This is a genomic window from Providencia sp. PROV141 (assembly GCF_028481645.1).
Taxonomy (GTDB): Bacteria; Pseudomonadota; Gammaproteobacteria; order Enterobacterales; family Enterobacteriaceae; genus Providencia; species Providencia rettgeri.
This window is the reverse complement of the sequence record NZ_JAMPPR010000005.1, coordinates 57,672-105,017: the sequence shown is the minus strand read 5'-3', so window position 1 is coordinate 105,017 and position 47,346 is coordinate 57,672. Positions and strand designations below refer to the sequence as shown.

General features: G+C 41.0%; 45 protein-coding genes and 1 tRNA gene (1 of these 46 cut by a window edge). 10 read left to right on the top strand and 36 right to left on the bottom strand.

The genetic code is table 11. The features are described from left to right. The first annotated feature begins 30 nt into the window (after positions 1-30). Positions 31-107: transfer RNA gene (locus PSF09_RS04140), tRNA-Asp, on the top strand. An 84-nt stretch (positions 108-191) separates the two neighbouring features. Here the strand turns inward: PSF09_RS04140 and PSF09_RS04135 are convergent. The 7 genes from PSF09_RS04135 to PSF09_RS04105 all read right to left on the bottom strand — a co-directional run bounded on the left by PSF09_RS04135 (position 192) and on the right by PSF09_RS04105 (position 7,216). Continuing rightward, positions 192-902 (bottom strand): ArsR/SmtB family transcription factor, encoded by a 711-nt coding sequence (locus tag PSF09_RS04135; RefSeq protein WP_210839857.1) that lies wholly within the window; start codon positions 900-902, stop codon positions 192-194. Beyond that, the gene (locus PSF09_RS04130) at positions 883-1,290 is read right to left on the bottom strand and encodes an amino acid-binding protein (protein ID WP_272666417.1); all 408 of its coding nucleotides are present in this window, start codon (positions 1,288-1,290) and stop codon (positions 883-885) included. Before PSF09_RS04130 ends, PSF09_RS04135 begins: the two co-directional genes overlap by 20 nt. Next, a complete protein-coding gene (locus tag PSF09_RS04125) occupies positions 1,283-1,606 on the bottom strand; it encodes an antibiotic biosynthesis monooxygenase family protein (protein WP_272666418.1) in 324 nt (107 codons plus the stop codon). Before PSF09_RS04125 ends, PSF09_RS04130 begins: the two co-directional genes overlap by 8 nt. A gap of 119 nt (positions 1,607-1,725) precedes the next feature. Further along, complete coding sequence (locus PSF09_RS04120; RefSeq protein WP_210839864.1) at positions 1,726-2,058, bottom strand: YfiM family lipoprotein; 333 nt, start codon at positions 2,056-2,058, stop codon at positions 1,726-1,728. 67 nt (positions 2,059-2,125) lie between these two features. Further along, a complete protein-coding gene (pssA, locus tag PSF09_RS04115) occupies positions 2,126-3,481 on the bottom strand; it encodes a CDP-diacylglycerol--serine O-phosphatidyltransferase (RefSeq protein ID WP_272683523.1) in 1,356 nt (451 codons plus the stop codon). 159 nt (positions 3,482-3,640) lie between these two features. After that, positions 3,641-6,286 (bottom strand): bifunctional acetate--CoA ligase family protein/GNAT family N-acetyltransferase, encoded by a 2,646-nt coding sequence (locus tag PSF09_RS04110; RefSeq protein WP_272683521.1) that lies wholly within the window; start codon positions 6,284-6,286, stop codon positions 3,641-3,643. A gap of 228 nt (positions 6,287-6,514) precedes the next feature. Continuing rightward, positions 6,515-7,216: a tRNA-uridine aminocarboxypropyltransferase gene (locus PSF09_RS04105; RefSeq protein WP_272683520.1), complete on the bottom strand. Its 702-nt coding sequence runs from the start codon at positions 7,214-7,216 to the stop codon at positions 6,515-6,517. Between the two features lie 169 nt (positions 7,217-7,385). Here PSF09_RS04105 and PSF09_RS04100 point away from each other — a divergent pair, with 169 nt between their 5' ends. Then, positions 7,386-8,462, top strand: a complete 1,077-nt coding sequence (locus PSF09_RS04100) for a tRNA/rRNA methyltransferase (RefSeq protein WP_272666422.1) — start codon at positions 7,386-7,388, stop codon at positions 8,460-8,462. Between the two features lie 159 nt (positions 8,463-8,621). Here the strand turns inward: PSF09_RS04100 and emrB are convergent, their stop codons facing one another. From emrB to nrdH, 11 genes are all read right to left on the bottom strand, one after another. Beyond that, a complete protein-coding gene (gene emrB / locus PSF09_RS04095) occupies positions 8,622-10,160 on the bottom strand; it encodes a multidrug efflux MFS transporter permease subunit EmrB (RefSeq protein WP_036957964.1) in 1,539 nt (512 codons plus the stop codon). Positions 10,161-10,174: 14 nt separating this feature from the next. Then, positions 10,175-11,356 (bottom strand): multidrug efflux MFS transporter periplasmic adaptor subunit EmrA, encoded by a 1,182-nt coding sequence (gene emrA / locus PSF09_RS04090; protein ID WP_210839885.1) that lies wholly within the window; start codon positions 11,354-11,356, stop codon positions 10,175-10,177. Positions 11,357-11,575: 219 nt separating this feature from the next. Then, complete coding sequence (gene mprA, locus PSF09_RS04085) at positions 11,576-12,091, bottom strand: transcriptional repressor MprA (protein WP_210839886.1); 516 nt, start codon at positions 12,089-12,091, stop codon at positions 11,576-11,578. A 664-nt stretch (positions 12,092-12,755) separates the two neighbouring features. Next, a complete protein-coding gene (locus PSF09_RS04080; RefSeq protein ID WP_272666423.1) occupies positions 12,756-13,955 on the bottom strand; it encodes an MFS transporter in 1,200 nt (399 codons plus the stop codon). Between the two features lie 130 nt (positions 13,956-14,085). Continuing rightward, complete coding sequence (gene proX / locus PSF09_RS04075; RefSeq protein ID WP_210840350.1) at positions 14,086-15,081, bottom strand: glycine betaine/L-proline ABC transporter substrate-binding protein ProX; 996 nt, start codon at positions 15,079-15,081, stop codon at positions 14,086-14,088. A gap of 102 nt (positions 15,082-15,183) precedes the next feature. After that, positions 15,184-16,359 (bottom strand): glycine betaine/L-proline ABC transporter permease ProW, encoded by a 1,176-nt coding sequence (gene proW / locus PSF09_RS04070; RefSeq protein ID WP_272666424.1) that lies wholly within the window; start codon positions 16,357-16,359, stop codon positions 15,184-15,186. Continuing rightward, on the bottom strand, positions 16,352-17,551 hold the full coding sequence (proV, locus tag PSF09_RS04065; protein WP_272666425.1) for a glycine betaine/L-proline ABC transporter ATP-binding protein ProV: 1,200 nt from the start codon (positions 17,549-17,551) through the stop codon (positions 16,352-16,354). Before proV ends, proW begins: the two co-directional genes overlap by 8 nt. Positions 17,552-18,278: 727 nt before the next feature. Continuing rightward, on the bottom strand, positions 18,279-19,250 hold the full coding sequence (nrdF, locus tag PSF09_RS04060; protein WP_210840375.1) for a class 1b ribonucleoside-diphosphate reductase subunit beta: 972 nt from the start codon (positions 19,248-19,250) through the stop codon (positions 18,279-18,281). A gap of 12 nt (positions 19,251-19,262) precedes the next feature. Next, positions 19,263-21,395 carry a class 1b ribonucleoside-diphosphate reductase subunit alpha gene (nrdE, locus tag PSF09_RS04055; RefSeq protein ID WP_272666426.1) on the bottom strand — a complete coding sequence of 711 codons (2,133 nt, stop codon included), beginning with the start codon at positions 21,393-21,395 and terminating at the stop codon, positions 19,263-19,265. 11 nt (positions 21,396-21,406) lie between these two features. Then, positions 21,407-21,820, bottom strand: coding sequence for a class Ib ribonucleoside-diphosphate reductase assembly flavoprotein NrdI (nrdI, locus tag PSF09_RS04050; RefSeq protein WP_210840373.1), 414 nt, complete (start codon positions 21,818-21,820; stop codon positions 21,407-21,409). Positions 21,821-21,828: 8 nt separating this feature from the next. After that, positions 21,829-22,056 (bottom strand): glutaredoxin-like protein NrdH, encoded by a 228-nt coding sequence (gene nrdH, locus PSF09_RS04045; RefSeq protein WP_210840372.1) that lies wholly within the window; start codon positions 22,054-22,056, stop codon positions 21,829-21,831. 288 nt (positions 22,057-22,344) lie between these two features. Here nrdH and PSF09_RS04040 point away from each other — a divergent pair, with 288 nt between their 5' ends. Both PSF09_RS04040 and cspE read left to right on the top strand, forming a co-directional pair. After that, positions 22,345-22,803: a methylated-DNA--[protein]-cysteine S-methyltransferase gene (locus PSF09_RS04040; protein WP_210840371.1), complete on the top strand. Its 459-nt coding sequence runs from the start codon at positions 22,345-22,347 to the stop codon at positions 22,801-22,803. A 216-nt stretch (positions 22,804-23,019) separates the two neighbouring features. Continuing rightward, on the top strand, positions 23,020-23,229 hold the full coding sequence (gene cspE, locus PSF09_RS04035; protein WP_004257099.1) for a transcription antiterminator/RNA stability regulator CspE: 210 nt from the start codon (positions 23,020-23,022) through the stop codon (positions 23,227-23,229). Between the two features lie 134 nt (positions 23,230-23,363). On the opposite strand, the gene lipA is transcribed toward cspE, so the two are convergent. The 9 genes from lipA to rsfS form a co-directional block, all read right to left on the bottom strand. Next, positions 23,364-24,329 carry a lipoyl synthase gene (gene lipA, locus PSF09_RS04030; RefSeq protein ID WP_210837093.1) on the bottom strand — a complete coding sequence of 322 codons (966 nt, stop codon included), beginning with the start codon at positions 24,327-24,329 and terminating at the stop codon, positions 23,364-23,366. A 123-nt stretch (positions 24,330-24,452) separates the two neighbouring features. Continuing rightward, a complete protein-coding gene (gene lipB / locus PSF09_RS04025) occupies positions 24,453-25,097 on the bottom strand; it encodes a lipoyl(octanoyl) transferase LipB (RefSeq protein WP_272666458.1) in 645 nt (214 codons plus the stop codon). Between the two features lie 311 nt (positions 25,098-25,408). Continuing rightward, the gene (gene ybeD, locus PSF09_RS04020; protein WP_272666428.1) at positions 25,409-25,672 is read right to left on the bottom strand and encodes a DUF493 family protein YbeD; all 264 of its coding nucleotides are present in this window, start codon (positions 25,670-25,672) and stop codon (positions 25,409-25,411) included. A 151-nt stretch (positions 25,673-25,823) separates the two neighbouring features. After that, positions 25,824-27,035: a D-alanyl-D-alanine carboxypeptidase DacA gene (dacA, locus tag PSF09_RS04015; protein WP_272666429.1), complete on the bottom strand. Its 1,212-nt coding sequence runs from the start codon at positions 27,033-27,035 to the stop codon at positions 25,824-25,826. Between the two features lie 172 nt (positions 27,036-27,207). Further along, complete coding sequence (gene rlpA / locus PSF09_RS04010) at positions 27,208-28,179, bottom strand: endolytic peptidoglycan transglycosylase RlpA (RefSeq protein ID WP_272683519.1); 972 nt, start codon at positions 28,177-28,179, stop codon at positions 27,208-27,210. 13 nt (positions 28,180-28,192) lie between these two features. Beyond that, positions 28,193-29,305 carry a peptidoglycan glycosyltransferase MrdB gene (gene mrdB, locus PSF09_RS04005; RefSeq protein ID WP_210837089.1) on the bottom strand — a complete coding sequence of 371 codons (1,113 nt, stop codon included), beginning with the start codon at positions 29,303-29,305 and terminating at the stop codon, positions 28,193-28,195. A 37-nt stretch (positions 29,306-29,342) separates the two neighbouring features. Continuing rightward, complete coding sequence (gene mrdA / locus PSF09_RS04000) at positions 29,343-31,232, bottom strand: peptidoglycan DD-transpeptidase MrdA (protein ID WP_272666431.1); 1,890 nt, start codon at positions 31,230-31,232, stop codon at positions 29,343-29,345. 32 nt (positions 31,233-31,264) lie between these two features. Next, positions 31,265-31,735: a 23S rRNA (pseudouridine(1915)-N(3))-methyltransferase RlmH gene (gene rlmH / locus PSF09_RS03995; RefSeq protein ID WP_004908925.1), complete on the bottom strand. Its 471-nt coding sequence runs from the start codon at positions 31,733-31,735 to the stop codon at positions 31,265-31,267. A gap of 2 nt (positions 31,736-31,737) precedes the next feature. Then, entirely contained in the window at positions 31,738-32,064 is a 327-nt protein-coding gene (gene rsfS / locus PSF09_RS03990) for a ribosome silencing factor (protein WP_080641496.1), read from the bottom strand. A gap of 344 nt (positions 32,065-32,408) precedes the next feature. Between rsfS and PSF09_RS03985 the strand changes: the two genes are divergently transcribed. Then, positions 32,409-33,053: a DUF1722 domain-containing protein gene (locus tag PSF09_RS03985; RefSeq protein ID WP_272683518.1), complete on the top strand. Its 645-nt coding sequence runs from the start codon at positions 32,409-32,411 to the stop codon at positions 33,051-33,053. On the opposite strand, the gene nadD is transcribed toward PSF09_RS03985, so the two are convergent. The 8 genes from nadD to PSF09_RS03945 all read right to left on the bottom strand — a co-directional run bounded on the left by nadD (position 33,041) and on the right by PSF09_RS03945 (position 41,386). Then, positions 33,041-33,706, bottom strand: coding sequence for a nicotinate-nucleotide adenylyltransferase (nadD, locus tag PSF09_RS03980; RefSeq protein ID WP_272666433.1), 666 nt, complete (start codon positions 33,704-33,706; stop codon positions 33,041-33,043). The two genes, PSF09_RS03985 and nadD, sit on opposite strands and share 13 nt — an antisense overlap. Beyond that, on the bottom strand, positions 33,699-34,730 hold the full coding sequence (gene holA / locus PSF09_RS03975; RefSeq protein ID WP_272683517.1) for a DNA polymerase III subunit delta: 1,032 nt from the start codon (positions 34,728-34,730) through the stop codon (positions 33,699-33,701). Before holA ends, nadD begins: the two co-directional genes overlap by 8 nt. Beyond that, complete coding sequence (gene lptE, locus PSF09_RS03970; protein WP_210837081.1) at positions 34,730-35,269, bottom strand: LPS assembly lipoprotein LptE; 540 nt, start codon at positions 35,267-35,269, stop codon at positions 34,730-34,732. Before lptE ends, holA begins: the two co-directional genes overlap by 1 nt. Positions 35,270-35,299: 30 nt before the next feature. Then, positions 35,300-37,882, bottom strand: a complete 2,583-nt coding sequence (leuS, locus tag PSF09_RS03965) for a leucine--tRNA ligase (protein ID WP_272683516.1) — start codon at positions 37,880-37,882, stop codon at positions 35,300-35,302. 350 nt (positions 37,883-38,232) lie between these two features. Then, entirely contained in the window at positions 38,233-38,958 is a 726-nt protein-coding gene (locus PSF09_RS03960) for an amino acid ABC transporter ATP-binding protein (RefSeq protein ID WP_004257041.1), read from the bottom strand. Beyond that, positions 38,955-39,632 (bottom strand): glutamate/aspartate ABC transporter permease GltK, encoded by a 678-nt coding sequence (gene gltK, locus PSF09_RS03955; protein WP_036958176.1) that lies wholly within the window; start codon positions 39,630-39,632, stop codon positions 38,955-38,957. Before gltK ends, PSF09_RS03960 begins: the two co-directional genes overlap by 4 nt. 4 nt (positions 39,633-39,636) lie before the next feature. After that, the gene (locus PSF09_RS03950; protein ID WP_109913204.1) at positions 39,637-40,377 is read right to left on the bottom strand and encodes an amino acid ABC transporter permease; all 741 of its coding nucleotides are present in this window, start codon (positions 40,375-40,377) and stop codon (positions 39,637-39,639) included. A gap of 115 nt (positions 40,378-40,492) precedes the next feature. Then, positions 40,493-41,386: an amino acid ABC transporter substrate-binding protein gene (locus tag PSF09_RS03945; RefSeq protein ID WP_004908948.1), complete on the bottom strand. Its 894-nt coding sequence runs from the start codon at positions 41,384-41,386 to the stop codon at positions 40,493-40,495. 581 nt (positions 41,387-41,967) lie between these two features. Here PSF09_RS03945 and PSF09_RS03940 point away from each other — a divergent pair. From PSF09_RS03940 to PSF09_RS03920, 5 genes are all read left to right on the top strand, one after another. Then, a complete protein-coding gene (locus tag PSF09_RS03940; RefSeq protein ID WP_272683522.1) occupies positions 41,968-42,378 on the top strand; it encodes a metal resistance protein in 411 nt (136 codons plus the stop codon). Between the two features lie 48 nt (positions 42,379-42,426). After that, a complete protein-coding gene (locus tag PSF09_RS03935; protein ID WP_272683515.1) occupies positions 42,427-44,499 on the top strand; it encodes a protein-disulfide reductase DsbD family protein in 2,073 nt (690 codons plus the stop codon). After that, on the top strand, positions 44,496-45,227 hold the full coding sequence (locus PSF09_RS03930) for a DsbA family protein (protein ID WP_004908958.1): 732 nt from the start codon (positions 44,496-44,498) through the stop codon (positions 45,225-45,227). Before PSF09_RS03935 ends, PSF09_RS03930 begins: the two co-directional genes overlap by 4 nt. A 341-nt stretch (positions 45,228-45,568) precedes the next feature. Continuing rightward, the gene (locus tag PSF09_RS03925; RefSeq protein ID WP_272666437.1) at positions 45,569-46,069 is read left to right on the top strand and encodes a protein disulfide oxidoreductase; all 501 of its coding nucleotides are present in this window, start codon (positions 45,569-45,571) and stop codon (positions 46,067-46,069) included. Positions 46,070-46,179: 110 nt separating this feature from the next. Further along, a complete protein-coding gene (locus PSF09_RS03920) occupies positions 46,180-46,707 on the top strand; it encodes a protein K (protein ID WP_272666438.1) in 528 nt (175 codons plus the stop codon). A 48-nt stretch (positions 46,708-46,755) separates the two neighbouring features. Here PSF09_RS03920 and PSF09_RS03915 read toward each other — a convergent pair whose 3' ends face one another. Beyond that, positions 46,756-47,346 carry the 3' portion of an NUDIX hydrolase gene (locus PSF09_RS03915; protein WP_272666439.1) on the bottom strand. 123 nt of this gene lie beyond the right edge of the window, so the window shows 591 of its 714 coding nt (coding positions 124-714); the start codon falls outside the window, past its right edge; the stop codon is at positions 46,756-46,758.

Genomic DNA, 47,346 nt, shown 5'->3' with positions numbered 1-47,346 from the left:
GGTAAGCAGCCGAAAGGCAAAAGAATAAGTGGAGCGGTAGTTCAGTTGGTTAGAATACCTGCCTGTCACGCAGGGGGTCGCGGGTTCGAGTCCCGTCCGTTCCGCCACTTATCGAAGCCTCGTGATGAAAATCACGAGGCTTTTTTGTGTTTCTAACATACTGAATTTTATCGATAATAGCCTATTGTAGGTTAAACAATATTAATATCAAAAATACGCTTTAAAGCTTTTTTACCGTTGGAAGTAAAAGTAATTTCTCTATAGCCTTTTGCTTTATCTATCCATCTATTTTCCTCAAAGAATTGTAGTAGCAAGGCTCCTGCAAGTCCTCCTAGGTGCATGCGCCTTTCACTCCAATCCAAGCAAGCGCATGCTATTTTTCGTTTTGTATGAGGAATAATATCTATCCCAAATTTTTTAAATTGCGCCATACCAATATCTGATAACTTGTTTTCTTTAGCGGTAAACCAACCATTTTTATCCATAAATTCGTAGATCTGAACAGCAACTTCCCCTGCTAAGTGATCATAGCAAGTACGTGCTTTTCGCAGATGAATAGGTGTTGCTATTGGTGGGGTATACTCTAATTTCATGGATACCCCCATTAATGTTTCTAATAATTCGGCAATATCTGAGCCTGCAAGTCGATAATAACGATGCCTTCCTTGAGATAGACAGCTAATTAAGTGGCTATTTAATAGCTTAGTGAGGTGTGCACTTGTTGTTGATGGTGCTATATCTGCAACTGCACTTAATTCTGTTGCTGTCCATGCTCTACCATCCATTAATGCACACAAAATGCTGACCCTTGAAGGGTCAGCAATCGCAAATGCAACTTTTGCGATAGATTTCTCTAATGGCTCTTTCTCTTCAATGAGAATACTATTTTTGCTTGGTATCATATGGTAGGCTTTCCCACTTCTTTGTGACTTCAGCAGTTAATATATTATTGTCTGTTATTAATATTAGCCTGTTATTATGGTCGCTATATTGGACTAAGATATTAATTTGGTGGAGTGCAAGCTGAGAAACAATTTCTCCAAGTTCGCCTGGGCGTTCTTGTTTTAATTTGCGGATCACAGGTTTTGAAATACTTTCAACCTTCAGCCCTACGGTAGCCAGAGCATTGCTTGCTTTTTCTGGCTGGGTGACGAGAAAGTGAGCATGGCTTTTTCCTTCGATAGAAAAAACACCACCACCTTCAAGGCCAATACCATGTTTCCCTAATGTTGTTGCCAGTAGTGCTAAAGCTCCCACTTGGTTTTCAAGAATCACATGAATATCATACATCAAAATTATCCTCTTTATTGAATGAGTAATCCTTTAGGGTATGGGCAATTCGAATTCGATAATGAGAAAAAATGGTTTGTTGTCCTTCAACTTGCGCTTCAATATGCATGAAATGTTTTTTCCAATTTTTTACGGCTTCTTCTGTTTCCCACCACGAAAGAGAGAGAATTTTTCCTTCAGTGGTTATACTTTGAAAACGTTCAACCGAAATAAATCCCTCTATGCGCATAAGTTCAGATTTTAGTTGACCGGCTAGTTCAAAATAACGATTTTTTTGTTCTGGTACTGGGATGGCTTCGAAAATCACTGCGATCATAAGTCTCTCCTTAATATTGAGAGCTCAACTATAGAGTATTAATTAAGAGATACTTCGATAGTGAACGAAATATTGAAAATAACAGGGGGGATTTAAATGAATGGGAAGTAAGGAGAGGGTTACTTTAAGGACTGATATAAACTATAACCCGCGATAGAACCCGCAATATCATAAGCAAAATCATGCCAGCTCCAACCGGTGCCTTCAGGCCGGCTATCATATAATTCTTTTGCGGCACCTAATGAAACTGAAAACAAGACCCCGAACTGCGCCGCTTCTCTGTGCCCCATATTTTGTCTATCTGCATAAGCGTTACCCGCTGCAGCCATAGCGGCTGAGAATGCAAAATGTTGTGCTTTATCTTTACCTTTCCAATTGTCATTGGACCAATGAAAACCACTGCATCCTGAGATGGAAAATATAAGTAAGCTAAAAATTAATGGCTTAAACATATTAGGTATCATTATCCAGATGATGAATGTAAAAAGCGCCACTTAAGTGACGCTAAATTGAGATGTATTATAAAATCCGACTAATTAACCGATCCACTCGTATTCGACGTAGCCTACGAATAAGTTTTTTCACTTTCACTGGATAAGTTTGGATGCTATCTAGTTCACGAAAATGGCTAACAACCTTAGTATGAGTTCGAATACACTCTAGTTCGTGATTTCGTTGCTCTTGCAATTGCTGTTTCGGGTCGTGAATTAGTACTGCGTTTTCAAGATCTAGCCCCCAAGCGCGTGGGTTTAAGTTGTTGCCTGTGATCAATTGCCAGTGATTATCAACCCACATCCCCTTTAGATGATAGGTATTGTCTGCGTCTTTCCAGAGCCTAACTGTTAACTGCTGGCTATCAATAAAGCGTTGCAAGCGACTAACAAAACGGCGGAGGTTGATTTCATAAAGGTATGGTAATGCACCAATTATTTTAAAGGGTTCTTCTGGTGGAATGTAGAAGTCATTGGCAGTTTTGTCACCAATGATAATTTCTACTTGTTTGCCATCACGGAGTAACCGGCTAATAACCCTGACTAATACCGCAGGTAAATTAAAATAAGGCGTGCAGATTGTTAGCTTATTATTTGTTGAACCCATTAAATGAGTGATAACACGGTTTAAATCGTTTTTCTTGCCGAGGCCAACAAAGGGAGTAACAGACAGTTCATCATTTGATGCATTCCCTGAAAACTGATAGGACGTACCTCGTAAGCTCAGACGGAATTGTTTAATTAGGTGCTTAAATTCAGCTGTTTTTGGCCGAGTCGGTGTATTTAATAGATGAATGGCGTCAGACTGTAACAATGCGTCATCAATAAATTTTTTCATTGATGCGGTAAGTTGGCTGTTTTTGATAAGGTGATAACGGTCATAACGGTATTTATTATGACGCTGTAAATAGACGTCATTAATACTTGCACCGCTATAGAGCAGAGTATCATCAAATAAAAAGCCTTTTAGGTGCAGAACACCCAGTGCTTCCCGTGTATTTACAGGAATACCGTAGATAGGGATTTCAATTTCAGGGTAATGTTTTGCAACATCATAATACCAATCGGCATTTGTGGCATTTGCAGCAGCCCCTATCCGGCCTCGTTGAGCACGGTGCCAGTCTACGAGAATTTTGATATCCAATGATGTATTAGCTTGTTTTGCAGAATATAGAGCATGAAGTATGTCTTTACCTGCATCGTCTTTCTCTAAATACAAAGCCGTTATGTAGATAGTATTTTGAGCTTGAGAGATTTGTTTAAGCAGTTCATCACGAAAATCTTCTGTCTTATATAGCGTTTTTACATCAGCAATTTCTTGAGAGAGTTTTGGCAAACTGACCAAATATTGTTGATGTTTTGCTTGTTTTAATTTTGACAACATCACAGTGTGAATTTTCTCTTATTAGTCTAATAGCAACTCGCTTTGCGCACATTTTTAAGCGAATGATCTATGGATGATAGCATATTTAGCCAAACCATTTAGTATAAATTGACGACTTGTTTAATTACTATACAAGTTGAGTCGTGTTCTTGGATATTTCTATAAGTGCAGTGTCAGGTTAACTACTCCATCTTCAAACTGAACGTCAATTTCAAAGCCGAGTTTTTTCGCTAGGCTAATCATATTACGGTTTTCAGGCATAGTTATTGCCGTCAGTTTTTTAATGCCGTGGCTCCGAGTATAGTTAAGTAACTTTTGCATCAGTTGATAACCGAGCGTTTGCCCTTTCATGTCGGAACGAACCAGTACTGCAAATTCAGCCTCTTGGTTATCAGGATCAGCCATCGCCCGTGTGACACCAATAATTTCAGGAGCTGTATTAGAATTTTTTACCGCAACAAAAGCCATTTCCCGGTCATAATCAATCTGAGTCATATTGGCGAGGTCATCATGGGTAAACTCACTAATTTCGCTAAAGTAGCGATAATAAAGATCTTCCTTAGTGACTTGTTCTATAAAGGATTTTAGCAAAGGCTCATCTTCAGGGAGGATCGGACGTAGTAAGCAAGTAAGGTCTTCTTTTAAATGAATCGTTTCTTCAAGTTCACTAGGGTAAGGGCGAATTGCCAACCTTGATGTTGTTGCATCATCTGTTGGGCTTAGAGTCATGGAGACATCAAGTAACGTAAATTCATCCCCTGAGGCAAGCAATGGGTGAATGTCTAACCTTGTAATATTCGGGCAATCAATAATTAAATTTGAAACACGTACTAATAGAGCTGACAACTCTATGATATTTAATGGTTCTAAAGCACTTCGGGATTTTATTTTATAACCTTTAATAGCATTAATAACTAGGTAGCGAGCTAAAGCCATATTTAGCGGAGGAAGAGCTACAGCAGCTTGGCTCTCTTGTTGCCACTCAATACCACCTTCTCCTAACATGATAAGAGGGCCAAAGACAGGATCTAGTTCAACAGCGATCCTGAGCTCTTGAGCACCTGCTCGATTAGCCATACTTTGTACTAGTAGCCCTTCAATTCGTGCATTAGGGAAATTTGTTGAAACACGCTCCATAATCGCTTTAGCTGCATCTTCTACCTCTTTAGCATTGCGTAAATAGAGCATGACCCCTTGTACTTCTGACTTGTGTACAATATCGGGAGAACGTAGTTTTAAAGCAACGGGGTAACCAATTTTCTCTGCGATTTCAATGGCTTCATTGCTCGAATGTGCAATCCAGGTGGGTAAGCTATTTAACCCGTAGGCTTTTAAAATAGGTTGAACCTCATGCGTATCTAAGTGTAGCTTATTATTTTCCAGTGCTTGTTGAATATATTCATGAGCTTGTTGAGTATTTGCTGTAATACCAACAGGTAGAGCCGGAGTTTCTTTGAGTTGTTTTTGGTTACGGCGATATTCCACCATATGCATGTATGCAGTGATTGCCCCTTCTGGCGTACGGTAGGTTGGGATCCCAGCTTCACTAAATAGCCGACGAGATTCTTGAGATGAATATTCTCCACACCAGTTGGTTAAGATGGTTAGCCATTTCCCTCGTGGGTGCTGCTTAATCGTTTTAATTATTTTTTCTGCCATGGTTTTACTTTCCGTTATCGCACTGGGGGTGTGGATAAGCAATAAAGCGTCATGGTCGTGGCTGTCGAGCATTTTGTTCAGTACATTGATATAGCGTTCAACGGTGGAATCATCCCCCAAGTCAATCGGGTTTTGCGTCGATAAATCAAGAGGTAACAGTGAGCTTAATTCATTTTCTGTTTCAACACTTAACGTTGCAAGTTTGCCACTACGTAAGAGAAGCTCGTCTAGTGCCATCGCGGCAGGGGCTGAGCCATTGCTCATGATTGACAGACGCTCACCGCGTAATGGTGTCATATAGCTTAATGTCTCAACCGCAGAAAACATTTCGTGAGTATCTTGCACGCGAAGGAGCCCAGCACGCTGGATTGCGGCGTCATAAGCGGCATCTAGGCTCGGTTTATCACCTAGAAGTTCTTGTGCTTTGCGGGTTCGACCGCTTTTTATCACTAATATAGGTTTATTACGTGAAGCACTGCGAGATGAAGATAAGAAACGTCGCGCATCACTAATACTTTCGAGATACAGCAAAATGGCACTGGTTTTGCTATCACGGGCTAAATAATCGAGTAAATCGTCAATATCAATATCGATGCTATCACCAAGGGCAATAAAATAAGAAAAACCGATGTCTCGGTGCCTTGCCCAATCCAGAACGGTATTTGATACAGCAGCAGATTGTGAGATAAAAGCGAGTTTTCCTTTTAAGATTGGAATTGGGGAAAAACTTGCATTCAAACCTTGCCATGGGGCGAGAAAACCTAGGCTATTCGGGCCTAATAGGCGAATTTGATATTGCTGGGCGACTTTTTTTAATTCATTAAACTGAATGGAAGGGGATGATAAAATAATAACCACTTTACAGCCAGCTTCCCCTAATTGCTGTAAACAGGAGATATTACGTGAGTAATGGGTACAGATAACGGCAAGATCAGGTTTGAGCGGCAATTTATCTATAGAAGGATAAGCAAGTACGCCGAGGACAGAGTTTCGGTTTGGATTAACAGGTAAAATAGGACCTTTAAAACCGCTGGTAAGTAGGTTTTTCATCATCACCGAACCTGCACGGCTCGGGTTTTCAGATGCTCCCACGACAACGATAGACTTTGGCCGGAATAAAGATTCTAACTGACTGACTAAACCCATGGTTGATAACCCTTTGCTTTGCTGAACGAGATAAGCGTTCAATAGATAAAAAGTGGCTGAGTGATACTTATGAATACTATGCCTTATCTTTGAGATTGCGCTAGTTTATCTGGTGAGTTTAATTAATTTATACAAGCACGTTCACGTTTTATCAGCACGACGATCTAAAAGTTGTCATTTAATGGTACTGGGCTCGAAAAGAAAGAGAAAAACAGTACCAATAAATAGTTAGAGGTGGGATTCGGTAAGTAGCTTCTGTGCAATAGGGTGATGCGGTTTCCCTTCAAGGTATTTTTGACGGAAAAGATTGAAGTGGCTAAAGAGTTGTTGTGAAGCGTCTAAATCTCCCGCTAATTCTAAAACGGTAGCTGCAACTTCAGCGGTACAATGTTGTTCTTCCTTTGATGGTGTACGTAGTAAATAGTCAGTCCTTGCTTTGGTATTAATGGAAAGCATTGGAATATCATTAAGATAAGGACTTTTACGAAACATTTTACGTGCTTCTGGCCAGGTTCCATCGAGTAAAATAAATAAAGCGGGTTTATCCGACAAAGTAGGCTCATTGACCACAACGCGTTCATTTTGAGCGTAGCTTTCTGGAAAGATGAGATAAGGTTGCCTTGAGGTGTCTTGTAATGCCGACAGTAGCTGTGCATCAGGCTCTGTCCTTGACCACTGAAAGGCCAAAGTGTTGGGTAAAATATCCGCAATCAATTTACCCGTATTACTTGGCTTAAATACTTCACCATCAAACATAATCAAGCAGAATTGACTTTTTGCTTGTGACGATACAGTGTCTTGGCACAGGCATTGTGGGATAGGTAATAAGCAATATTGGCAACGTTTTACTCGGCAGCCTCGTGCTTTAAACGGTTTAGTCGATAATGCGAGGCGCTGTTGACGCAGGTGATAAACGGCATTCGAAGTCATGTTGAGTGATATTTTTTAGGCCTAAAATGAAGGCGCATATTGTACGCAAAACGATTTCTATGCGATAGAAGTATATTCAATAACTTTTAGATGAGATAATAGTGTGAATCGGTAGCGTAGCCATGCAACATCATGTAATCTTCGCGCCATAGCTTAGTAGGGGATAGTGATGAACGACTCAAATGATTTTAGTGGTAAAAACGGCAAAGTAAAAGTGATGTATGTCCGCAGTGAAGAGCAGGACAGCAATAAAGGCAATGATAAACGCCGAGGCGGTGGCCGTGACGATAGGCGTGGTAATGACAAGCGTGGTGCCCGTCAAGATCGTGGTGGCCGCTCAAATCGCCCTGAAGGTAGTCGTGAAGGGCGTCGCTCCGATAACCGTAATGAGGAACCTCGTGAACGTTCACCATGGCGTACTGTTTCTAAGCCAGATAGCGAAGAATTAGCGAATGACCACGGCGGGATCGTTGGCAAGAGTCAAATCGACCCTGAACAACTGCGTAAGCAGCGCCAAGAAGAAACTCGTATCTATGGTGAGAATGCCTGCCAAGCCATGTTTAAAAACCGCCCAGATGCGATTGTTCGTGCATGGTTCTTGCAATCCGTCACGCCGCGTTTTCGAGATGCGCTAAAATGGATGGCGGCAAATCGCAAGGCTTACCACGTGGTAGATGACGAAGAATTATCGAAAGCATCAGGAACCGAACATCATGGTGGTGTCTGTTTTATCATCAAAAAACGTGGTGGAATGAGTGCAGATGCATATTTGCAGCAAGCGACAGGTAATGACTGCGTATTAGCACTGGAAGATGTGGGAAATCCTCATAATCTGGGCGGTATTATGCGTAGCTGTGCGCATTTTGGCATCAAAGGTGTAATTTTGCAGGATGCAGGTATGCTGGAGTCTGGTGCGGCAATTCGTACTGCAGAAGGCGGTGCTGAGCACATTAAAGCGATTGATGCAGATGGATTAACAGATACTTTGGATAAATTCCGCAAAGCGGGTTATACCATTGTGACGACTTCCAGCCATAAAGGCAGCCAAGATCTCGCAAAAGCGAAGTTACCAGCCAAAATGGTATTAGTTTTAGGCCAAGAGAGTGATGGCTTAAGTGATAGCACGTGGGATCAAGGTGATATGAGTTTGTATATCGGTGGAACAGGTAAAGTGGAAAGCTTGAATGTATCTGTTGCAACGGGAATTATGTTGGCCCAGTGGTGGCAACAAAACCAAGTTAAATAACCCTCACGTTTTATAAAAAAATAAGGCCATACATAAAGGATGCATATCCCACGCTGTATGGCTTTTTTATTTCTGTCACAAAGGCAACTTACTGAATCAGTATGAAAATTTTGCCAAGAGCCTCAGAGAACCCCATAAAATTATATGGGGTTGGGCTGATTAATGAGCACCGCCGCCGTCTTTCGAACCTGCCCCAAATGGTGGCTTAGCGAACCAGACAATGACCATTAGTAGAATGAAAATTCCAGCTGAAAGCCAAAATATCTCATTTGCTGACATAATCAAGCCTTGGTCAGTAATCGTTTTAGCGAGGTATGCCGCACTTTGTTGCTCGTTCATACCAATTTTTGCCAGCTCACTGTACATCTGTTGAGCATTTGGGTTGTATGGGTTTACAAATTCAGCGAGATTTTCATGATGCATTGACTCTCTTTGGGTCCACATCGTTGTGGTAATTGATGTCCCGATGGCTCCAGCTAAGGTACGAGTGAAGTTGGATAAACTGGATGCAGAGGCCATTTTCTCTGGTGGTAGACCAGATAATGTAATGGTTGTCAAAGGCATAAAGAAACAAGCGATAGCTAAACCTTGTACAAATTGCGGCCAAGCGGCTTCAGCGAAACTCATTCCGGGTTCGAATGTATAAGCACGCCAATAGTAACAAACTGCATAGATAATAAAGCTGAATGTCACTAAATAACGCATATCAATTCGGTTACCAAAACGCCCTATAATTGGCGTAATCAGTAGCGGTAATAACCCGACAGGAGCAGAGGCTAGCCCAGCCCAGGTCGCAGTATAGCCATAAACCTCTTGTAGCAATTGCGGCAGTAGTACAATCGTCCCGAAATAGAGCATGTAAGCCAAACTTAGGGATAAACAGCCAATCGTAAAATTGCGTTCTTTAAATAGGGATAAGTCGATGACAGGATGGTCATCGGTGAGTTCCCAGACAATTAAGAAGGCGATAGCGACAACGGCAATAACGGTTAGGACGATAATTTCAGTCGAATTAAACCAATCCAGCTCTTTGCCTTGGTCAAGCATGATTTGTAAAGCACCAATACCGACAACTAATAGTACCAAACCAATAGTATCAATACGCTGAATAGATATTTTAGTTTCACGACCTTTTAAGGTACGCATGATGGCAAAAATGATTGCAATACTAAATGGCACATTGATAAAGAATATCCAGCCCCAATGGTAGTTATCACTAATATAACCACCAAGAATCGGTCCGCAAATAGGAGCAATAACGATAGTCATTGACCAAAGGGCGAGGGCCATGTTGCGCTTGGCTGGGGGATAATTATTAAGCAGCAGGCTTTGAGACAAAGGAATGAGCGGTCCTGCAACTAACCCTTGTAAAACACGAAATAAGATCAACATCTCTAAGCTGCCAGAAATACCGCACAGCCATGAAGTTAAAGCGAATAAGCCTGTGGACCATAAAAATAGCCTGACCTCACCGATTCTACGCGCTAACCAACCAGTAATAGGGATGGAAATTGCATTGGCAACACCAAAAGAGGTTATTACCCATGTTCCTTGTGAGTTGGATGCCCCTAAATTTCCAGCAATGGTCGGAATAGCTACATTAGCAATGGTGGAATCAAGAACTTGCATAAATGTTGCCAACGAAAGGGCAATCGTCATCCATGCGAGTTTTGATCCCGTTAAAGGTGCTGTCGTCACGATTGCACCTCCACCTATTGATTCCCTAGGTTATTATTAATTATCTCAGTAACTATTTTATCTGCAGGAGACATATCGACAGCTAATGCGGCAGTATGGTAAGCAGGGGTATCGCGCATCCCTTTCGAAAGTACTTTGCCGTTTTTATCCAATGTATCAACCGTAACTTCAGTGGATAAACCGATACGTAGTGGATGTTCTTCAAGCTGGGTTGCATCTAAGGCAATACGCACGGGGAGGCGTTGGACTACCTTTATCCAGTTACCACTGGCATTTTGTGCAGGTAATAAAGAGAATGCGCTACCTGTTCCCATATCAAGCCCAACTACAGTACCGTTAAACACGATATCTTTACCGTAAAAATCAGTCGTGACCTTCGCAGGTTGACCGATACGCATGTCCGCAAGTTGTGTTTCTTTAAAGTTCGCATCAATCCACATACCATTGGACGGAATAATAGCCATCAATGGTGTTGAAGGGGTAATTTGTGAACCCACTTGCACACTTCGACGTGAAACATAGCCATCAACAGGGCTGACGATCTTCGTCCGTTGTAGGGTGAGCCAAGCGTTTCTAACTTGTGTCGCGGCCTGTTCTACTGCGGGTTGTTTTTCAATTGCGGTATTCAAAACAATGGCTTGATTAGCATTATATTGTTCTATTGCCATATCTAATGCTGCTTTTGCACTGACAACGGCTTCTCTCGCGTGTTGTAGTTCTTCTTTACCGATGACATGGCTACTGCCTAAAACTTCGCGACGTTTTAAATCATTCTGTAAGCGGTTTAATTCAGACCGTTTTACGTCAATGTTGGCTTGTAGCTGGCGGCTATTAACCATGTGCTGGCGAGTCTGGCGTACACTGTTTGCTAATTCTGTTTTTGCTTTGTCTAGTGTCAACTCTGCATCACGTGGGTCTAGTTCAACCAAAACAGTTCCACTTGTCACGAAGTCGGTATTATCCACATTGACTGTCATAACGCTCCCAGAAACTTGGGATTGTATTTGTACTTGGTTACCTGCGACATAAGCGTTGTCAGTTGATTCATAGTGGCGAAGAACGAGATACCAGTAGACCGCCCAGCCAACGCCTATAATAATAAATAATAGAGTCAAAAAGATAAGCGCATTTTTGCGTTGTCTTTTTTTATTTCGTTGGGGAGTTTGCGTTTGTTGCATTTCCTCAGGGGAACTCATACTCGTATTTCTCCACTTCTATGGATAAGGGTCACGGTTGTTTCCAGTAGTTAGGTATTAACCACTACTGGAAACTGAGACTACAAATGATTTTGCTGTTTGATGGGATATCGTAAAGCATAAGGGTAAAAGGATAATGAAATATTATTGGCTGAAAAGTATTTTTTCAGCTTTGAGCTAAAGAATGGCTCAAATACATTAACCTTACAATTTATATGGTCAATCTTTTATAGTATCTAGTTTTGTCAGTAATTTACGCATCAGCGTGTCAAGCTGTTGTTTTTCATCAGCATCTAAAACAGACCAAATATCAATTAATGCGCTGTGTTGAGGTGGCAATAGACCATTTAAAAATTCAGTCCCTTTTTCTGTGAGGTGTAGATGAAGGCAACGTCTATCGTTGTGACTTTCTTTGCGTTCAATCCAACCATTTTTTTCCAGTTCATCTGCAATTCGTGTCGCGTTGGTTCTTGACGAACCAAGAGCTGCACTGAGCTCAGATGGCTGAATACTGCGGGAGTCTTTTGTATCAAGGATCATGAGCGCCATAAATAGTGTTTCATTAATACCTTGAGACCTTAACATATTATTCCGAGTTTCAAGTAATTTCCCATGAACATGCATACATAGGCGTGTTAGCAGAATTTCTTGATATGGAATAGGACTTTCATGTGAATCTTGTTGTTCTACACGAGCATTGAGTAGCTCTTCAGTCGGTGTAAATGAACTTTCCATTATTGGGATACCTTATTAGTTTCAGTTGGTAAGATTACAACTGTCATCAACCATCTAAATGGTATATTAAAAGATAGAATTAGCAATTATACTTAATTAATATCGCCGATTTTATTTTGATAATGATACATGATTCATAAATTTTATGAATGTAATTTGCCAGTTTTAGTATAGCCCATTGACTATTTCACTCAGAGTGCGTCAGTTTTGGCTATAAAACAACCAACCTAATGCTAAATTAAAGGCTAATTCCAATCATACAAAACAATATATAATCACATGACATTAACTCAATACCATTTTTTTTGTTACCCAATAATTACAAGTTAGATAGATATTTTTAATTTGTAGGTGTAATTACTTATTTTTGTATAATTAAAACATTATTTGATGAAACAGTAATTTGATTTATTAACAGGGATACTACCTTTTTATCGAGTCATTGTATTTGTTTAACTGTGTCATTCACTAATATTTACTTTGTTTACTATTACACCTGATAACTATCAGTTCTGTGATGGTTTGTTTATTTGTTCAATATTTAACATATTGGGTGGATAAAATTGAACCGTATAATTTTTAATACATTATAACTTTTTATATGTTGATGTGTGGACTCGTCAATTTTTATCTAAAAACGTATTGATATCGGTATGAGTCATATTTAGTCATCAGTTGTGGTGATAACGGGATCAAAGCGAATCCCTATAGCCCAAATAATTAAACTTATGGTGGTTAAGATTGCACCTGCAACGGCAATGCCCTCCCAACCTGCATGTTCATAGGCATAACCTGAAAGTAGAGATCCTAGTGCGCCTCCAATAAAATAACTGGTCATATAGCCAGCAGTTAGGCGGTTACGAGCTTCTGGTAATATACGATATAACGTACTCTGACTAGTGACATGAACGGCTTGCACTGCAAGGTCTAACACTAATACACCAATGATAAATGCGACGAGGGAATATTTAGCTAAGCCGATAGGTATCCAGGACAATAGTAACAATACCAATCCGATAGTTGTAATGCGCTTTCCTTTGCCTTTATCGACCAGATGCCCTGCTTGGGAAGCCATAAGTGCACCTGCGGCACCGACTAAGCCAAATAAACCAATAGTCCCTTCGGAATAATTGAATGGCGGGCTGGCTAACAAGAAAGCCATTGCGGTCCACAGTAAACCAAAATTAGCAAATGATAGTGCACCGAGAGAAGCGCGTACCGCGAGCACTGGAGTGCCGAAAAATAGCCGGCCAATAGAGCAAATGAGCTGAAAGTAGTTTAAGTTAGTTTTTTGATGATAACGTGGAAGTTTAATGGCTAGAACAATCATTAAGAGCATCAATAGCGCAAAGGCCAACCAATAGATAGCACGCCAGCCACCGACCATAGCAACAGCACCTGAAACCGTTCTCGCAAGTAAAATACCCAGCAATAAGCCACTCATAATCATTCCCACCGCTTTACCTCGTTTGTGTGGCTTAGCAATAGATGCCGCGAGAGGGATCAGAACTTGTGCAACAACAGAAAATAGCCCTGTAAGGGCGGTACCTAAAAGGATTTGCCAAATATTATTTGAAAGCGCTGTAATTAATAACCCTAATGCGGAAAGAAAGGTCATGGTTAAAATTAAGCGTTTACGTTCAAATAAGTCTCCCAAAGGAACTAAAAACAGTAAACCTGCGGCATAACCGAGTTGCGCGGCGGTGACAATAAACCCAGCCATATTGGTTGTTAAATTAAACTGCCCCGCAATGGTCTCTAAAAGCGGTTGAGCATAGTAATTACTGGCAACGACAAGGCCTGTGGCAATGGCCATTAAAATAGTGAGGCCCGTTGTCAACTCTGCAGTTTGGGTCTGTTTCATGAGGATTACCTATTATTAGCTAGGTGACTACTATAAACAAAATTTATTACCTTGGTTTATTTCTTTTTGTCATTGATGTAAAAAAGCCACCGGCTAGGGTGGCTGAGGTTATTAATCGGGTTGTTTATTTTTACTTAGCGGCTGCTTGTGCTTCCTTTACCCAGCCATCAAAAGTGGATTGATGGGCTTTGATCCAAGCATTTGTGTGGCGTTGAATATCCGATTGTGATGCTTCACCGTTATGCATTCTTAAGTTCTGTGCATTGATATCGGCAATAGGTAGTTTCATCACCTCAAATAATTTTGCCGCTGCTGGGTTATCCGCAGCCCATTTTTTATTGGCGACGATATGCATGGTATTTGGTGGGAAACCATAGTTTTTTCCGTTAGGTAGAGCTGTATCTGTTTTTTCACCATTTGGCATTGAAGAGAACGGCACTTCTAACCAAACTACATCACGACCCGGCTTGAGGACATCACTTATCCAATAAGGTGTCCACGTATAATATAAAATAGGTTTACCTTCTTTATATCGGGTAATGGTGTCAGCCATCATCGCCGCATAGTTACCTTGGTTATGGTCGACTGTTTTTTCTAGGTCATAGGCTTTTAAATGGTTATTGATGGCCGCTTCACAGCCCCAACCTGGGTTACATCCCGTTAAGTCCGCTTTACCATTACCATTTGAATCAAAGAGCTTGGCAATTTTAGGATCTTTGAGTTGTTCAACATTGGTAATATTGTATTTTTCTGCTGTTTTTTTGTCGATGAGGTAGCCTTGGGCTGCATTAACAACATAATTGCCTTGACGATAGAACACATTATCGCCACCCGCAGCGTCATATTGTGCGTTATGTAAAGGAACCCAGCTGGTGGCTAAGTAAGTCGCATCGCCGTTCGCAATGGATGCGTAAGCCACGTTATAGTCGACTTCTTTGATGGGTTGAACATCATAGCCAAGTTCTTCAAGGGCTTTTGCCACAATCAGTGTTTGGAATGTTTCCTCACTGATCGTGCTTTGCACTGGGTTAATTTTGATTCCTTTACCTGGCAGGTCGTTAGCACCTGCAAATGGGACGGCAAACATGGCTGTTAGTGCAGATGCAAGAATGATTTTATGTTTCATTATATTGTTCCCTCTGTTTTTTCGCAGCGAGCTTGGCTTTCATGCTAAGTGCCAAGTTAGGTGCCATATGAATGGCACTCAGGTGAATGGAGGATGTTTTGATTAATGGTTTTTTTTACAAAATGGGCGCATAACCAACCCAATAGGCCCTTTTTGGTACCAACGGCATGATGTTTTGCCACGAGTATCTTGCCCTAAAGATTGGGTAAAGCGGTCTAAGATGATAGCTAGAATAACAATACCGACCCCCCCGACAGATGCGAGACCCATATCAAGTCGACCAATACCCCGTAAGACCATTTGGCCTAAGCCCCCAACAGCAATCATTGAGGCGATAACGACCATTGACAGCGCTAACATCAAGGTTTGGTTGACCCCAGCCATAATCGTTGGCATCGCCAATGGCAATTGCACTTTAAACAGCATTTGGCGAGGACTTGCACCGAATGATTCAGCGGCTTCAATTAAATCAGCTGGGACTTGTTTGATCCCTAAAATGGTCAAACGAATGATTGGCGGTAAAGCAAATATAATAGTGACGACAACACCGGGCACATTACCGATACCAAATAACATAACAATCGGGACTAAATAGACGAATGCCGGTGTGGTTTGCATCGCATCAAGTAATGGGCGAATAACTTTAGCGGCTTTATCACTACGTGCCAGCCAAATCCCCAGTGGCAGTCCTATGACAATACAAAACAGTAAAGAGGTGAGGACCAGAGACAGTGTCACCATGGCTTCTGACCAAGCACCAATTGCTCCGATGGCTATCATCGAAACAAATGTGGCCACCCCCATCGCGCGTCCTGCTAATTGCCAAGCGAGTAATGCGAAAATGATAATGGCAACAGGGGACGGTAGTGAGGTGAGAAATTGTTCAAACCCACTCAGAATAAAATCAATGGGGGCTCGAATCCCTTGGAATACAGGACGAAAGTTGAGAACTACCCAATCGATAGCATGTGCAACCCATGAATCAAGAGGGATCAGAGTGTGCTGGAAGGGATCCATAATATTAAACTGATCGGGTATGATGCTATCTGTTGGGGCGGCATCAAGCCAATCACTCGAACTGGTGTCAGCAGGTGTGGTTATGTCTGATGCATTTCCCCAAGGATCATCCCCAGCGGTATTTGTTTCGCTAGAGCTTGTCGTTGCCCATGGGTCGTCTGCCGGTATATTTTCAGTACCTTGTGTTGGCGTATTCGTGGCTTCAGTATCCGCCCATGGGTCTTGTTGGCTATTCGTTGCTTCTTGATTCTGCTTACTCATTTGGTGTCTCCTTATCCAGCGCCTGTAACAGCATTCCTTTTGAAATTACGCCCAAATAGCGGTTTTTTTCGTTAATAACCGGAACAGCGCAAGGGGCTTGTGCCACGGTAGAAATAACTTCATTTAAGGATGTATCACCTTGAATTGGCTCGATATCAGTTAATATTGCAGCTTCAATACCTGCTTTTTCATGGAGTGCTTTTTCTAAGGATTCAACAGAAACCACACCGGCAAAGGTATGCCCTCGAGAAATTAAATAACCGTGATAGCGGTCTTCATCGTTGAGGACTTTTAGCGCTGAACGAGGGCCAAAACCCGGTGCGATATGCAATAGTGCATTAGGACGTCTGCGTGCAATGTCCTTCGCACTGAATACTTGGCTGATATCTACACCACGGAAGAAGGTCTTAACATAGTCATTTGCTGGATTATTGAGAATTTCATCAGGTGTGCCGACTTGAACAACAACGCCTCCTTGCATAATGGCAATGCGGTCGCCAATTCTCATCGCTTCATCAAGGTCATGAGAAATAAAGACAATCGTGCGTTGCTTATCCCCTTGTAAGGAGAGCAGTTCATCTTGCATTTCAGTACGAATTAGTGGGTCAAGGGCTGAGAACGCTTCGTCCATTAACAGAATATCAGGGTCATTGGCTAGTGCTCTGGCTAACCCGATACGTTGACGCATCCCACCAGAGAGCTCATCTGGGTATGAATTAGCCCATTTTTCAAGATTAACTTGTTCAAGCGCACTCATGGCTTTCTTATGGCGTTCTTCTTTTGGAATGGCAGAAAGTTCCATACCAAAAGCGGTGTTATCGATGACATTCATATGTGGCATCAGCGCAAAGGATTGAAACACCATACTAATTTTTGTTCGCCTAACTTCGCGCAGCGCTTTGTCAGAAATATTGGAAATATCCTCTCCATCTATCATGACTTGCCCGCTGGTCGGTTCGATCAGGCGATTGAGGAGGCGCACCAAGGTTGATTTTCCTGAGCCAGAAAGTCCCATGACAACAAAGATTTCGCCTTCTTCAATCGTCAGATTAACATCTTGAACACCTACAGTAAGGCCTGTTTTTTCAAAGATATCATCTTTATTCATACCTGATTCTAATAGCTTAAATGCTTGGTCAGGATTGTCCCCAAATATTTTATATAAATTTTTAACTTGTAATTTTATTGCCATATATTATTTACCCAATTTTCAATCAACAAGGAAGACAAATTACCTATATTGAAAGTGATGAATTCTATCGTGATAGTTAACATTATGTTTCCTACCTATGATTATCCTTTGAAAATTATTAGGGCAGAAATTCCTATATTCGTTTTAATGGGTTAGTTAATTATGGATTAAATTCAAATTTCTCCGTTTGAGTTATTAGTAAAATTTGCAAGCAATAAACCCTAGCATAATAAAATCAGCTGACAACCCTAGGTTAAGTATAATTAATCAAAAAAATAGAGATGAAATTTGATGCTATTAATGTAAATAAAAACGATATTAAGTTATATAATGATGAATTTTATGGTTTCTATATTAAAGTTAACTTACTGGTGAGATTGAATTTAATTGAAAATAATACACACTAATCTAATCAATATGCGAGTTGCCGATTTTATTCGATTTTTATGTGGGATAAATGCTTAATTGATAGATAAAAAAATAGAAATTAATATCAAATTCATTAAATAAATTTATGTAAAATGAAGTGGAAATTGATTGGATTAAAAATAATTGCCAGATTGACTCATTAAAAATGAGTAATTAAACAGATATACATATAAAAAACGAATTAATTTGACTGCTTTTTGAGCTAAAAAATACCATGACAAATAAATTCATTATAATTCATCATGGTATGGATTTGGTTGTGAGTGATTCTTATTGATAAGTTAAATTAACAGTTTAATTAGAAGTTCCAGTCATCATCTTCGGTACTGACTGCTTTGCCAATAATATAAGATGAACCGGAGCCCGAAAAGAAATCATGATTTTCATTTGCATCAGGAGATAAAGCCGATAATATCGCTGCACTTACATCAGTGACGGTATCAGGAAATAAGGCTTCATAACCTAAATTCATTAATGCTTTATTGGCATTGTAATGAAGGAATTTTTTGACATCTTCCGACCAACCTACTGTGTCATAAAGTTCTTGTGTATATTTCACTTCATTTTCATATAAATCGAATAATAATGAAAAAGCAAAATCCTTAATTTCTTTCTGAGTATTGTCATCATATTGTGATAATGATTTTTGAAACTTATAGCCAATATAATAGCCATGTATGGCTTCATCTCGAATAATTAAACGTATAAGATCTGCGGTATTTGTTAACTTTCCTCTGCTTGACCAATACATTGGTAAATAGAAACCCGAATAAAATAGAAATGATTCTAAAAAGACACTTGCGATCTTTTTCTTTAAAGGGTGTGAATCACAATAGTAAGATAGGATGATCTTAGCTTTATTCTGTAATGCAATATTTTCTTCACTCCAGCGGTATGCATCATCAACATCAATTGTTGAACAAAGAGTTGAAAATATTGAGCTATAAGAGCGCGCATGTACTGCTTCCATAAAGCTAATGTTCGATAAAACGGCTTCTTCGTGAGGTGTTTGTGCATCTGGCATTAAACAAGGTGCACCCACTGTATTTTGAATCGTATCTAGCAGGGTGAGGCCAGTGAATACACGTATTGTTAGCTGTTTTTCTGCAGCAGTTAAAGTATTCCAAGAAGGAATATCATTAGATAATGGTACTTTTTCGGGAAGCCAAAAATTACTCGTTAATCGGTTCCATACTTCTAAGTCTTTATCATCCTGAAGACGGTTCCAGTTAATGGCTTTTACTGGCGCGCTAGATATGCTGGTGGTCATAATATTTTCCTATTACAAAGTGCAAGATACGCAGCCTTCGACTTCAGTTCCTTCGAGGGCAGTTTGGCGTAATCGGATGTAATACAATGTCTTGATTCCTTTTCGCCAAGCATATATTTGCGCTCGGTTAATATCTCGCGTGGTGGCATCATCTTTAAAAAATAGAGTCAAAGATAAACCTTGGTCAACGTGCTGAGTTGCCATGGCATAAGTATCAATAATTTTTTCTGGACCGATTTGGTAAGCATCTTGGTAATATTCTAAGTTCTCATTCGTCATGAAAGGAGCGGGGTAGTAGACACGACCAATCTTACCTTCTTTACGAATTTCAATTCGTGAAACAATGGGGTGAATGCTTGATGTTGAATTATTGATATAAGAGATAGACCCAGTCGGAGGTATCGCTTGCAAGTTTTGGTTATAAATTCCATAGGTAATAACAGACTGTTTTAAGCCTTGCCAGTCTTCACGAGTTGGAATTTCGATACCCGAACGTCGGAATAATTCCTGAACGATTTGTGTTTTTGGTAGCCAAATATTGTTGATATATTTATCAAAATAATCACCAGAGGCATAAGTTGAATGTTCAAAACCAACAAATGCAGTTTTCCTTTCAATAGCTAATTGATTGGACGTTTTTAATGCGTAATAGGTGACCGCATAAAAATAGATATTGGTGAAATCGAGCGCTTCTTCTGAGCCATAATAGATATGCTCCCTTGCCAAGTAGCCGTGTAAATTCATTTGACCTAATCCAATCGCATGTGATTGTCGGTTACCTTCGGCAATGGAAGGGACAGAACGAATGTTACTCATATCTGAAACCGCACTCAGTGCTCTAACGGCAGCCGCTATTGATTGAGCGAAATTTGGTGAATCCATCGTTTTAGCGATATTCATGGAGCCTAAATTACAGCTAATATCTTTACCGATTTGTTGATAGCTTAAATCGTCTTCATAAACACTAGGGCGATTAACTTGCAGTATTTCTGAGCACAGATTGCTCATATTAATGCGTCCTGCGATAGGGTTGGTTCGATTGGCGGTATCTTCAAATAAAATATACGGATATCCAGACTCAAACTGGATTTCAGCTAAAGTTTGGAAAAATTCCCGAGCATTGATTTTGTATTTTTTTATCGCTTTGTTATTGACCATTTCATGGTATTTGTCTGTCACACTGATTTCAGACATAGGGACACCATAGGTGCGTGCTACATCGTATGGTGAAAACAAATACATGTCCTGGTTATCTTTCGCTAACTGGAAAGTGATATCAGGAATAACTACCCCTAAAGACAGTGTTTTAATGCGTATTTTTTCATCTGCATTTTCACGTTTGGTATCAAGAAAACGCATGATATCAGGGTGGTGAGCGTGCAAATAAACGGCACCGGCACCTTGCCTTGCGCCTAATTGGTTGGCATAAGAAAAAGCATCTTCTAACATTTTCATGACAGGAACAACGCCAGAAGATTGATTTTCAATTAGTTTTATTGGGGCGCCTTGCTCCCGTAAATTGGTCATTAGAAAGGCAACGCCGCCACCGCGTTTGGATAACTGCAAAGCAGAATTGACTGAGCGGCCAATGGACTCCATGTTGTCTTCAATTCTTAAAAGAAAACAAGAGATTAGCTCGCCACGTTGTTTTTTACCGCAGTTAAGGAAGGTGGGAGTTGCAGGTTGAAAACGACCTGTAATAATTTCATCGACATACAACTTAGCAAGGGATTCATCCCCTTGAGCAAGGGTTAAAGCAACCATACAGACGCGGTCTTCATAGCGTTCGAGGTAGCGTTTGCCATCAAAGGTTTTCAGCGTATAGCTAGTATAATATTTAAAGGCACCGAGAAACGTTTGAAAACGAAATTTGTGAGCGTATGCCTGTTTAAACAGTGATTTGATAAATTCAAAGTTATATTGTTCTAATACACTGTTTTCGTAATAGTTTTCTTGTACTAAAAAGTCTAACTTTTCTTTTAAATCATGGAAAAATACGGTGTTTTGGTTCACATGCTGTCGAAAATAGTGATGAGCCGCTTCTTTGTCTTTATCAAATTGAATACGGCCTTCGTTATCATATAAATTCAACATCGCATTGAGCGCATGATAATCCACATCTGATATATTTTGCATTTTATCCATTTGGAATAACTCTAGTTGTTTGTACGTTGCCAAAACGTTTTTAGGCCTCGTTGAACGGATTGAACATCTTTATCAGTACCAAGAAGTTCAAACCGGTATAGGTAGGGAATATGGCATTTTTGCGCGATGATATTTCCAGCTATCGCATAGGCATCACCAAAATTGGTATTACCCGCAGCAATAACACCACGGATAAATGCGCGATTGGCTTCAATATTAAGAAATTGAATCACTTCTTTTGGAACAGCCCCTTTTGTACCGCCACCACCATAGGTTGGTAGTAATAAAACATAAGGTTTTGTCGCAATTAGGCTATTTTCGTGGTTGCCAATAGGTAACCGTGTTGCAGGAATACCGAGCTTTTCAATAAAGCGATGGCAATTTTCAGAGCGACTTGAAAAATAGATGAGTGATTCCGTTTCCATGACATCACCTAAGCGGCTAATAGACTAATCATGTCAGGTCGAAAACCGGCCCAATGTTTGTCACCTGCAATAACAACAGGGACTTGTTGATAACCCAATTTTTTTACGAGTTCAAGGGCTTGGCTATCTTCAGTAAGGTCAATAATTTGGTAGGAAATAGATTTGCGATCTAAGGCTTGATAAGTAGCATTACACTGAACGCAGTTAGGTTTACTATAAATGGTAATCTCAGTCATGTTATTTACCTTTTGAATGTTTATTCGCATTAAAAATAAGGCGCGTGGCACATAAATACTATATATGGATTTTAAATTTATCAACCATACAATATGTAGTGAATATGAAATGTTGAATGATAATTATTCTAATTGTTAGCTAGGTGGTTATTAACATTGAAAATAAAAAAATATCGTATTAGATGATTCAGATAGAGACTCTAAGAAAAAAGATCATTGCAAAGTGGAAATAATTTACACTATAACTGTATATACAATCAGGTAATTGAGTCCTTTTGAGGAGATACTATGTACCATCAATATTTAGCAACACCGGATAAATTTCCTAAACCGTGGGTCCATATTACGGCTGATGACAACGGGATAACGAGCCTTTATTTTGTTGATGAAAAAACAGAAAAAGAAACGAAGAATGAGCATTCAAAGCTTTGTGTGAAAGAACTAAAGGAATATTTTAATCACAAAAGAACCGTTTTTACGGTGGCATTAAATCCACAAGGCACAGAATTTCAGAAAAAAGTCTGGCAACATCTTTGTGGGATACCTTATGGGGAACGCTGGAGCTATAAAGATTTGGCTTTAAAGTTAGGCTCAGCTAATTATTGTCGTGCTGTCGGCATGGCAAACTCACGTAACCCAATCTCATTAATTGTTCCTTGTCATCGTGTACTTGGGCATGATGGGAAATTAGTGGGGTATACTGGGGGCTTGGATATCAAAGACTGGCTACTTTTACATGAGAAGTAAAATCTAAATAATTAGCTATAGATAATACTATTGGTTGTGATAATTGCTATTGGTAAGAATTATTGTCGAAATCAGAACCTATTCTATCGATAAATAATATTTTTTTATCTTTTTAGTCCATTTTCGTGATCTAGGTTGTAGACAAGTAACTGAGAAATCTGATGTACTGAGCTTGATACAGATGGTGTGTCTATTTTATTTTAAAGGTAATATTTGATGTCTAAAGTTAAAGGTAACGTTAAGTGGTTCAACGAATCTAAAGGTTTTGGTTTTATCACTCCAGAAGATGGTAGCAAAGATGTATTTGTTCACTTTTCTGCGATTATGGGCGATGGTTTCAAAACCTTAGCTGAAGGCCAAAAAGTGGAATTTGAAATTACTGAAGGTGCTAAAGGCCCATCTGCTGCTAACGTTATTCCTCTGTAATTTTTATAATTAAGATTAAAACGAACAGCTGAAAACTCGCGCTAGTTATCTAGGGCGAGTTTTTTTATTGCAATAGATAAAAAAATGCCTGATATCAATCAGGCATTTTTTGTCTATACGTTAAATAATGGAGGCTATTTAACTTCCTCACCTTTAGCTTGTAAATCAGCATGGTAAGAAGAGCGAACGAATGGGCCGCAAGCAGCGTGAGTGAAGCCCATTGCCATGGCTTCTTCTTTCATCTCATCGAACTCAGCAGGACTAACATAGCGTTTAACCGGTAAGTGATGGCGGCTTGGTTGTAGGTATTGGCCTAGTGTAAGCATCGTTACGCCATGGCGACGTAAGTCGTGCATAACCTCGATAATTTCTTTATTGGTTTCACCAAGACCAACCATTAACCCTGATTTAGTTGGGATATCGGGATGGGCTTCTTTAAATTTTTCGAGTAATTTTAAAGACCATTCATAATTAGCACCAGGGCGAACTTGACGGTAAACACGTGGTACGTTTTCAAGGTTATGGTTAAACACATCAGGTGGTGTCGCGGTTAAAATTTCTAATGCGCGATCCATACGGCCACGGAAATCAGGAACAAGCGTTTCAATTTTAATCGATGGGCTTTTTTCACGAATAGCGCTAATGCAATCAGCAAAGTGCTGTGCTCCGCCATCACGTAGATCATCTCGGTCAACTGACGTAATGACGACATAGCGTAATGCCATATCTTTAATAGTCTGTGCTAATTTCTCAGGCTCATTGGCATCTGGTGCATTTGGACGGCCATGAGCAACATCACAGAATGGGCAGCGGCGGGTACAGATAGCCCCTAAAATCATAAAGGTCGCAGTACCATGGTTAAAACACTCAGAGAGATTAGGGCATGACGCTTCTTCACAAACAGAATGCAGTCCATTTTTGCGCATGGCTGCTTTAATGCCTTGAATACGAGTGGAGTCAGCAGGAAGCCTAATTTTCATCCAGTCAGGTTTACGTAGAATTTCTTCTCGTTCAGTCACAACGTTTTTGACAGGGATCAGCGCCATTTTGTCGGCGTCACGATATTTAATTCCGCGTTCTATCTGAATTGGTTTACTCATAATATGACGGTTCCAGTTATCTTTTATGCTGATGGATAAGTGATAATTCTAAATAAAACCAAATGAAGGCTGTTATCCATTCATTAAAATATTTTTTAAAAATGTTAAAAAATTATAGCATTATTATTGAACAATATGAAATCCCAGTGTGTCACAGAATTGACGAATTAGCACAGGCTGAACATCAGATAATGATACTTTGGGAGCAAGATCACTAACCTGAGTCATCTTTAATTCACTGTAACCACAAGGGTTTATGCGATTAAAGGGTTCAAGATCCATATCAATATTCAAAGCGAGACCATGAAAAGAACAACCTTGCCTTATGCGTAATCCAAGAGAACAAATTTTGTCGCCATTCACATAGACACCAGGGGCATCAGGGCGAGGATACGCTGCAATATTAAAGTGGGCAAGGGTATTCACGACGGTATTTTCCAGTGCGGTGACGAGTTCTCTAACGCCAATTTTATTGCGCTTTAAGTCGAGCATCACGTACATCACTTGCTGGCCTGGCCCATGGTAGGTGACTTGGCCACCACGATCGCTTTGTATAACAGGGATATCTCCGGGTGCCAGTACATGCTCAGCTTTTCCGGCTTGGCCTTGAGTAAACACGCGAGGGTGTTCAACCAACCAAATCTCATCACAGGTTTCAGGCATGCGGTGTTCGGTGAATTGGTGCATCGCATCAGATACTTGTCGGTATGGTGCGAGCCCTAACTGACGTACGATTATCGCTCTTTCTGACAATGTTTTAACATCCAGCTGAAAAAATGAGTACTTAGTATAACGCTGGTAGGGGGGGAGCGCTAGTTTTGTCATGTTATAGATATGTTAGCGCTACTCTTCTGAGTGAAGTATGAAAAAGGTAGGAATTTGGATAAATTTATATTTTTAGGTTTGGGAATTGATATGAAAAGCTATTATTCATTAGGAATCTTTTGGTGAAAAACTTATTTTATTTGTACTATCAGCAAGAAAAAATAATTATAGGGCGTTGTAGTGCAGAATAAATAAAAAACTACACCTTAATCGGTTATGGCTAACCTTTGGGATGTAGTTTATTTTTACAGAAATTAAAGTACAACTTTAACTAATTCTAATGCCCCTAATTCGCTATACAAAGTTTCCACTTGTTCAATATGGGTGGCATTGATAGTAATGGAAACTGAGTGATACGTGCCTTTGCTGCTCGGTTTTACGTCTGGAGAGTAATCACCCGGTGCATGGCGTTGTATCACTTCAATAACTTGATCAACCAGTTCAGGCTGTGCCAAGCCCATCACTTTGTAGGTTAATGGGCATGGGAACTCAAGCAGTTCACCTAATTTCGTTTTCATGGGCACTCCTAATTTTTAAATTGGGCTGCTGGCTGAAAAAGATTGGCTGGTATTAAACCAGCCAATGAGATGTATTCATCCAACAAACATTTCGATACTTACTTTATTTCGATAGTTACTATATGGGGATGACTTATTTTAGTTTCAAGCCCTAACCAAACCAGCGATGGAAGAGTAACTTAATATAGTCAATTAACCGACTGAAAAAGCCACCTTCTTCCACATCTTTTAATACGGCTAAAGGATGTTGTTCAATGATTTTTCCGTCGAGTTGGAAACTAATGATACCGACTTGCTGCCCTTTGGTTAATGGTGCTTCAAGCTCAGTGGTTGTTAATTCATAACTGGCTTTTAAATCTTTTAAGCGACCTCGTGGGATGGTGAGGTATAAATCTTCAGTGACACCTAATTTTACTTCATTTTCATCACCAAACCAGACTGGCACGCTGGCAAAATCCACATTGGCTTGTAATGGTTTAACAGTTTCATAAAAGCGGAAACCGTAAGTGAGTAACTTTTTACTTTCGGCATCACGGCCTTTGCTGCTTTTACCTCCCATAACAACAGAGATCAGGCGCATATCACCTTCGGTTGCTGAGGCAACAAGGTTATAGCCCGCGGCATTAGTATGACCGGTTTTTATGCCATCAACAGCAAGGCTCTTATCCCACAATAGGCCATTGCGGTTTGTTTGGCGGATATTGTTAAAGGTAAATTCTTTTTCTTTATAGATTGCGTACTCTTCAGGCACATCACGTACGAGTGCTTGCCCAATAAGCGCCATATCACGGGCTGAGCTATATTGGCCTTCGGCATCTAAACCATGAACGGTTTGAAAATGGGTATTTTTCAGCCCTAATTTGTTTACATAGCCATTCATTAATTGAACGAAGTTGGCTTGGTCCCCTGCAATATAGTCGGCCATAGCGACACAAGCGTCGTTACCTGATTGCAAGTTAATACCACGAGTTAATTGAGATACGCTAACACGGTCGCCAGGTTTTAAGAACATCAATGATGAACCTTTAAACACCGGATTACCGGTAGCCCACGCATCATTTCCGACCGTGACAATATCATTTTCACCAATTTTACCTGACTTAATTGCTTGACCAATAACATAACTGGTCATCATTTTTGTCAAGCTTGCCGGATCGCGGCGTTGGTCGGCATTACTTTCAGCGAGAACTTTTCCCGAATTATAATCAATTAAGATATAAGCTTCTGCATCAATAGCGGGTGCCGCAGGAATTGATGTATTCGGGAAGGTTTCATTAGCATTCGCAATATTCGCAGTCATAAGAAGGAGTGCGGAGCCCAGCACTGTATGACGCACGATGCGTGATGGAGCGACATTATTCATGGTTTTACCATTACATCCGAAATTCGGTTAACACAAGGAGGCGCAGTTTAGCAAAAGAATAGGATCAGAAAAAAGCCACTTTTGCACTGTACCAATGATTTTTTTATCAGTTTAACATTGCCTAACTTTAGGTTGCATCAAATGTAACTGAGCAACCTAAAGCTATGTTGTACTAGGGCGCAACGACCATTGACGATTGGTTTTTTTCAGACTGTAAACGGCCTTGAACCTCAACGGCTTGTTGCCTTGTACTAAATGGTCCTAACTGTACTCGGTAAATACCATTATAAGGTTGTAGCCGCCCAGGAACATTAAACTGTGTTTTCAATTCATTCAGCATATTTTGCGCATTGGTTTGGCTACTAATGGCGCCTACTTGAACGAGAAAACCACGCTCAGGAACCGCTTCTTCGGTTGTTGTTGTTGGTGGTGGCGTTGGTGTTTGTAAGCTCATGTCAGGCATCGTAGGCTGCATTGGCTCTTTTGGCTGCTGAACGGGCAATGTATTTTCTGGCGTTGGCAAGTTCTCCATCACAGGGGTACCCATTGGGCCAGAACCTAATTGTGGACGCCCTGGTAATGCATAGCTTTGTTTCACAAAATTAGAGCCAACGGTTCCAGTTCCTGACAAGGTGCCATCTTGAGCGACTTGAATGGCATCAATTTTAATTTTTGTCGTCGGCATTAAATTCAGGCGGTCAGCGGTTGCGCGTGACACGGCAATACTTTTTCCTGGCGTATAAGGCCCACGGTCATTAACACGCACGACCATCATCCGGCCATTCATCATGTTGGTGATACGGACATAGCTAGGGATCGGTAACGTTGGGTGAGCAGCGGTTAATTCCACTGGATTAACCCGTTCACCAATCGCAGTCATATTTCCTGCAGACTCGGCACCATAAATAGACGCATAACCCACTTGGCTAAATTGTGATGGGTCGCGTACGATTTGGTACTGTTGACCATTGCGTGAGTAATCATTATTTGCAGTTGGATGATACGGCTCATAATGAGGCTCTGCACCTAATACATCTTGAGTGGGTACATTGGTTGGCACTTGGGCTGGTTGTTTAACATCTTCTGTCACACAGCCACTAAGTAGCGCGGCAGTGACGCCAAGCATTATCCATTGTAAACGCATACTAAGCCTCATTTTATAAACTTTTGGAAAGGAATTTTCGGTGTGTATGTATCGACATGATAATACCGAATCCAGCCATTAAAACAATCAAAGCGGATCCCCCGTAGCTCACTAAAGGGAGGGGAACACCAACTACCGGTAATATACCACTGACCATACCGATATTCACAAATACATAGACAAAAAGGATTAAGATCAAACCACCAACCATAACCCGACCAAAAGTATTTTGTGCGCTAGCAGCAATATAAAGCCCACGAATAATCAATAAAAGGTATAAACCAAGTAAAATAAGCACGCCGACTAAGCCAAGTTCTTCTGCTAACACAGCAAAAATAAAGTCAGTATGCCTTTCTGGTAAAAACTCAAGCTGTGATTGTGTGCCATGTAGCCAACCTTTACCCATTAATCCACCAGAACCAATCGCAATTTTTGATTGGATAATATGGTAACCAGCGCCTAGTGGATCAGTTTCTGGGTCTAATAACATCATGACACGGGCTCTTTGATAACCATGCATTAAAAAGAACCACAGTAGTGGAATAAAGGCGGCGAGCGCAATGGCGGCAACTGCAATAAGCCGCCAACTCATTCCGGCAAGGAACAAAACGAATAGGCCTGAAGCTGCAACTAAAATCGAGGTACCAAGGTCAGGCTGTGCAGCCACTAATAATGTTGGTACAAAAATCAATACAAGTGCAATTAATGTATTTTTGAATGAAGGAGGGCATAGGTCTCGGTTCATGAAACGAGCGACCATTAAAGGGACGGCAATTTTTGCAATTTCAGAGGGTTGGAACCGAATAAAACCCAAGTCTAACCAGCGCTGTGCCCCTTTACTTATCTGCCCAAAGACGTCAACAAAAACCAGTAAAATAACGCAGAAGATAAACAGGTGAGGCGCCCAATTTTCATACATTCTAGGAGGGATCTGCGCCATTACTATCATTACGACGAAGCCTGTCGCTATCTGCCCTAATTTACGCTCCATCATTTCAGGATCTTGGCCGCTAGCACTCCACATAATAAATGCGCTGTATGCAAGCAACGCGATAATAATTAGCAGCATAGGCACATCTATATGCAGACGTGTGGATAACGAAATTTTTTTCTTATCGTCTGTCATATTCTTTATAGCTCATTGTTATTCTTAGGATTATGCATCATCGGTCTTCTCCTGCATTGGTTGCTGACACCGCAACTTCAGTACGGTTATCACCAAGAAGAACGTGGTCAAATATTTGCCGCACAATATCACCGACTGCTGGGCCCGCGCCCCCGTTTTCCAGAATAATTGCAACGGCAATCGTGGGTTTATCATACGGAGCATAAGCAATCATCAATTTGTGGTCACGGAGGTGCTCAGCAAGTTTACTGGCATTATAGGTTTCATAGCTGAAGACCTGCGCAGTACCCGATTTTGCCGCCGCTTTATAAGGGGTACCAATGAAACTACGGCGCCCAGTACCATTCGGTGCATTGGCGACACCGTACATTCCATGCTTCGCTAGCTCCCAAAAACCGGAATTGATATCGCCAATTTGTTTGGTTTCTTTGTCTTCATAAGGAACCATGGCATTACCCAATTTTGTGCCGTAAAGCAAATGTGGGGTTTTAACTTGGCCATCATTGATTAATGTCATTAATGCTTTTGACATTTGAATTGGCGTTGCAGTCCAATAGCCTTGCCCGATCCCAACTGGAATAGTATCACCTTGATACCAAGGCTTTTTATAGCGTTTTTGTTTCCATTCACGGGTCGGCATGATACCAGAACGTTCTTCTGCAAGGTCAATTCCGGTATAATCACCAAAACCAAAACGGCTCATCCATTCAGAAATACGGTCAATTCCCATATCATAAGCGACTTGGTAGAAGAAGGTGTCTGCAGATTCAATAATAGATTTTGATACATTGAGTTTGCCGTGTCCCCAACGTTTCCAGTCACGGTAACGCTTTTCCGAACCAGGTAATTGCCACCAACCAGGGTCAAAAATAGTTGTATTGGGGGTAATTACTTTTTCACTTAATGCCGCAACAGAAATAAAGGGTTTTACTGTCGAAGCAGGGGGATACAACCCTTGAGTTGTTCGGTTTATCAACGGTCTGTCAGGGTTATTTAATAACGCTTGATAATCTTTATTTGAGATACCGTTTACAAACAAGTTAGAGTCATAACTTGGATTAGACACCAGAGCCAAAATTTCGCCATTACGTGGGTCAGTGACCACTACGGCTGCACGGCTAGTGGTTAACAATTTTTCGATATAAATTTGTAATTCGAGGTCAATAGTGAGGTAGATATCTCGACCTGCTTGCGGTGGTTGCTCATGCAATTGTCGAATAACGCGACCGCGGCTATTCACTTCAACTTCTTCATAGCCGGTTTTACCGTGTAAGACATCTTCATAATAACGTTCAATACCTAATTTGCCGATATCATGACTAGCTGCATAATTAGGTAATAAACCTTCTTTATCAAGACGTTCAACATCTTTGTCATTGATTTTCGCCACATAGCCAATCACATGAGTTAATGCGGAACCATATGGGTAAGAGCGTCGTTGGTAACTTTTGACTTCTAAACCGGGAAAACGGTACTGATTAACGGCAAAACGAGCAACTTGAACTTCGTTGAGCTGGGTTTTCAATGCAATAGAGGTAAACCGACGTGAGCGTTTACGCTCTTTTTCAAAATTAGTAATGTCTTCGTCAGTTAAATCTACCACATTACGAAGGTTATCTAAGGTTTCTTGCAGATTACTGACTTTTTCAGGCACGATTTCTAGCTGGTAAAACGTGCTATTAAGGGCGAGTTGAGTCCCTCGGCGGTCATAAATAATCCCACGGCTTGGTGCAATAGGCACCAATTTAATTCGGTTATCATTTGACCGCGTTTGATAATCTTCATGCCGGACAATTTGTAAGTGATACAAATTGGTCACAAGAATAGATGTTAAAATGACAATCACACCGAAGGCGATAAGCGCTCGGCGGATAAATAAAACTGATTCAGCGGTATGGTCGCGAAAAGGGGTGCGTTGTGTTTTCATCCCATTGCCATTTTGAACATATTTAAACCTGACTATTCCCTGTGATAAGGGTGGTTAGTCGTAATACTCCATGCGCGATAAAGACTCTCGGCAACAAGGACACGAACCAGTGGATGAGGTAGCGTAAGTGGTGATAGTGACCAACTTTGCTCTGCCGCTGCCTTACAAGCAGGCGCAAGGCCTTCGGGACCACCGATTAATAAGCTGACATTACGGCCATCTTGTTTCCATTTATCGAGTTGTACGGCAAGTTTTGGGGTGTCCCAACGATCGCCTGGAATATCCAAGGTGACGATGCGATTTCCTTTACCTACGGCTGCGAGCATTAATTCGCCTTCTTTTTCTAGAATGCGTTTTATATCTGCATTTTTCCCACGTTTTCCTGCAGGAATTTCCGTTAATTCAAATGGCATATCTTTAGGAAAACGATGGAGGTAATCCATAAAGCCGGTCTGGACCCAGTCCGGCATTTTTGTTCCAACGGCAATGAGCTGTAATTTCAAACTCAGCTCCAGAGCTTTTCTAATTCATACATACGACGACTTTCATCTTGCATAATATGAACAATGGCATCGCCAAGGTCGACGACTATCCAATCAGAAATACCTTGTCCTTCAACACCTAATGGCATTAAACCATTTTTACGGCAAGCTTCGATTAACCTGTCAGCGACTGACATCAAATGGCGACTTGATGTCCCTGTACAGATGATCATCTGATCGGTAATACTTGATTTCCCTTGAACATCGATAGTAATGATATCTTCTGCTTTAGCATCATCAAGCTGATCGATAATAAATTGTTGGAGTTCAGTTCCTTGCAAAAGGTTCACCTTTTATTCAAATAAACAGAATATCGCGTTAAACACTGTTTGTAGTTTGTAGATAAAATAATCGCTGATAACACAGTAAACATATTAACAGCCCTGCTATTTTACCCTAGATTTTAAGAAAAATCGGCTAAATTATTTTTTATTCATCGTGGAGTGAAATTTATAGGGATATCCGTACATTTGAGCAAGAAGTTTGTGCTAACTTTACAAAATAACGCTAAAAACTGTACTCCTGACAAATATTTTAGAATGAGATATGTATTGTGCAAATAATTAAACCAAAAGTTTTTATATTTGAAGGAATTAATCATCTACCCGCTAATATTCATCGACAGGTGAATTCTATGGTTGAATTTGTAACGAAGCTCACTCATGAGGGGATGCAAAATAAGGTTAATGGTATTATTTGTTCTGGACAGCAACTTGCTAAATTACAAGGGCTATTCCCTGCTAATATTCCGATATTAACGGATGATAAGCTACAAGATATAGCGTCTTGGGATTGCTTTCTAACGAAATTGTATACGATACAAAGATTAGACGGTTTATATAACGAGCTAACACATCACAACATGATTCAATTTCATAGTTGCCATAAATATCTCATCATGGCGTATTCCCCAATTGGCTACCAGTATACGGGGCGATTAGTGGCGAGTATTAAAAGCACTACTGACCTTATGTGCTTTTTAAATCAATATAAAGCCTGTTTAATGGAAATATTGGCGGCAGTGCCAGCAAAAAATATTGAAGTTAATGCGCTGAACCATATGCAAGGCTATTTCAAACATAAAGCCACGAAAGATGAGAAAAAACGCTTATCATGGCTGATTAATGACTATTTAGCGGGTAATTTACCACTAAACAGGCCATTAGAGATGATGAAGCAATTGCTTGTTCAATACCCAGACAACTATTTAATGCAGCAAGTTATTTTTGAGCCATATCCTAATAGTTGTTCAATAAGAGAGATCCCTTATTGTTGGTAAAGGTGCTGTTGATGAATATATTGCAAAACCGCATCTGGAATTAATTCGTGACAAGAGTCGCCTGAGCTTAATTTTTCGCGGATCTCTGTTGCAGAGATATTTACCAATGGGGTATCCCCAATAAAAATGTACCCATTGGCCGCTTGGTTTAAAGCAATTGGGTCTGTTGTTTGATGTTCTAATAACCAGTTTTGCATTATAGGGTCGGAAAATTGAGTGGCATATCCTGGACGCGAACAGACTAATAGATGGCAGTTATCTAGAATTCGATCCCACCCGTACCATTTATTAATCGACAATAAAGAATCTTGACCAATAATAAACGCAAGCGGCTTTTCCGCCCCCATTTCTTGGCGTAATTCGGCCAGTGTTTCGATTGTATAAGAAGGGCTATTTTTCGCTAATTCACGCGTATCGATAGCAAATAAAGGGTTATCTTGTGTTGCTAACTTCACCATTTCTAAACGTTGTGCTGGTGTTGCTTCTGGCTGTGGGCGATGGGGAGGAACGTGGTTAGGTAGCAAGATCACTTTTTCGAGGCCAACTTGTTGGGCAAGGGCTTGTACAGGGCGTAAATGGCCAAAGTGAATGGGGTCGAATGTCCCGCCGAATAATGCTAGCAAGTTATGTTGTTTTGAAAATGAATTACTCATGAATAAAATTCTCTGCAAATGCTTTACCGCATAATAGCATAGACAGTGTTTGCAGGTCAGGCCATGGCGAATGGCTAAAATCTTGTTTAATATTGATTTCTGCTTGCGTTAATAACATTAATGCAGATTGCAATTGATGCAATGTTAAGCGTTGTAAGGCTTCCGTGAGCACACCTCGGCGGTTTTGCCATACTTTGTGTTGATCAAATAATGTTTTTAATGGGGTTGTTGCAGATTGGCGTTTCAATGTAATTAGCAGCATCAGATCGCGTTGGATTGAGCGCAATAAAATAACGGGCTCAACATCCTCTTGTTGCAGTTGCTCTAAAATATGCCAAGAACGGCGCGATTTACCAGCCAATAGGGCATCAACCCAATGATAGGGCGTAAAATGCGCTGAATCATTCACGGCACTTTCGACGCGAGGGTAGGTAAGTTTACCATCTGGATAAAGCAGGGATAGCCGTTCAAGCGCTTGCGCTAAACCAAGTAAATTCCCTTCATAACAGTAGCAAAGTAGTTGGTTAGCTTCGGCTTCTAAAGAAAGCCGCATACTGTAGGCGCGTTTAGAAACCCATTGTGGTAACCGTTGATATTCAGGGGTCAGGCAACTGATATAAATGGAATCTTGGCTAATTGCTTTAAACCAAGCACTGTTTTCTTGTGCTTTCGTGAGTTTATGGCCGCGTAACACAAGAAGCAGGTCTGAATGGAGTAGCTGCGCCAGTTGATTCAACTTTTCTGCCATAGCGGCGTTAGGGCCATTTTCAGGTAACAGCAGAGTGAGTGTTTGGCGGCTAGCAAACAGGCTTAAAGCTTGACAGAGACTAAAAATTTCATCCCAGTCAGTATTTTGCTCAAGAGAAAACGAAAAATGCTCTTCAAAGCCTTGTTCTTGTGCAGCTTTGCGGACGGCATCTTGGCTTTCTTGAAGAAGAAGGGGCTCATTGCCCCAAATTAAATAGCGGCCTCTTAGAGACTCTTGTAACGAAGAGGCCAGCTGCTCAGGGTAGATACGCGTCATTATGGTTGAGTATTCGCATCAGCCGCTTGGTTTTTTGCCTTCTCAAGTTCTGCTGAATGAACAAGCAATAATTTACGCACAATATTACGTGCAGCTTGTTCTTGCATTTCTTGACTTACAATTTCTTTTTCAGCATCTTTCGCAAGCGCTTCTAAAGGGTTGTCGAAGAAAGTACGTTCAACACGGCTTTGTAAAGGATAGATAGCTCCATCAGGCATCAACACTTGCACATTCATTACCAGTGTTAATTGTTTCTCTGCCGCTTTACCATCTTGGTAAACAGACACAGTTTCAGTATTTTCATTAGAGCTCAGAACTTTCAAAATGGGAACATCGGCTCTTCCCGTTTCAAGAATGGTCACGTTATTGAGCCGCAGTTGTTCCCTAAGCGCCCTTGTAAGGTAGCTATATGGGTCACTTGAACTTAGCTGCAATGTTCTCAGTTCTTCAGGAATTTGAGTTGTTCCTTGAAGACGAAAACCGCAACCTGCGGTGACCAGCACCGCTAGGCTCAAAAATAATGTTATCAGATAACGCACCTGGCCTCCTTATCTGCCAATAACCTAATATTAACCTACAACAAGGTTAAGCAATTTGCCTGGAACATAGATTACTTTGCGGATGCCAACACCTTCAAGGTATTTCGCTACGCTCGGTTCATTTTTTGCCATGTCTAAGACAAATTCTTGGTTTGCATCAGCCGGAACGGTAATGCGACCACGAACCTTGCCATTAACTTGAACGACGACCAGTTTGGTATCGTCAATCATGGCTTTTTCATCAGCAATAGGCCACTGTGCGAAATCGATGTCTGTTTGGTGACCGAGCGCTTTCCACATTTCAAAGCAAGCATGTGGAATGATTGGAGATAGCATCAGTGTGATTGCTTCGAGAGACTCTTGCACTAATGCACGGTCTTGCTCGGTTTCCTGTGGTGCACGAACTAATTTGTTCAAGAACTCCATGATAGCGGCAATCGCGGTGTTAAATGCATAACGGCGACTGAAATCATCGGAGACTTTCGCGATTGTTTTGTGCAGGTCACGACGTAAGTCTTTTTGTTCAGGTGTTAATGTGCTGATATCTAAAGGTGAAGTTGCACCTTTTTGTGAATGCTCATGCACTAAACGCCAAACGCGACGCACGAAGCGGTTAGCACCTTCAACGCTGGATTCTTGCCACTCAAGGGTTAACTCTGGTGGAGCAGCGAACATCATAAACAGACGAACGGTATCCGCACCATATTTTTCGACCATTAATTGAGGATCAATACCGTTGTTTTTCGATTTAGACATTTTGCTCATACCGGTATACACCAGTTCATGGCCTTCATTGTCTACCGCTTTAGTTATACGGTTTTTGTCGTCACGTTCAACAATGGCATCGGCTGGGGACACCCAAACACGTTGGCCATCGCTACCTGTGTAGTAGAATGCATCAGCCAGCACCATGCCTTGGCACAGCAGGCGTTTTGCTGGTTCATCGGAGTTGACTAACCCTGCATCACGCATCAATTTATGGAAGAAGCGGAAATACATTAAGTGCATGATGGCGTGTTCGATCCCACCAATATATTGGTCAACCGGTAACCAGTAGTTTGCTGCCTCAGGGTCTAACATGCCGTCGTCATATTGCGGGCAGGTATAACGTGCATAGTACCAAGAAGATTCCATAAAGGTATCGAAGGTATCGGTTTCACGTAATGCAGGTTGACCATTAATAGTCATTTTGGCCCATTCAGGATCTGCTTTAATCGGGCTTGTAATACCGTTCATTACGACATCTTCTGGCAAAATGACAGGTAACTGATCTTCAGGAACCGGAACCACAGTGCCATCTTCCAATGTTGCCATTGGGATTGGGGCACCCCAGTAACGTTGACGTGAAACACCCCAGTCACGTAAGCGGTAGTTTACTTTGCGTTGACCAGCACCCAGCGCAACGAGTTTATCTGAAATAGCATTGAAACCTGCTTGGTGGTCTAATCCACTGAATTCACCTGAGTTAATCAGTGCATTTTTCTCAGTCATCGCTTCTTGGGATAAATCAGGCTCGTTGCCATCAGCATCAGCAATAACCGCTTTGATAGGTAAGTTGTATTTGTGGGCGAATTCCCAGTCACGTTGGTCATGAGCAGGAACGGCCATAACTGCACCAGTACCGTATTCCATTAAAACAAAGTTAGCGACCCAAATTGGCAGTTTTTCTTGGGTTAATGGATGGATAACGAATAAGCCGGTTGCCATACCTTTTTTATCCATGGTGGCCATATCCGCTTCCGCAGTTTTGGTGTTACGGCACTCATCGATAAATTGGGCTAATTCAGGGTTATTTGTCGCGGCTTCTTTAGCCAGAGGGTGACCTGCTGCAACAGCCACATAAGTTGCCCCCATAAAGGTATCAGGGCGAGTGGTATAAACCGTTAAGGTTTCATCGCGGTCTGCAACATTGAATGTGATCTCAGTCCCTTCGGAGCGGCCGATCCAGTTACGTTGCATGGTTTTGACTTGCTCTGGCCAGTCATCTAATTTGTCGAGGTCGTTGAGCAGCTCTTCTGCGTAGTCGGTAATTTTAATAAACCACTGTGGGATTTCTTTGCGTTCAACCGGGGTGTCACAACGCCAGCAGCAACCATCAACCACTTGTTCATTCGCCAAAACGGTTAAGTCGTGAGGGCACCAGTTTACCGCAGAAGTTTTTTTGTACACTAAACCTTTTTCATACAGTTTAGTAAAGAACCATTGTTCCCAACGGTAATATTCAGGAGTACAAGTGGTAACTTCACGATCCCAATCGTAACCGAAGCCGAGCATTTTCAGCTGGTTTTTCATGTAATCGATATTAGCGTAAGTCCATGGCGCAGGCGCAGTATTATTTTTAACTGCAGCACCTTCAGCTGGCAGGCCAAACGCATCCCAACCAATTGGTTGAAGAACGTTTTTCCCCAACAAACGTTGGTAACGAGAGATAACGTCACCCATGGTGTAGTTACGTACGTGGCCCATGTGTAGTCGACCAGAAGGGTAAGGTAGCATGGACAGGCAATAGTATTTTTCTTTGCTGTTGTCTTCTGTCACTTTGAAAGTTGCTTTTTCATCCCAGTGACGCTGTACTTTAGGCTCTATATCTTCTGGACGATATTGTTCTTGCATGGCACCGATAATCCTATGGTGAATAAAGGCTACATCTGTAGCGTGAATGTCTTTCTTAATTGAGATCCGCATAGCATAGCGGATCTAGACCGAAAACAACAATAGTTGATTAGCTGAACCTAATAGGGGGAAGCTGGATATTGTTTTTCGGGGAACGGATCAGGATATTTAACGCTGATAACCAAACAACTTAACTAAAAAACCAGTGAAATGGTAGTGGTTTCGTGAACTATTTCAAATTCAGCAAGTTGTTGTTGATTTATTCGCTTAGGCAATACTTATAGTGCAACAATATTGACCTGCATGAATGAGTGTTAAGGCTAGGGAGCCTAGTGGCTCCCTGAGAAAGATTAATGGAGAATTTTTGCGAGGAAATCTTTTGCACGATCAGATTGTGGGTTAGCGAAAAAGTCTTCTTTTTTACTGTCTTCAACAATCTTGCCTTCATCCATAAAAATAACGCGATTAGCCACTTTTTTGGCGAAGCCCATTTCATGGGTAACCACCATCATGGTCATGCCTTCATTGGCTAATTCAACCATAACATCAAGGACTTCATTGATCATTTCTGGGTCTAGTGCTGAAGTGGGTTCATCAAATAACATTGCTATTGGGTCCATACACAGCGCTCGAGCGATAGCGACACGTTGCTGCTGCCCCCCTGAAAGCTGAGCTGGGAATTTATTGGCATGGCTGGATAAACCCACGCGTTCCAATAATTTCAAACCTTTTGCTTCAGCTTCTTTTTTATCGCGGTTTAATACTTTAACTTGCGCCAATGTCAGATTTTCAATAATCGACAAATGAGGAAATAGCTCGAAGTGTTGGAATACCATCCCAACTTTAGAGCGAAGTTTTGCAAGGTCAGTTTTTTTGTTATTAACTTGAATATCATTCACAAAAATCTCACCCTGTTGAATTGGTTCTAAACCATTCACTGTTTTTATTAATGTGGATTTACCAGAACCAGATGGCCCGCACACAACCACAACTTCACCTTTTTTAACTTCAGTTGTGCAGTCTGTAAGCACCTGAAATTGGCCATACCATTTGGATACATTTTTCAGGGTTATCATGAAACAGTCCTTTTCTTAAGATAATTCACTAACATAGAAGCGCCAAAACTGACAATAAAGTACACCAGACCCGCAAACAGTACCATCTCTACTTGTGTCCCATCACGCTCACCAATATTGGTGGCAGTACGGAAAAAGTCTGTCAAACTGAGTACATACACGAGGGATGAGTCCTGGAACAGAACAATTCCTTGAGTTAACAACAGTGGCACCATGGCTTTAAAGGCTTGCGGTAATACTACGAGCCGCATGGTTTGCATATTTGTCATTCCCAAAGCTAACGCTGCAGAGGCTTGTCCTCGTGAAATACTTTGAATACCCGCGCGAATAATTTCAGAATAATAAGCGGCTTCAAAAAGAGAGAAGGCTATCATTGCAGAAATTAAACGAATATCATTTTTTGGTGATAAGCCTAGAACATTTTGTAATAAGCTAGGAACGATTAAGTAGAACCACAGCAAAACCATAACCAACGGAATAGAACGGAATGTATTCACATACAGAGCCGCAAACCAGCTGATTGGCTTGAATGTGGATAACCGCATCACGGCCAAAACCGTTCCCCACAAAATTCCTACCACTATCGCGGTCAGTGTAATTTTCGCAGTGACAATGAAGCCATCGATTAAAAAGGGCATACTCGGAGCAATTGAGCTCCAATCAAATTCATACATCATTTTATCGCCCTCCAATGGTGCCTGGTAAGCGAACTTTGCGCTCTAATAACGTCATCAGAATCATGATAATGACGTTAATACCGACATAAGCTAATGTAATTGCGGTAAAGGATTCCCATGCGTGAGCAGAATAGTCCAATAGCTTTCCTGCTTGTGCCGCCATATCGACTAAGCCAATGGTTGACGCAATGGCTGAGTTTTTAACCAAGTTCAACATTTCTGAGGTCATTGGTGGCAAAATGACCCGATAGGCATTGGGTAATAGAACGTAGCGATAGGTTTGTGGCAAAGTGAGCCCCATTGCGAGTGCGGCACTTTTTTGCCCTCTAGGCAGTGACTGAATGGCTGCACGTACTTGCTCAGTCATTCGTGCTGCGGTAAATAACCCAAGGCAAAGCATTGAGGAAATAAAGAATTGGTAGTTAGGATCCAATTCCATTTTAAACCAATCCCCGATTGAACGAGGAAGAAGTTCTGGAATAACTAAATACCAAGTAAAAAATTGTACGATAAGCGGTACGTTACGGAATAACTCTACGTAAGCGGTGCCTAAAAAAGCTAAAAAACGGTTAGGTACAGTACGTAAAATACCGAAAAATGAACCAACTAGGAATGCGATGATCCAGGCGCAAATAGAAAGTGTTACGGTGACTTCGAGGCCAGATATTAACCACCCTAAGTAGGTGGTATTCCCAAATGGGGCTTCCTGAAGGAAAATCCCCCAATTCCAATTAATAGACATAATATTGACTTCCTGTGGGCAATGAAATTCCCGAATACTGTCGTAAAAGAGGATGCAAGGCGGGGAACGACCGCCTTGCAATTCTTACTTCAGTAATACCCTGTTTGTCTTTTTATTAGTTTAATGCTTTATCATTTGGTTCTTTAAATAAGGCTTTCATTTCATCGGACAACGTAAATTTCAGGTTCAGATTTTTCGGAGGAATAGGTTGGTTGAACCAGCGATCAAAGGATTTTTCAGCGACACCTGATGTTTGTGCATTCGCAATGGTTTCATCGATAAGCGCTTTAAATTGAGGGTCATCTTTACGTAACATACAGCCATAAGCTTCTTCGGTTTGCGGCTTGCCAACGATTTCCCAGATATCCGGTTTCTTCGCTTTTGCACGCTCACCTGCTAGCAACGCATCGTCCATCATAAAGGCAACAGCACGACCTGATTCTAAGGTACGGAACGAATCACCATGGTCTTTCGCGCTGATAATGCGCATTTTCATATTTTTTTCATCATTTAACTGATTCAATAGAATTTCAGACGTTGTACCTGAGGTCACGACGACATTTTTACCGGCTAAGTCAGCAAAGTCTTTCACACCAGAGTCACCTTTGGTGAGTAAGCGCGTCCCAACCACAAAGATTGTGTTAGAGAAAGCGGCTTGTTTTTGTCTTTCTACGTTATTAGTTGTTGAACCACATTCAAAATCAAATGTGCCATTTTGCAGGAGTGGAATACGGTTTTGTGATGTGATTGGAATGAGTTTGACTTGCAGATCAGGCATGTTTAATTTTTTCTTCACTGCATCAACAATGGCATTTGAATAATCCTGTGAGTAACCAACCACTTTCTGGCTATTATCATAGTAAGAGAAAGGTACGGAAGATTCACGATGACCAACAACTATTACACCGTTGTCTTTGATTTTTTTCAGAGTGCCGTTTAACTCTTCTGCTTGAACTGCGCAGGTTGCACCTAAAATCATCATCGATAATACAAGTTTACTTATACGCATAGTTACAACTCCTTTAGAACATCGGTGTAAACCCGTTGTAATTTTAAGGTGCTATCGCCAGATAACGCCTGAATTACTGTGGTTTCGTAGTGTTGTGTTTGCAAATATTTCGCAGATTTAGACAATCCCGCGATTATCCGCTATATGTTTTATTGTTGTTAAAAAGTAATTAAATTTGTTAATTAATGAAAACGAATTGTTTCAATTTCGGGAGCTGTCTCGCATATTATTTGGGTAATTTTTGAATTACCGCACTAACATGGTGATTTGCCATCTAAAATTGTCTTAAACTGATAATCACGCACTATTAAGGTGCAAGCTATCTTCGTTTCATGCCATATATTAGATAAAGCAATTTGCGTGCCTAGTTTTGGTAGAACTGCATTTTTGTTTACTGAAAAAGAGAGTGATATTTGTAAAGTTAGCTGATGGCACTTGTACGGAATGTTTTGCTGTGTAAGATGTAACCTCTATTTAACTTATAGATGGGGTAACGGTATTAGTCAAAGATTGGTTTTTATCGTTATGGTTATCAAAGTCGCATAATTAGTGTTATTTCAGGAAGTTATACCAAGATGCGCATGAACAGGCATTTAAAATTAGGTAAAGGATTAGTGATATTCGCCTGTCTGATGGTATTGGTTTGTATGAATCAACGTGCCGTCGGAGAGCTTCTGTTCGCCAATTTTTTTGTGCCAGATGTATTAGCGCAAGCACAAATTAATACAGGTACTCACGTTTCTTATATCGATCAATCACAGGTAAAACAAAGTGATAGCAGCGGTACACATCTTTCCAGCTGTGAACTGAGTGCTAAGTCATTAATGACTTTGCTACCTGCTGTTCTTGAACCATTCTTCTTCATGTTTCTTTCTTTGGCTGCGCTAACTTTATTTTGTACTAATCTATTTATATCTAGAGCAAATAATGAAGAGAAGCATGCCCCTCCAAGAGTCAGACGACACTTACAATTTTGTAATCTTCGGAATTAGCACACAACGGATAGGGACTCGTTTGTGTAATTTATTCAGGAGGAAACAATGCGTTTTTTAATTAATTCATTTTTTATATTTTTTGCACTATTTTCGAGCAGTTTACACGCTGCGGATACGGGGTGGTTGCAACCTGCGAATACGGGGTGGATGAACGATAACACTCCACGGCATGCGCAGGTCAGGTTATTAAGTTCGGCACAGGAAAATGGCAAAATTGACATTTTGCTCGACGTAAAACTTGATGACGGGTGGAAAACCTATTGGCGTTCGCCGGGTGAAGGCGGAGTTGCACCTGAAATTGTATGGTCATCTCCTGTTGAATCAACCGATTGGCAATGGCCAACACCTGGTCGCTTTGATGTCGCGGGTGTTTCAACTCAAGGCTATATGGGAGATATTGTTTTCCCCATTACAGTCACAAGTAATGAAAAGCTCGATCAACTAGCAGGAACACTCACGTTATCAACCTGCAGTAATGTGTGTATTTTAACCGATTACCCGTTTGAGCTCGATTTAACAGAACCCGCTCCTGCCGACTTTACTTGGGCATTTAACCAAGCTAAAGGGGCAGTTCCACCATCAAGTGGTTTAGTGGAGCAAACTAAAGTTGGTTTTGCTAATGATAAGCTAATCATTGAATTACAAAAAAGCACAGGAAGCGCTTGGGAACAACCGAATATTTTCACTGATGTGGTTGAAGGCGCTGCATTAGGCGTGCCTGTAATAGAGACAACAGGCAATCATTTAACAGCAACAATAGATGTTGGTGATGATTGGGGAGGCGAGTCTCCCGATTTAACCGGTAAAACAGTTTCTTTTGTGGTTGCAGATGGCGATATTTCCCAGCAAATTAGCCATCAAGTGAGTGCATTTAGCGGCACGATAGCATCAAAAGTGAGTAATGCTTCGTTATGGCAGGTGATGCTATTTGCACTTTTGGGGGGCTTAATCCTTAATCTAATGCCATGCGTTTTACCTGTGTTAGCGATGAAACTTGGCTCTGTATTGATGGTGCCTCATGGTGAGCAAAATACTATTCGTCGTCAGTTTTTATTGTCATCTCTCGGTATTTTAGTTTCCTTTTGGTTACTGGCGCTATTGATGACGTTATTACGAGTCGGTCAACAAGCTGTCGGTTGGGGTATTCAGTTCCAAAACCCGTGGTTTATTGGTTTTATGGTATTGGTAACAGCGCTATTTACTGCAAATTTATTTGGCTTATTTGAAATTAACTTAGGTAGCAAGGCCAATACACGCTTGGCGACAGCTGGGGGGCATGGTAGCAGCGGTCATTTTTGGCAAGGGGTATTCGCGACATTACTGGCAACTCCTTGCTCTGCACCATTTTTGGGCACAGCCGTAGCATTTGCACTGGCTGCACCAATGGAAGAGTTGTGGTTGATCTTTACTGCATTGGGTGTCGGTATGAGTTTACCGTGGCTACTGATCGCTGCTTTTCCGGTTATCTCTCGCTTACTACCAAAGCCAGGTATGTGGATGCTGAAACTGCGTGCCGTACTAGGGTTAATGATGCTGGTATCCAGCTTATGGTTAATTAGCTTATTAATACCGCATTTTGGTGTGCCTACTTCGACGGCGATTGCTGTCATTTTCTTAGTATTATTAGTTGTTTTTATCGCGATAAAGCGTGGTGTAAGGGCGGCCATTTTGCCATTCATATTATTTGCCGCTTTTGCTGGTGGGTTTGTTTGGATGACGCAAGAGCAGCATTCCGGCAGCCGTTCGTTCGTTAAAGATACCGTGAATTGGCAACCACTAACTGAACAAGCGATCGCGGCTGCGCTGGCGGATAACAAGCGCGTCTTCATTGATGTTACCGCGGAATGGTGCGTGACGTGTAAGGCAAATAAATACAATGTACTACTAAGAGATGATATCCAACAGCTACTTAGTGAACCTGATGTTGTTGCTTTACGTGGTGATTGGACCAAACCTTCACCTGAAATTACGGCATTTTTACAAAAACGTGGGCAGGTCGCTGTTCCATTTAATCAAATTTATGGCCCTAACTTGGCCGAAGGCGAAGTACTGTCAACAATACTTGACCGTGAATCGCTAATATCCGTTATGAATCAGGCCAAAGGAGCCACAAAATGAAAAAAACAATCTTAGCCGTTTTATTTTCGTCGCTAATGATGGGGTCAGTAGCACAAGCGGCACCTTTAAGTGCAGACCAAGAAGCGCAAGTACGTAAATTAGTACGTGATACTTTGATTGAAAACCCAGAAATTCTAGAAGAAGCGATTGTTGCCCTGCAGGCTAAACAAGGGGAAAGACAACAAGCCCAAATGAAAGAAACGTTAAAAGCGGAGCACGATGCTTTGTTTAATGACCCAACCAGCCCGCGAATTGGTAAAAAAGATGCCAAGTTAGTTTTGGTTAATTTTACTGATTTTAACTGCCCATTCTGTAAGCGTTTCGACCCACAACTGATGGATCTTGTGAAGAAATACCCTGATGATGTGGCTGTGGTAATTAAATATTTACCATTTAAAGGCCAAACTTCAATGGATTCAGCTCAGTTAACCATGACACTGTGGCAAGAAGACCCGAAAGCATTTGAAGCTCTACACCACAAATTTATGCAAAAACAAGGCATGCTATCAGATGCCAATATCAAAGATGCGCTTAAAGCGACAGGAAACGATAAACTGAAAGCCAGTGATAAGAGCCGTGATGGCATTCGTACCAATATGATGCTGGCAGAGAAACTGGGTGTGAATGGTACGCCAGCAACATTGGTAGGTGATGAGTTGATCCCAGGTGCTATTGATGCACAGCAGTTTGAGGCTGTAGTGAAGGAGCAGCTCGCTAAGCTCAAATAATCCTCGTCATACTTCGCGCTGTGGCGTTGTTGGCTGCTCTCGACTACGTGGGTCACATACTTGTGTATGCTCCCCACGATAGTCTCGTTTGCCGCCTAGCCACAACGCGAATTATTTAGAGGATAAAGATTAAATAATCCAAACTCTAGAATTAGAGGATAAAGATTAAACAATCCAAATTCTAAAATTAGAGGATAAAGATTAAACAATCCAAAACTCTAGAATTAGAGGATAGGAAAACAAATATTTAATTAAATGCTAAAGCATTCATTTTAAGTGGATGTTTTGGTTTCTTACATCTTTGATTTGTACTATTTGATAACAAATAGGTAAGTAACTATATGAATAAAATAAAAAAGTGGTCTAAAGAAATTATTGTTTTGGCAATTATTTTATTTATTGCTTTTACAGTGATGGATTTATGGCGCAAGCCACAAACCCTTGCGCCTGTATTATTGGAACAACACACTCTAGCCAACGGTGAGACGGTTTCATTGGCAGAGTTAAGTAAAGATAAGCCGATATTGGTTTATTTCTGGGCGACGTGGTGTGGGGTCTGTAATTTGACTTCGCCAATGGTATCAGAATTAAGCCAATCAGGTATGCCAATTATTTCAGTAGCGATACGTTCAGGTGAAACATCTCGCTTAATCAAAGGGATGGAAAACAAAGAGCTAACCTTTCCTGTGATCAACGATATAAGTGGGCAACTTTCCAATTCGGTTGGAGTCAGTGCAACACCCACATTTATGGTGATTGATAACGGTGAATTAGTCAGCTTTACTTCAGGTTGGACGAGTTCTTACGGTCTAAAAATGCGGATGTGGTTGGCATCTTTTTAGTTTTTTATCATCCCCTTTAGGCTAAAAAAGGGGATTTTTCTGCCTATAAGTTTAATTTATCATTATGGTAAACTCATTCGGCTATATAAATAATAAAATAGGTGAATGGGATGGCTATGTTTAAAAAAGTGGTTGGATTATTTTTAGGTGTGGTATTAATCGCGGGATGTTCCCCTGAGGTGGAAGAGAAAACAGCACCGGAACAACCGTCAGGAACGATCGGAAATTCACAAATAGAACAGCGTTATGATGAAATAAAAGCTAATTCAACAGAAGACAAAATTAATGCCTTTAATGCAAAAGGCGATGATGACCCAACGATGTTACGGGGCATTTTTCTGTCTGACATGGCTAAATCACTACCTATGCTGATTGATGATGTGACGCTATTGACTGAAGTCACCGCGAAAAATGGCATGTTATTTTACCAATACACCATCAAAGGGATCCCTGATAACGTATTGGAAGGCGATAGCTGGCAGCAAAATATGCGTGAAATTTTGAATCGCAACTACTGCGGTAAAAATGCAGGTATGGATATTTTACATGAAATGTTCCCTGAAGGGATTACGCATAATTACCATAAGTCTAATAAACTCATTTTTACTTATATTGTAACCCCTGCGATTTGCCAATAGCATTCATTGCAATGCCTGATAATACTGATTTATCAGGCAGTTCAACAATTAAAATTCCAAATTACGAATAAAACGGTAATCCGCTGATTGTGGTTTTAAGCGATATAAATTAGCCGGGCGACCGCGCTCATGGCGTTTTTCTCCAGTATCAACCAACAAATCCGCTTGTTCAAGTCGGCGCCTAAACGATTTATTTTGCAGGGGCTTACCAATCAGAACTTCATGGACATGTTGAAGTTCAGCTAAGGTAAAAACTTCAGGTAATGCAAAGCCTGGAACTATCGAATAGAGAGATTTTTGCTTGAGACGTTCTCTCGCTTGTTGATAGAGTTTGAAATGGTCGAATGCAAGAGAAAGCTGATCTATCTCATCAATAGAGACCCACCTGACAGAATCTACTGTATCAATATGGGCTTCACAGGCTTGGTAAGCAATGAGAGCCGTATAACAAACAGTGACAGACCAACCGCGTGGATCACGTTGGTGGTTTCCAACTGTACAAAGTTGCTCAATATAAGGGGGGATCACGCCTGTTTTTTCTTTTAGTTTACGTAAAATAGTCTCTTCTAAGGTTTGGTCATGTTGTTCATCAATAAATCCTCCCGGTAAGCCCCATTTCCCTTTTTCGGGGAAATTAGC

What these genes read in the sequence shown, in the direction of transcription:
- PSF09_RS03930 (WP_004908958.1), top strand. Translation starts at nt 44,496, where the DNA reads ATGAAAAAAACAATCTTAGCCGTTTTATTTTCGTCGCTAATGATGGGG.
- ybeD (WP_272666428.1), bottom strand. Translation starts at nt 25,672, where the DNA reads ATGAAAACGAAATTAGGTGAACTGCTTGAGTTCCCATGCCCATTAACC.
- PSF09_RS04100 (WP_272666422.1), top strand. Translation starts at nt 7,386, where the DNA reads ATGAACGACTCAAATGATTTTAGTGGTAAAAACGGCAAAGTAAAAGTG.
- PSF09_RS03950 (WP_109913204.1), bottom strand. Translation starts at nt 40,377, where the DNA reads ATGTCTATTAATTGGAATTGGGGGATTTTCCTTCAGGAAGCCCCATTT.
- proX (WP_210840350.1), bottom strand. Translation starts at nt 15,081, where the DNA reads ATGAAACATAAAATCATTCTTGCATCTGCACTAACAGCCATGTTTGCC.
- PSF09_RS04080 (WP_272666423.1), bottom strand. Translation starts at nt 13,955, where the DNA reads ATGAAACAGACCCAAACTGCAGAGTTGACAACGGGCCTCACTATTTTA.
- PSF09_RS04040 (WP_210840371.1), top strand. Translation starts at nt 22,345, where the DNA reads ATGTACCATCAATATTTAGCAACACCGGATAAATTTCCTAAACCGTGG.
- holA (WP_272683517.1), bottom strand. Translation starts at nt 34,730, where the DNA reads ATGACGCGTATCTACCCTGAGCAGCTGGCCTCTTCGTTACAAGAGTCT.
- pssA (WP_272683523.1), bottom strand. Translation starts at nt 3,481, where the DNA reads ATGTTGTCAAAATTAAAACAAGCAAAACATCAACAATATTTGGTCAGT.
- PSF09_RS03920 (WP_272666438.1), top strand. Translation starts at nt 46,180, where the DNA reads ATGGCTATGTTTAAAAAAGTGGTTGGATTATTTTTAGGTGTGGTATTA.
- leuS (WP_272683516.1), bottom strand. Translation starts at nt 37,882, where the DNA reads ATGCAAGAACAATATCGTCCAGAAGATATAGAGCCTAAAGTACAGCGT.
- rlpA (WP_272683519.1), bottom strand. Translation starts at nt 28,179, where the DNA reads ATGCGTTTACAATGGATAATGCTTGGCGTCACTGCCGCGCTACTTAGT.
- mrdB (WP_210837089.1), bottom strand. Translation starts at nt 29,305, where the DNA reads ATGACAGACGATAAGAAAAAAATTTCGTTATCCACACGTCTGCATATA.
- PSF09_RS03945 (WP_004908948.1), bottom strand. Translation starts at nt 41,386, where the DNA reads ATGCGTATAAGTAAACTTGTATTATCGATGATGATTTTAGGTGCAACC.
- dacA (WP_272666429.1), bottom strand. Translation starts at nt 27,035, where the DNA reads ATGAATAATGTCGCTCCATCACGCATCGTGCGTCATACAGTGCTGGGC.
- PSF09_RS03960 (WP_004257041.1), bottom strand. Translation starts at nt 38,958, where the DNA reads ATGATAACCCTGAAAAATGTATCCAAATGGTATGGCCAATTTCAGGTG.
- PSF09_RS04120 (WP_210839864.1), bottom strand. Translation starts at nt 2,058, where the DNA reads ATGTTTAAGCCATTAATTTTTAGCTTACTTATATTTTCCATCTCAGGA.
- proV (WP_272666425.1), bottom strand. Translation starts at nt 17,551, where the DNA reads ATGGCAATAAAATTACAAGTTAAAAATTTATATAAAATATTTGGGGAC.
- mrdA (WP_272666431.1), bottom strand. Translation starts at nt 31,232, where the DNA reads ATGAAAACACAACGCACCCCTTTTCGCGACCATACCGCTGAATCAGTT.
- nrdI (WP_210840373.1), bottom strand. Translation starts at nt 21,820, where the DNA reads ATGGAAACGGAATCACTCATCTATTTTTCAAGTCGCTCTGAAAATTGC.
- nrdE (WP_272666426.1), bottom strand. Translation starts at nt 21,395, where the DNA reads ATGGATAAAATGCAAAATATATCAGATGTGGATTATCATGCGCTCAAT.
- lipA (WP_210837093.1), bottom strand. Translation starts at nt 24,329, where the DNA reads ATGAGTAAACCAATTCAGATAGAACGCGGAATTAAATATCGTGACGCC.
- PSF09_RS03925 (WP_272666437.1), top strand. Translation starts at nt 45,569, where the DNA reads ATGAATAAAATAAAAAAGTGGTCTAAAGAAATTATTGTTTTGGCAATT.
- nadD (WP_272666433.1), bottom strand. Translation starts at nt 33,706, where the DNA reads ATGAGTAATTCATTTTCAAAACAACATAACTTGCTAGCATTATTCGGC.
- PSF09_RS03985 (WP_272683518.1), top strand. Translation starts at nt 32,409, where the DNA reads ATGGTTGAATTTGTAACGAAGCTCACTCATGAGGGGATGCAAAATAAG.
- gltK (WP_036958176.1), bottom strand. Translation starts at nt 39,632, where the DNA reads ATGTATGAATTTGATTGGAGCTCAATTGCTCCGAGTATGCCCTTTTTA.
- emrA (WP_210839885.1), bottom strand. Translation starts at nt 11,356, where the DNA reads ATGAGTTCCCCTGAGGAAATGCAACAAACGCAAACTCCCCAACGAAAT.
- PSF09_RS04125 (WP_272666418.1), bottom strand. Translation starts at nt 1,606, where the DNA reads ATGATCGCAGTGATTTTCGAAGCCATCCCAGTACCAGAACAAAAAAAT.
- mprA (WP_210839886.1), bottom strand. Translation starts at nt 12,091, where the DNA reads ATGGAAAGTTCATTTACACCGACTGAAGAGCTACTCAATGCTCGTGTA.
- PSF09_RS04135 (WP_210839857.1), bottom strand. Translation starts at nt 902, where the DNA reads ATGATACCAAGCAAAAATAGTATTCTCATTGAAGAGAAAGAGCCATTA.
- PSF09_RS04110 (WP_272683521.1), bottom strand. Translation starts at nt 6,286, where the DNA reads ATGGGTTTAGTCAGTCAGTTAGAATCTTTATTCCGGCCAAAGTCTATC.
- cspE (WP_004257099.1), top strand. Translation starts at nt 23,020, where the DNA reads ATGTCTAAAGTTAAAGGTAACGTTAAGTGGTTCAACGAATCTAAAGGT.
- proW (WP_272666424.1), bottom strand. Translation starts at nt 16,359, where the DNA reads ATGAGTAAGCAGAATCAAGAAGCAACGAATAGCCAACAAGACCCATGG.
- PSF09_RS03935 (WP_272683515.1), top strand. Translation starts at nt 42,427, where the DNA reads ATGCGTTTTTTAATTAATTCATTTTTTATATTTTTTGCACTATTTTCG.
- PSF09_RS03940 (WP_272683522.1), top strand. Translation starts at nt 41,968, where the DNA reads ATGAACAGGCATTTAAAATTAGGTAAAGGATTAGTGATATTCGCCTGT.
- PSF09_RS04130 (WP_272666417.1), bottom strand. Translation starts at nt 1,290, where the DNA reads ATGTATGATATTCATGTGATTCTTGAAAACCAAGTGGGAGCTTTAGCA.
- PSF09_RS04105 (WP_272683520.1), bottom strand. Translation starts at nt 7,216, where the DNA reads ATGACTTCGAATGCCGTTTATCACCTGCGTCAACAGCGCCTCGCATTA.
- nrdF (WP_210840375.1), bottom strand. Translation starts at nt 19,250, where the DNA reads ATGACCACCAGCATATCTAGCGCGCCAGTAAAAGCCATTAACTGGAAC.
- nrdH (WP_210840372.1), bottom strand. Translation starts at nt 22,056, where the DNA reads ATGACTGAGATTACCATTTATAGTAAACCTAACTGCGTTCAGTGTAAT.